The sequence below is a fragment of the Psychrobacillus sp. FSL H8-0483 genome, from assembly GCF_038637725.1.
Classification (GTDB): Bacteria; Bacillota; Bacilli; order Bacillales_A; family Planococcaceae; genus Psychrobacillus.
The window spans coordinates 3,585,687-3,643,357 of the sequence record NZ_CP152052.1 but is presented as its reverse complement, the minus strand read 5'-3'; the positions used below and the strand labels follow the sequence as shown (position 1 = coordinate 3,643,357).

General features: G+C 37.7%; 52 protein-coding genes, 4 pseudogenes and 2 riboswitches (1 of these 58 only partly in view). Of the genes and pseudogenes, 43 read left to right on the top strand and 13 right to left on the bottom strand.

What is annotated here, in order from left to right; genetic code table 11:
* Positions 1-264: 264 nt before the first annotated feature.
* Positions 265-1,071 (bottom strand): IclR family transcriptional regulator C-terminal domain-containing protein, encoded by an 807-nt coding sequence (locus MHB48_RS17690; protein ID WP_342599192.1) that lies wholly within the window; start codon positions 1,069-1,071, stop codon positions 265-267.
* A 493-nt stretch (positions 1,072-1,564) separates the two neighbouring features.
* Here MHB48_RS17690 and MHB48_RS17685 point away from each other — a divergent pair, with 493 nt between their 5' ends.
* The 5 genes from MHB48_RS17685 (at position 1,565) to MHB48_RS17665 (ending at position 4,499) form a co-directional block, all read left to right on the top strand.
* Complete coding sequence (locus tag MHB48_RS17685; RefSeq protein WP_342599191.1) at positions 1,565-1,720, top strand: hypothetical protein; 156 nt, start codon at positions 1,565-1,567, stop codon at positions 1,718-1,720.
* A gap of 12 nt (positions 1,721-1,732) precedes the next feature.
* On the top strand, positions 1,733-2,419 hold the full coding sequence (locus MHB48_RS17680; RefSeq protein ID WP_340923805.1) for a CoA transferase subunit A: 687 nt from the start codon (positions 1,733-1,735) through the stop codon (positions 2,417-2,419).
* Entirely contained in the window at positions 2,416-3,054 is a 639-nt protein-coding gene (locus MHB48_RS17675; protein WP_342599190.1) for a 3-oxoacid CoA-transferase subunit B, read from the top strand. Before MHB48_RS17680 ends, MHB48_RS17675 begins: the two co-directional genes overlap by 4 nt.
* 9 nt (positions 3,055-3,063) lie before the next feature.
* A complete protein-coding gene (locus tag MHB48_RS17670) occupies positions 3,064-3,216 on the top strand; it encodes a hypothetical protein (RefSeq protein ID WP_342599189.1) in 153 nt (50 codons plus the stop codon).
* Positions 3,217-3,305: 89 nt separating this feature from the next.
* Complete coding sequence (locus MHB48_RS17665) at positions 3,306-4,499, top strand: thiolase family protein (protein WP_342599188.1); 1,194 nt, start codon at positions 3,306-3,308, stop codon at positions 4,497-4,499.
* Between the two features lie 639 nt (positions 4,500-5,138).
* On the opposite strand, the gene MHB48_RS17660 is transcribed toward MHB48_RS17665, so the two are convergent.
* Positions 5,139-6,185, bottom strand: a complete 1,047-nt coding sequence (locus tag MHB48_RS17660) for an acyltransferase family protein (protein WP_342599187.1) — start codon at positions 6,183-6,185, stop codon at positions 5,139-5,141.
* Positions 6,186-6,296: 111 nt separating this feature from the next.
* On the opposite strand from MHB48_RS17660, the gene MHB48_RS17655 reads away from it, so the two are divergent.
* The 6 genes from MHB48_RS17655 (at position 6,297) to tsaD (ending at position 10,338) form a co-directional block, all read left to right on the top strand.
* Positions 6,297-6,917: a GDSL-type esterase/lipase family protein gene (locus MHB48_RS17655; protein WP_342599186.1), complete on the top strand. Its 621-nt coding sequence runs from the start codon at positions 6,297-6,299 to the stop codon at positions 6,915-6,917.
* Between the two features lie 87 nt (positions 6,918-7,004).
* Positions 7,005-7,415, top strand: a complete 411-nt coding sequence (locus tag MHB48_RS17650) for a YugN family protein (protein ID WP_342599185.1) — start codon at positions 7,005-7,007, stop codon at positions 7,413-7,415.
* A gap of 326 nt (positions 7,416-7,741) precedes the next feature.
* Positions 7,742-8,191, top strand: coding sequence for a tRNA (adenosine(37)-N6)-threonylcarbamoyltransferase complex ATPase subunit type 1 TsaE (gene tsaE / locus MHB48_RS17645; RefSeq protein WP_342599184.1), 450 nt, complete (start codon positions 7,742-7,744; stop codon positions 8,189-8,191).
* Positions 8,188-8,874 carry a tRNA (adenosine(37)-N6)-threonylcarbamoyltransferase complex dimerization subunit type 1 TsaB gene (gene tsaB / locus MHB48_RS17640; RefSeq protein ID WP_342599183.1) on the top strand — a complete coding sequence of 229 codons (687 nt, stop codon included), beginning with the start codon at positions 8,188-8,190 and terminating at the stop codon, positions 8,872-8,874. The genes tsaE and tsaB overlap by 4 nt, the downstream gene beginning before the upstream one ends.
* Entirely contained in the window at positions 8,864-9,322 is a 459-nt protein-coding gene (rimI, locus tag MHB48_RS17635) for a ribosomal protein S18-alanine N-acetyltransferase (RefSeq protein WP_342599182.1), read from the top strand. The genes tsaB and rimI overlap by 11 nt, the downstream gene beginning before the upstream one ends.
* The gene (gene tsaD, locus MHB48_RS17630) at positions 9,319-10,338 is read left to right on the top strand and encodes a tRNA (adenosine(37)-N6)-threonylcarbamoyltransferase complex transferase subunit TsaD (RefSeq protein WP_342599181.1); all 1,020 of its coding nucleotides are present in this window, start codon (positions 9,319-9,321) and stop codon (positions 10,336-10,338) included. Before rimI ends, tsaD begins: the two co-directional genes overlap by 4 nt.
* 518 nt (positions 10,339-10,856) lie before the next feature.
* On the opposite strand, the gene MHB48_RS17625 is transcribed toward tsaD, so the two are convergent.
* A complete protein-coding gene (locus MHB48_RS17625; protein ID WP_342599180.1) occupies positions 10,857-12,791 on the bottom strand; it encodes an ABC-F family ATP-binding cassette domain-containing protein in 1,935 nt (644 codons plus the stop codon).
* A gap of 132 nt (positions 12,792-12,923) precedes the next feature.
* Here MHB48_RS17625 and MHB48_RS17620 point away from each other — a divergent pair, with 132 nt between their 5' ends.
* Positions 12,924-13,565 (top strand): redox-sensing transcriptional repressor Rex, encoded by a 642-nt coding sequence (locus tag MHB48_RS17620; RefSeq protein WP_342599179.1) that lies wholly within the window; start codon positions 12,924-12,926, stop codon positions 13,563-13,565.
* 47 nt (positions 13,566-13,612) lie between these two features.
* Here MHB48_RS17620 and MHB48_RS17615 read toward each other — a convergent pair whose 3' ends face one another.
* Positions 13,613-14,326 carry a type II CAAX endopeptidase family protein gene (locus MHB48_RS17615; protein ID WP_342599178.1) on the bottom strand — a complete coding sequence of 238 codons (714 nt, stop codon included), beginning with the start codon at positions 14,324-14,326 and terminating at the stop codon, positions 13,613-13,615.
* A gap of 184 nt (positions 14,327-14,510) precedes the next feature.
* Between MHB48_RS17615 and groES the strand changes: the two genes are divergently transcribed.
* Positions 14,511-14,795, top strand: a complete 285-nt coding sequence (groES, locus tag MHB48_RS17610; protein WP_340923769.1) for a co-chaperone GroES — start codon at positions 14,511-14,513, stop codon at positions 14,793-14,795.
* A 45-nt stretch (positions 14,796-14,840) separates the two neighbouring features.
* The gene (gene groL / locus MHB48_RS17605; RefSeq protein WP_340923766.1) at positions 14,841-16,472 is read left to right on the top strand and encodes a chaperonin GroEL; all 1,632 of its coding nucleotides are present in this window, start codon (positions 14,841-14,843) and stop codon (positions 16,470-16,472) included.
* A 117-nt stretch (positions 16,473-16,589) separates the two neighbouring features.
* Here the strand turns inward: groL and MHB48_RS17600 are convergent.
* Positions 16,590-16,748, bottom strand: a pseudogene (locus MHB48_RS17600) (tyrosine-type recombinase/integrase); the annotation flags it as partial.
* A gap of 81 nt (positions 16,749-16,829) precedes the next feature.
* Here MHB48_RS17600 and MHB48_RS17595 point away from each other — a divergent pair.
* From MHB48_RS17595 to MHB48_RS17580, 4 genes are all read left to right on the top strand, one after another.
* Complete coding sequence (locus MHB48_RS17595; protein WP_342599177.1) at positions 16,830-17,762, top strand: vanadium-dependent haloperoxidase; 933 nt, start codon at positions 16,830-16,832, stop codon at positions 17,760-17,762.
* Between the two features lie 655 nt (positions 17,763-18,417).
* Positions 18,418-18,660 carry a hypothetical protein gene (locus MHB48_RS17590; RefSeq protein ID WP_342599176.1) on the top strand — a complete coding sequence of 81 codons (243 nt, stop codon included), beginning with the start codon at positions 18,418-18,420 and terminating at the stop codon, positions 18,658-18,660.
* Positions 18,661-19,061: 401 nt separating this feature from the next.
* A complete protein-coding gene (locus MHB48_RS17585) occupies positions 19,062-19,619 on the top strand; it encodes a hypothetical protein (RefSeq protein ID WP_342599175.1) in 558 nt (185 codons plus the stop codon).
* Positions 19,620-20,121: 502 nt separating this feature from the next.
* Entirely contained in the window at positions 20,122-20,691 is a 570-nt protein-coding gene (locus MHB48_RS17580) for a hypothetical protein (RefSeq protein WP_342599174.1), read from the top strand.
* Positions 20,692-20,864: 173 nt separating this feature from the next.
* On the opposite strand, the pseudogene MHB48_RS17575 reads toward MHB48_RS17580, so the two are convergent.
* From MHB48_RS17575 to MHB48_RS17560, 4 genes and pseudogenes are all read right to left on the bottom strand, one after another.
* Positions 20,865-21,079 (bottom strand): annotated as a pseudogene (locus tag MHB48_RS17575) (tyrosine-type recombinase/integrase); the annotation flags it as partial.
* 336 nt (positions 21,080-21,415) lie between these two features.
* Positions 21,416-22,255: a beta-propeller fold lactonase family protein gene (locus MHB48_RS17570; RefSeq protein ID WP_342599173.1), complete on the bottom strand. Its 840-nt coding sequence runs from the start codon at positions 22,253-22,255 to the stop codon at positions 21,416-21,418.
* Positions 22,256-22,699: 444 nt separating this feature from the next.
* Complete coding sequence (locus MHB48_RS17565) at positions 22,700-24,229, bottom strand: AMP-binding protein (protein WP_342599172.1); 1,530 nt, start codon at positions 24,227-24,229, stop codon at positions 22,700-22,702.
* Complete coding sequence (locus MHB48_RS17560) at positions 24,219-25,079, bottom strand: SDR family NAD(P)-dependent oxidoreductase (RefSeq protein ID WP_342599171.1); 861 nt, start codon at positions 25,077-25,079, stop codon at positions 24,219-24,221. The genes MHB48_RS17565 and MHB48_RS17560 overlap by 11 nt, the downstream gene beginning before the upstream one ends.
* A 447-nt stretch (positions 25,080-25,526) precedes the next feature.
* Here MHB48_RS17560 and MHB48_RS17555 point away from each other — a divergent pair, with 447 nt between their 5' ends.
* Entirely contained in the window at positions 25,527-27,341 is a 1,815-nt protein-coding gene (locus MHB48_RS17555) for a LysM peptidoglycan-binding domain-containing protein (RefSeq protein WP_342599170.1), read from the top strand.
* Positions 27,342-27,462: 121 nt separating this feature from the next.
* On the top strand, positions 27,463-28,194 hold the full coding sequence (locus MHB48_RS17550) for an EcsC family protein (protein ID WP_342599169.1): 732 nt from the start codon (positions 27,463-27,465) through the stop codon (positions 28,192-28,194).
* A 390-nt stretch (positions 28,195-28,584) separates the two neighbouring features.
* Here the strand turns inward: MHB48_RS17550 and MHB48_RS17545 are convergent.
* Positions 28,585-29,106 (bottom strand): annotated as a pseudogene (locus tag MHB48_RS17545) (beta-ketoacyl-[acyl-carrier-protein] synthase family protein); the annotation flags it as partial.
* Between MHB48_RS17545 and MHB48_RS17540 the strand changes: the two are divergent.
* The 6 genes and pseudogenes from MHB48_RS17540 to ptsP form a co-directional block, all read left to right on the top strand.
* Positions 29,106-29,669, top strand: a pseudogene (locus MHB48_RS17540) (transcriptional regulator); the annotation flags it as partial. The pseudogenes MHB48_RS17545 and MHB48_RS17540 sit on opposite strands and share 1 nt — an antisense overlap.
* Before the next feature lie 258 nt (positions 29,670-29,927).
* Positions 29,928-30,224 (top strand): hypothetical protein, encoded by a 297-nt coding sequence (locus tag MHB48_RS17535; protein ID WP_342599168.1) that lies wholly within the window; start codon positions 29,928-29,930, stop codon positions 30,222-30,224.
* Positions 30,225-30,505: 281 nt separating this feature from the next.
* Positions 30,506-30,988 carry a PTS glucose transporter subunit IIA gene (locus MHB48_RS17530; RefSeq protein WP_342599167.1) on the top strand — a complete coding sequence of 161 codons (483 nt, stop codon included), beginning with the start codon at positions 30,506-30,508 and terminating at the stop codon, positions 30,986-30,988.
* A 266-nt stretch (positions 30,989-31,254) separates the two neighbouring features.
* Positions 31,255-32,703 carry an N-acetylglucosamine-specific PTS transporter subunit IIBC gene (gene nagE / locus MHB48_RS17525; RefSeq protein ID WP_342599166.1) on the top strand — a complete coding sequence of 483 codons (1,449 nt, stop codon included), beginning with the start codon at positions 31,255-31,257 and terminating at the stop codon, positions 32,701-32,703.
* 95 nt (positions 32,704-32,798) lie between these two features.
* Positions 32,799-33,068 (top strand): HPr family phosphocarrier protein, encoded by a 270-nt coding sequence (locus tag MHB48_RS17520; RefSeq protein ID WP_342599165.1) that lies wholly within the window; start codon positions 32,799-32,801, stop codon positions 33,066-33,068.
* Positions 33,062-34,771, top strand: a complete 1,710-nt coding sequence (ptsP, locus tag MHB48_RS17515; protein ID WP_342599164.1) for a phosphoenolpyruvate--protein phosphotransferase — start codon at positions 33,062-33,064, stop codon at positions 34,769-34,771. Before MHB48_RS17520 ends, ptsP begins: the two co-directional genes overlap by 7 nt.
* Before the next feature lie 529 nt (positions 34,772-35,300).
* Here ptsP and MHB48_RS17510 read toward each other — a convergent pair.
* Positions 35,301-35,807, bottom strand: a complete 507-nt coding sequence (locus tag MHB48_RS17510; protein ID WP_342599163.1) for a hypothetical protein — start codon at positions 35,805-35,807, stop codon at positions 35,301-35,303.
* A gap of 81 nt (positions 35,808-35,888) precedes the next feature.
* The gene (phaQ, locus tag MHB48_RS17505) at positions 35,889-36,275 is read right to left on the bottom strand and encodes a poly-beta-hydroxybutyrate-responsive repressor (RefSeq protein ID WP_342601421.1); all 387 of its coding nucleotides are present in this window, start codon (positions 36,273-36,275) and stop codon (positions 35,889-35,891) included.
* 243 nt (positions 36,276-36,518) lie between these two features.
* On the opposite strand from phaQ, the gene MHB48_RS17500 reads away from it, so the two are divergent.
* From MHB48_RS17500 to MHB48_RS17470, 7 genes are all read left to right on the top strand, one after another.
* Positions 36,519-36,896: a polyhydroxyalkanoate biosynthesis repressor PhaR gene (locus tag MHB48_RS17500; RefSeq protein WP_342599162.1), complete on the top strand. Its 378-nt coding sequence runs from the start codon at positions 36,519-36,521 to the stop codon at positions 36,894-36,896.
* Between the two features lie 40 nt (positions 36,897-36,936).
* Complete coding sequence (gene fabG / locus MHB48_RS17495) at positions 36,937-37,719, top strand: 3-oxoacyl-[acyl-carrier-protein] reductase (protein WP_342599161.1); 783 nt, start codon at positions 36,937-36,939, stop codon at positions 37,717-37,719.
* Positions 37,720-37,800: 81 nt separating this feature from the next.
* A complete protein-coding gene (gene phaC, locus MHB48_RS17490) occupies positions 37,801-38,889 on the top strand; it encodes a class III poly(R)-hydroxyalkanoic acid synthase subunit PhaC (RefSeq protein WP_342599160.1) in 1,089 nt (362 codons plus the stop codon).
* Between the two features lie 468 nt (positions 38,890-39,357).
* Positions 39,358-41,262 (top strand): endonuclease MutS2, encoded by a 1,905-nt coding sequence (locus MHB48_RS17485; RefSeq protein ID WP_342599159.1) that lies wholly within the window; start codon positions 39,358-39,360, stop codon positions 41,260-41,262.
* A gap of 98 nt (positions 41,263-41,360) precedes the next feature.
* Positions 41,361-41,540, top strand: coding sequence for a small acid-soluble spore protein H (locus MHB48_RS17480; protein ID WP_340923704.1), 180 nt, complete (start codon positions 41,361-41,363; stop codon positions 41,538-41,540).
* A gap of 180 nt (positions 41,541-41,720) precedes the next feature.
* Positions 41,721-41,805: riboswitch (cyclic di-GMP riboswitch) on the top strand.
* Between the two features lie 83 nt (positions 41,806-41,888).
* Positions 41,889-43,271: a DUF5667 domain-containing protein gene (locus MHB48_RS17475; protein WP_342599158.1), complete on the top strand. Its 1,383-nt coding sequence runs from the start codon at positions 41,889-41,891 to the stop codon at positions 43,269-43,271.
* Between the two features lie 205 nt (positions 43,272-43,476).
* Complete coding sequence (locus MHB48_RS17470) at positions 43,477-43,740, top strand: DUF1292 domain-containing protein (RefSeq protein WP_340925323.1); 264 nt, start codon at positions 43,477-43,479, stop codon at positions 43,738-43,740.
* 351 nt (positions 43,741-44,091) lie between these two features.
* Here MHB48_RS17470 and MHB48_RS17465 read toward each other — a convergent pair whose 3' ends face one another.
* Entirely contained in the window at positions 44,092-44,892 is an 801-nt protein-coding gene (locus MHB48_RS17465) for a protein kinase (protein WP_342599157.1), read from the bottom strand.
* A 333-nt stretch (positions 44,893-45,225) separates the two neighbouring features.
* Between MHB48_RS17465 and MHB48_RS17460 the strand changes: the two genes are divergently transcribed.
* The 10 genes from MHB48_RS17460 to MHB48_RS17415 form a co-directional block, all read left to right on the top strand.
* Positions 45,226-47,460 carry an S-layer homology domain-containing protein gene (locus MHB48_RS17460; protein ID WP_342599156.1) on the top strand — a complete coding sequence of 745 codons (2,235 nt, stop codon included), beginning with the start codon at positions 45,226-45,228 and terminating at the stop codon, positions 47,458-47,460.
* A 159-nt stretch (positions 47,461-47,619) separates the two neighbouring features.
* Positions 47,620-47,955 carry a hypothetical protein gene (locus MHB48_RS17455; protein WP_342599155.1) on the top strand — a complete coding sequence of 112 codons (336 nt, stop codon included), beginning with the start codon at positions 47,620-47,622 and terminating at the stop codon, positions 47,953-47,955.
* A 130-nt stretch (positions 47,956-48,085) separates the two neighbouring features.
* The gene (locus MHB48_RS17450; RefSeq protein WP_342599154.1) at positions 48,086-48,802 is read left to right on the top strand and encodes a 3-ketoacyl-ACP reductase; all 717 of its coding nucleotides are present in this window, start codon (positions 48,086-48,088) and stop codon (positions 48,800-48,802) included.
* A 192-nt stretch (positions 48,803-48,994) separates the two neighbouring features.
* Positions 48,995-49,129 (top strand): hypothetical protein, encoded by a 135-nt coding sequence (locus tag MHB48_RS17445; RefSeq protein WP_342599153.1) that lies wholly within the window; start codon positions 48,995-48,997, stop codon positions 49,127-49,129.
* A 667-nt stretch (positions 49,130-49,796) separates the two neighbouring features.
* Positions 49,797-51,074, top strand: a complete 1,278-nt coding sequence (gene kynU, locus MHB48_RS17440; protein ID WP_342599152.1) for a kynureninase — start codon at positions 49,797-49,799, stop codon at positions 51,072-51,074.
* A gap of 18 nt (positions 51,075-51,092) precedes the next feature.
* Complete coding sequence (kynA, locus tag MHB48_RS17435; RefSeq protein ID WP_342599151.1) at positions 51,093-51,944, top strand: tryptophan 2,3-dioxygenase; 852 nt, start codon at positions 51,093-51,095, stop codon at positions 51,942-51,944.
* Positions 51,945-51,954: 10 nt separating this feature from the next.
* A complete protein-coding gene (kynB, locus tag MHB48_RS17430; protein ID WP_342599150.1) occupies positions 51,955-52,596 on the top strand; it encodes an arylformamidase in 642 nt (213 codons plus the stop codon).
* Between the two features lie 414 nt (positions 52,597-53,010).
* Positions 53,011-54,396 carry a protoporphyrinogen oxidase gene (locus MHB48_RS17425; RefSeq protein WP_342599149.1) on the top strand — a complete coding sequence of 462 codons (1,386 nt, stop codon included), beginning with the start codon at positions 53,011-53,013 and terminating at the stop codon, positions 54,394-54,396.
* Between the two features lie 142 nt (positions 54,397-54,538).
* Positions 54,539-55,495, top strand: coding sequence for a nuclease-related domain-containing protein (locus MHB48_RS17420; protein WP_342601420.1), 957 nt, complete (start codon positions 54,539-54,541; stop codon positions 55,493-55,495).
* Positions 55,496-55,712: 217 nt separating this feature from the next.
* Positions 55,713-55,817: riboswitch (SAM riboswitch) on the top strand.
* 77 nt (positions 55,818-55,894) lie between these two features.
* On the top strand, positions 55,895-57,671 hold the 5' portion of the coding sequence (locus tag MHB48_RS17415) for a bifunctional homocysteine S-methyltransferase/methylenetetrahydrofolate reductase (RefSeq protein ID WP_342599148.1). It continues 83 nt past the right edge of the window; 1,777 of the gene's 1,860 nt are visible here — the first part of the coding sequence; the start codon lies at positions 55,895-55,897; its stop codon lies beyond the right edge, outside the window.

The following is a 57,671-nucleotide window of genomic DNA, read 5'->3' as shown; positions in this document are numbered from 1 at the left end:
TCGAAGTACCATTAATTGTAAAAACGTCCACTTGTTCGAGTAGTACATGGTCTCACATGAGCCGATATTAATTGGATAATTCGATTTGGTCTTGGTTACGAGGGAGATGGTTGCGTTTAAGAGTCATTTGGTCTCGGATTAATAGAAACTGGTTGCTGTCCCTAACAAATTGGTCTCGTTCAGCCATTTATTTCAAATTAATAACCCAATACATCCAGGCTAAAAGCAGTGATAAATTGCTTCAAGCCTGGTTTTTTTATTCGATCACACGTATCTTGAATTATTTGTTATGGCCATAGCTTCGCTGATTTTTTCAGCTGTTTCTTGTAGAAGAGGTAATAATTCTTCCCGTAGTGCTTCTTTGGTGATTCTTCCTGCATGGGCGGAGCAGTTGATGGCTGCAAATACTTTTCCGCTTGCATTTCGAAGTGGAACGGCGATGGAGCGTAACCCTTCCTCTAGCTGTTGATCGACGCCACCCCATTGTTTTTGGCGAACAACCTCTAATATATTGATTAATTGGTTTTTATCAATAATTGTTTTGTCTGTAAATCTTTCCAACTGAGTAGTATGGAAGTAAGCTTCTAACTTGTCTTTTGACAGGTTTGCTAGTAGTACATGGCCCATAGATGTTGCGTAAGCTGGTAAACGTGATCCAACATCTAAATTGATGGACATAATTCGTTTGGTGGAAACGCGTGCTACATAAATAATATCCGTGCCGTCTAAAATCGAAATAGAGCAGGATTCACCGGTTTTATTGACAAAATCACGCATGAACGTTTGGGCGATGCTCCACGTATTATTGGAGGATAGATAGGCGTAGCCAAGAGAGAGCGTTCGAGCTGTTAAGGAAAATACGCCATTTGTTGATTCGGCAAAGCCTAAGTGCTCCAGTGTAAGTAAAATTCTACGGGCAGTTGGTCTGCTAAGCCCCGTGATTTGAGATACATGACTAACGGTTAGTAGCTGGTTGTTTTGAGAGAAAGCTTGAATCACCTGTAGTCCGCGATCCAAGGATTGAATATAGTCTCCTGATTCTTTGAAATTGTCTATTTTTTCTGTTGACAAAGAAATAACCCCCTATGGCAAGATGAAGTTGTACAAATAAAATAATAATGTACGTATATCGTACGTTTAAAAAGTTAGATTTGCAAGTTCATGATCATAAGTTTTAATTTTTTTATATACAAATGAATGCGTTTACATTTCTGATTTTATCAGAATGATGAATGCAATACAGGGATGAGAAAAGAACTGATTTGAACTTCGTAATGCGAACTGAATAAGTTTTCAATTCTATAGCTGTCGAGGAAATCTTGACGGCTTTTTTTATTAGACTTTTTCGATTATTTTGGTATGATAGAAATAAATGATGTACGTATAATGTAATTCTGTACGTAATGTGTACATATTTAAGGGGTGAAAGAATGGATTTTTATCAAGTAAATGTGAACGGAAATGATATTCAAGTAGCAGATTATCATGGAGAAAAAGGTCCGGTCATTGCGATTCATGGGTTGACTGGTACTCATAAAAACATGTTGGGAATAACATTATTCAATTGCGTGGAGCAGATGCGGTTTCTTGGATTGAAAAAGCAAGAGCAGTTGGTGCTACTGAGGCTGATTTAGCGGATGTTGGCTACATCTGTATATTAACTGCAGGAATTCCTTCTTGGTTTGAAATTAGCGATTCATTAAAACTAGCGAATAAATAAGGAGAGACATATATGTCTAAAATTACAAACAGTATTCAGGATGCTCTATCCTGTGTAGAAAGTGGAAATATGGTGTTAGTAGGGGGCTTCGGGCTAATAGGAGCACCGCTTTCATTGATTGAAGGATTAACGGAAAAAGATGTAAAGGATTTAACGATTGTCAGCAATAACCTTGGAGAATCAGGGAAGGGTCTAGGCATTTTGCTAAATCAAAACAAGATTAAAAAAGGAATCGGTTCTTACTTTACGAGTAATCGTGATGTGGGTGACAAGTATCAAAAAGGGGAAATCGAGTTAGAGTTGCTTCCTCAAGGTACATTGGCGGAATCGTTACGTGCTGGTGGAGCAGGTTTAGGTGGCTATTATACGACCACTGCTGTTGGAACTGATCTTGCAAAAGGGAAAGAAGAACGCGAAATCGATGGAGTGAAGTATATATTCGAAAAGGCGATTCGTGCAGATGTGGCATTGATTCGTGCACATAAAGCAGATACTTTAGGTAATCTCGTTTATTACAAAACAGCACGTAACTTCAATCCACTCATGGCAACTGCTGCGAAAAAAGTAATTGTGGAAGTGGATGAAATTGTTCAACCTGGTGAGTTAAATCCGGAAGAAATCGTAACACCGTTTTTATATGTGGATGTAATCATCGAGGCGCAACAAGTGTTGACGAAGGAAGGAGTTGTGAATAAATGACTACTTTAAATAAAGCAGATATGCAGCATGTTATTGCGAAGCGAGTTGCTCAGGAGCTAGAAGGACCTTGCATTGTAAACCTAGGAATAGGTATTCCAACTTTGGTTGCGGAGTACATGGATGCAGCGGATATTTACTTACATACGGAAAATGGATTGCTTGGTGTAACGGATGTGGAAGAAGCGGATATCGATCCGAACCTTGTGAACGCAGGTAAACTACCAGTTGGGGAAGCAATAGGGGCCTCTTATTTTAACAGTTCCGATTCATTTGCGATGATTCGGGGTGGACATGTAGACTTTGCTATTCTTGGTGCGCTTCAAGTAGAGCAGTCAGGTGTGATTGCGAACTGGGCTGTTCCTGGTAAGAATATTATGGGTGTCGGCGGTGCAATGGATTTATTAGTTGGTGCGAAAAAAGTGTTTGTAACGATGAGCCATACGTCAAAAGATGGCAGTAGTAAGATTTTGAAAGAGTGCACATATCCAATTACCTCAACTCGAAGTGTGGATATGATTTTCACGGAGTTAGCCGTATTTGAAGTGGTAAATAAACAATTGAAGCTGGTGGAATTAATGCCAGGTGCAACGATAGAGGAAGTACGCGCGAAAACGGAAGCTGATTTCACCGAATAAAGAGGGGTTGTGGCTGGTATCGGTTTGTACGGTGGAACGATGATCGAGTCTAGTTTAGGTACGGCGATTTGTGCGCAGTTATATGAAACGATTCCAGAAATGAAATTCGGTACGGAAATTTTCGGTTCTTTATTGTTCAAAGACGTTATTCATGAAGTATAAAAACTTTGGAGTAGTAATTCCGGATGGACCAGGCTTTGGGATGGAAATCGACCGTGAAAAAGTGAAGCATTACGCTAGGAGATGACGAGTTGAAAAATGTAGTAATCGTAGATGCAGTGCGTACAGCAATTGGGAAACTTGGGGGCAGTATTGGAAATGAAACAGTGGATTTCCTTGGAGCTCACGTGATTTCGGAATTGTTGCGTCGTACAGAGTTGGATAAAGGTTTAGTAGAAGAGGTTATTTTAGGTCAAGCAAAACAAAGTGCGGATGCATCGAACGTAGCAAGAGTTGCGATGCTTCGCGCAGGAATTCCAGTGGAAGTACCAGGTTATACGATTCATCGTCAATGTGGATCTGGTGTGCAAGCAGTGAATTCAGCTACGCAACAAATTCAGACTGGATTAAGTGACATTATTATTGCAGGTGGAGCGGAGTCGATGAGTACTGCACCTTACTATGTAAATAGTGTACGTTTCGGTACGAAATCTGGCGATGTTTCATTGAAAGACCCGAATACAGCTAGTCAACCAGGTTCGCAGCCACGTGAAATATATGGTGAGTTAAATATGGGAATCACTGCAGAAAATGTGGCAGTGAAGTATGGTATTTCGCGTGAAGCACAGGATGAATTTGCATTAAGTAGTCAGGAAAAAACGAAAATTGCTATTGAAAAAGGGTATTTCGAAAAGGAAATCGCTCCTTATCCAGTGAAAACGCGTAAAGGTATTGTGGAGTTTAAAGTCGATGAGCATCCGCGCGAAACGACTTTGGAGAAGCTAGCAGCGTTGAAACCTGTGTTTAAAGAAGGTGGTACCGTAACTGCTGGGAATGCGAGTGGTCGTAATGACGGAGCAGCTGCATTGTTAGTGATGTCCGAAGAAGAAGCATTAAAGCGTGGGTTTAAACCTAAAGCCCGCGTAATTGCACAAGCTTCTGTAGGCTGTTCACCAGAACTAATGGGAATGGGCCCTGTATATGCTATGTTAAAAGCATTGAAGCAGACGGATTTAACAATTGCAGATTTAGACGTAGTGGAACTAAACGAAGCATTCGCTTCACAAGCGGTTGCATGTGTGAACGAGCTAGGATTGGACTACAGTAAAGTGAATCCAAATGGAGGAGCCATTGCAATGGGTCATCCGATCGGTGCAACAGGCGCGATTTTATTAACGAAATTGGTGCATGAGTTAGAGCGTACTGGCAAGAAATACGGTGCAGTCACTTTGTGTATCGCCGGCGGTATGGGAATCGCTACAATTGTGGAAAATATGCAGGTTTGATTTTATGTAAAATTGGTCTTCCCTTTTCTATTGTTAACTCTAATCCAGGAATGAGTTGAATACAATTTCTAGTCTGTATATAATTAGATGAGAAACATACAATGAAAAAGACTGGATACGACAATATCCAGTCTTACAATTTGCAGACCGCAGAAAGAGCGGTTGGCCCGAAGTTGGAAATAACCGTCAGACCTTTTGCTCAGGGGACGGTTATTTCTTTTTTATAAAGAAAATGATCAATGTCACAACGATTGAAAAAGCTGCTAATAGGACAGCGCTGAGCTGAATTAACAAATTGATCGTCTCGTATATTGTCAATGGCATCACCGCCTTAAAGAAAGTAACCACCGCCCACCCTGCTGCCATTTTATTATAACACAAATGAGAACAAGTGTTCTTTTTCTTTTATTAATATGCTACTCATTAGAAAATTTCATACCTTTGAGAGAATATTGTCTTCTTCAAAGAAATTTTTGAATTGGTCTTGGTTTTGCAGAGAATGGTCTCGGATAGAGTTAATTTAGTCTCGGTTAGTCGACAATTGGTCTCAGAGAGCCAATAATTGTAAAAAACCGCCCCTTGGTGTAGTGGATATCTCACAAGGGGCGGTTTTTCTATAATTTTATTAGCCTGTCCATCTTAGATCCGTATTGGTTTTTTCGCGCGGACATCACCGAGGAAGAATTTGCCGTACGGTATTAGTTTTTGAATGATGATGGAAGCTATAATTGGGATACTTACGCCTAATGTTGTAAATCCAATTATGCCGTAATGGAAATAGTCGTTCAGTATAATATCCGTAAAAATATGCAAGTACATGATTGAAATCGAATGTTTTTCGATTTGCGCTAACCACTCGAGTGGCAGCAGTTTCGTTAGCCTTTGGAAAATACCAAGAATGGCAATGATAAAGGCAAGGGGAATAATTAAGTCGAGTACAAGGTGATCGTAACGTAAAAATTTCATACTTAGATGATAATCCAATATTCCTACTTTGTCCGCAGTAATCGCACTAAGGACAACGAAGATCGAGCCAAGTAGCCAAGTTGTCGTTATGTGCATCCAAATCGATTTCGCGTAATAGCCAAGGGCAAAGTAAACGATGGCCATTAATACAACATCTAAATTCCAAAGCATTGGAATTGTTTGCGCAGCTTTGTCTGGTGCGCCGCTTATGACGTGCATTGCGAAGATGCTTTCTAGATGAGCTACTAAATAGAAAATCACCAATAGTGCAATTTGTTTAAATCTACTTAAATACTTTGTCATCCACAAGAATAGTAGATAAGTAAAAAATAACGTTGTTACAAACCAGAAGACTCCATATGCGCCTCGCGCAAAGCGACCAGCGATTACGAGCTTCCAAAAGTCCTGTAGGTACCAAGAAAAGTCGAAGTTTCCTGTTGCGAGCTCCATACTATAACGTATGGTTGTGATGACAAAAAGGAAAAATACATATGGTACCATTAATTGCATAAATCTTTTTTTGATCGTGGGATTTGCACTTTCATTATCCTTCATTTCTTTAAAAAATATGCCGCTTAGTAAGAAAAAAGCTGGCATATGAAACCAGTAAATATATTTTATCAGTGGGAAATCCAACTCACCTGGATAATGACCGATGACAACTAAGATCATTAAAAATCCCTTAGTCACATCCACCCATGCTAATCTTTTTTGAGCCATAATATTCCCTCCAAATTGTGCATAATGCTATATGTTTGTTTATCCATTATTACGTGAATATAAACTATATGGTAGTATAAATTATTTCCATATAGGATAGGAGCAAATGAAATGATGAAAGTAGTATGCTTCGGTGACAGTATCACCGCGCGAAAAGAAGGCTATCCTTCTCCCATTTTGACAAGTAAGCTTTCCGCTGAAATGAAAGGCTATCAATTTATAAACGCTGGTATTTCAGGGAATACAACCGAACAGGCAAAGGAACGTTTTACAACAGACGTACTTAATAGAAACCCGGATATCGTGACTATATTATTTGGAGCGAACGATTCTGCTTCGCATAGATTGGTAGATCTTGAGACGTTTAAACAAAATCTCTATGAGTTTACGAAGCGAATTGGTCCAGCAAAAACAATTCTTATTACCCCTGCTCCTGTAGATGAGGCACTTCAACCGAACAGATCGAATGAACGGATAAAGAAATACGCACAAGCAGTAGAAGAAGTAGCGAGAGAAACGGGTAGTCACTTGATTGATTTTTTCTCTGAAATTTATTCCAAACCAGATTATACTACCTTTTTAAAAGGAGAAAAAGATGATGGACTACACTTTGGGGAAACAGGATATGCCATTTTAACGAGCTTAATTGTTTATAAAATAGAAGAAATGAATACTATTTCTAAAAATAAGGGATTCTTACAAAGATTACTACGCGTGTTTTTCACGGATTAATTTGCCCCTCTTGGGTGCTTCGTTTGTATTTTCTCGTCGAATTTTGGAAAGTATAAGATGGAGCAAGATCAAAAGGAGTGGGTATCTTTGTTACAATTGCAAACAGAATTAGAAGGTAAAATGGCTTATTTTGGTGATATGCAAGATCGTATTGCTAGTCTTGGTTATTCAATAGGTAGTAATTGGGAATATCATAAAGGGAGCTTTGATTCTATCTTATGGCGTGAAGAAGGAGAGACCATCTATTTACGAATTCCCTTCGTTGTGATGGAGGGTGAACTGGATCAGTCTGAGGCACATATTAAATTCCAAACTCCTTATGTCATCAAGCATGTTATAAATATTGGTTTGGATAATGATGAAAACTCATTAATGAGTTCTACTGGATTTAATCAATTTCAAAAACCAATTGATAAAGACGGACATATCGAAAATAAAAATAGATGGGAGCACGCTGGAGAGGAAGCGGTAAAAAAGGTTCTTCGTTTAGTGCAGTAATGAATAAGATCATTTCGCTAATTTGAGGCGAGGTGATCTTTTTTGCCTTTTAGCTGTGGATAGTTGGATAAAGGAAGAGTTTAGTTGAAAAACTACTATTTTAATAGCTCTGTAAATTAGGCTGTTTTTTTTTGCCGAAAATCAGCGGACTCCTGCGCAGAGCCATTTTAATTAATACAGCTTTCAATACTACTAGGGAAATGGGCCACATTTATTCTTTTTAAACGCATGAAAATTCTCCTTAAGTACTGCATACTTACATTCCGTCGTGTATTTCTTTATAATAGAAGCAAATAGAATTGTACTTGAAAGGATAGCGACCGACGATGTATGAACGAATCATTAATTCGGAGCAAGAAACAGAACTACTTGCTCGACAGTTAGCAGATCAATTACAGCCTTCAGATGTGCTCACTTTAGAGGGAGACTTAGGAGCGGGCAAAACAACTTTTACGAAAAGTGTGGCAAAGGGCCTTGGCATTACACGAAATGTGAATAGCCCTACCTTTACGATATTAAAGCAATATGAAGGAAGATTATCTCTCAATCATTTAGATGTATATCGTCTAGCAAATAGTGAGGAAGATTTAGGTTGGGACGAGTTGTTTTACGGGGACGCGGTTAGTATTATCGAGTGGGCCCATTTAATACAAGACGATTTGCCACCTGAGCGATTGGCGATTCAGATTCATCGCTTGGAAGACGATAAGCGCAAGTTTACGTTTGAGCCTTTTGGGGAACGATATGAACAATTATGCGAGGAGCTTTTTACATGATTTGGTTAGGAATAGATACATCAAATACACCGCTTGCAATAGCTATTGTGAGGGATGGACAAGTGCTTGCAGAGTACAAGTCATCCCTTAAAATTACGCATTCGATCGGGACAATGCCTGCGATTGAAGAGCTACTAAAAAAAGCGGATATTAAGCCGAATGAGCTGGATGCAATTGCAGTTGCAAACGGGCCTGGTTCTTACACAGGTGTGCGAATTGGCGTGACGATTGGGAAGACACTTGCGTGGACACTAAATATCCCAATTGTTTCTGTATCAAGTCTGCAAGTTTTAGCAGGTAACGCACCCTACTTCTCTGGTATTGTTTGTGCCATTATGGATGCACGCCGAGGAAATGTGTTTGCAGGAATTTACACGAACGGGGAAGTGGTGAAGGAAGCGCATATGTCGCTTGTGGAGCTACTGGAAACAGTGGATGGAATGGGGCAACCGGTTTTATTCGTCGGAACGGATGTTGAGATACATTGGGAGCAGATAAAAGAAGTACTTGGGGATAAAGTGCAGCGAACAGATGCAGGATTCTCTTTGCCAAGTGCTGCTGTGTTAATTGATCTAGCGAAAAAGACTGAACCAACAGACGTACATGCAATCGTGCCAGAGTATTTACGCGTGACGGAAGCAGAAGCGAACTGGTTGAAAGAGCAGAAGAAAAATGAAAACTAAAACAATTACGTATCGCAAAATGACGCTGGAAGATATCGATCAAGTCTTATTAATAGAAGAAGAAGCGTTCACGGTTCCTTGGACGAAAGAAGCATTTGAACATGAAATGACGACTAATCTGTACGCCTACTATATTGTGGCGGAAACAGAGGAAAAGGAAATCGTTGGCTACTGCGGTATGTGGCTTGTAATGGATGAAAGTCATATAACAAATGTAGCGGTTGCAGAGCGTATGCGAGGACACAAAATCGGTGAAGGCTTGATGCGTGAGGCAATTCGCATCGTGCTTGAGCACAAAGTGGTGCTCATGACGTTGGAAGTACGTGTGACGAATGACATAGCGAAAAACTTGTATTATAAATTAGGCTTCCAAGACGGCGGCATACGAAAAAACTATTATACAGATACGCAGGAGGATGCTCTTGTGATGTGGGTGGAATTTAAATGACAAAAGATCAATATATATTAGGAATAGAAACGAGCTGTGATGAAACGGCAGCTTCCATCGTGAAAAATGGCCGCGAAATCATTTCCAATGTGGTCGCTTCTCAAATCGAAAGTCATAAACGTTTCGGTGGAGTTGTACCAGAAATTGCTTCAAGACATCATGTGGAGCAAATTACGATAGTGATCGAAGAGGCGTTGAAGCAAGCGAATATGACGCCACAGGATCTGGATGCAGTAGCAGTAACAGAAGGACCAGGACTTGTAGGTGCACTTTTAATCGGAATAAATGCCGCAAAAGCATTTACGTTTGCACACGGGCTTCCACTTGTTGGTGTCCATCATATTGCCGGGCATATTTACGCCAATGCACTAGTGCAGTCGATGGAATTTCCACTTCTTGCGTTAGTAGTTTCAGGAGGACATACGGAACTAGTCTTAATGAAAGAGGACGGGCAATTTGAATTAATCGGAGAAACGCGAGATGACGCAGCAGGTGAAGCATACGATAAAGTAGCGCGAGTGTTGAATTTGCCGTATCCAGGTGGTCCACATATCGACCGGTTAGCAAACGAAAGTGATGGAGCTGTGCCATTTCCAAGAGCTTGGCTCGAAGAAGGTTCGTATGATTTCAGCTTTAGTGGCTTAAAATCAGCGGTTATTAATTATCAGCATAATGCGGAGCAGCGAGGGGAAGCAATCAATCCCAACCATTTAGCAGCAGGCTTCCAGGAAAGCGTGATTGAAGTATTAACAGCTAAAACATTAAGAGCTGCACGTGAGTTTAATGTGAAGCAAGTCATTGCCGCAGGTGGTGTTGCTGCGAATAAAGGACTTCGTCAATCACTAGAAGAAACATTTGCAAAAGAAAATATTCCATTTTATGTGCCACCAATAAAATTGTGCACAGACAATGCAGCGATGATTGCTGCGGCAGGTAGCTCCAAGTTTTCGACAGGTAAAACAGGCGATATGTCGATGAATGCTCGACCAGGTTTGGAATTAAATAGCTGGAAATAAACGAAATCCTCTTTTCTTCGACAAGAAAAGAGGATTTTTTAAAATGGTTTTTTTAAAGTTGTCAAGAGAGAACATTCGTACTTATGCACAATTTGTGCATAACCTGTTGGTAACTTGTGAAATTTCAATATATTGTGTCTGCTTTACAAACAATTATGTGGAAAACTAAGATTTGAATCTGTGGACAATGTGGATAAACCTGTTGATATGTTGGTATTACGGTATTTATACTGTGAATAAATATGTGGAAAAAATATTTATTGAAATTTGCTATTGACCAACATATATGAGCAAGAATCGACAAATAACTATTGCTCCTGTTTGACTAAATCTGTGGAATCGGATGGTTATCCGCAAAAATCGGATGATTCACTCAAATAATCGGATCATTCGGCATGGAAATCGGATGATTATGAGTAAAAATCGGATGATTTACACAGATAATCGGATGATCATTTGCAAAAATCGATTCTTTCAAAAAAAGCAACGTAAACCAATATCATGGTTTACGCTGCTTTTTAGTTTGCTTCTATTTTTTCTAGTTGTTCTTGTAGTTCAAGCCATTCATTCGACAAATCATCTTGTTTTTCTCTTAATTCGTCTAGTGTGTATTGGAATTGCTGCACGGCTTCATGATCTTGGAAGATTTCCGGATCACATAGCTTTTCTTCTATAGAAGCTATTTCTGCATCTACTGTTGGAATCTGACTTTCTAACTCCTCTAGCTGACGTCGAAGTTGGCGTTCTTTTTTCTTCGCTTCCTTATCGATCGTAGAAGTGTTCGCCTTCGTGACAACTGTTTTTTCAACAACTGCCTTTTCTAGTGCAAGTTCTTCCAACTCTTCTTTTTTTTCTAAGTAATAATCATAATCGCCTAAGAAAAGACTAGAGTTATCCGAAGCTAACTCAATTACTTTTGTAGCAATTCGATTAATAAAGTACCGGTCATGGGAAACAAATATAATCGTGCCAGGGAAATCGAGTAATGCATTTTCCAATACTTCTTTACTATCTAAGTCTAAATGATTCGTAGGCTCATCGAGAACAAGCGTATTTGCTTTTAACAACATAAGTTTTGCAAGTGCAAGCCTAGCTTTTTCTCCACCAGATAAAGTAGAAACTGTTTTTTGCACATCGTCCCCTGTAAATAGGAAACGACCTAATACCGTACGAACATCTTTTTCATTCATAAGTGGCCATTCGTCCCATAATTCTTTTAAGACAGTTTTATTGCCAGATAGAGCGGCTTGCTCTTGGTCGTAGTAGCCAAATTGGACGTTTGTTCCGTATTGGATCTTACCACCAGCATTGTCTAGCTGTTTCATAAGGGTTTTAAGTAAAGTAGATTTCCCAACGCCATTTGGTCCAACTAATGCAATGCGATCTTGTTTGTAAACGGAAAAGGAGATATTCGATGAAACGGTTTTGTTAGGATAGCCGACTGCAACTTCTTCTAGTCGCAATACATCATTTCCACTTGGACGATCGATTGTGAATCCAAAAGAAGCGGACTTTTCGTCTCCATCTGGTGAATCCATCCAATCTGTTTTTTCAATCACTTTTCTTCGAGATTGAGCCATTTTTGTCGTGGAGGCACGAGCTAGATTACGACTAACGAAGTCTTCCAATTTCGCTTTTTCTTCTTGCTGCTTTTCGTATTTCTTTTTGTCTAGTTCATAGTTTTTCGCCTTTTGATCTAAGTAGGAACTATAATTTCCGACATATCTTGTAACATTATGACGTGATACTTCGTACACAAAATTCACTACTTGGTCTAAAAAGTAGCGGTCATGTGAAACGATTAAGATAGCGCCACTATAGTTTTTTAAGTAGTTCTCTAAAAAGCTCAGAGTTTGAATGTCCAAATGATTAGTCGGCTCATCGAGAATGAGTAAATCTGGCTTGCTAAGTAGCATTTTCGCTAATGCAAATCTCGTTTTTTGGCCACCGGATAACGCTTGGACAGGCTTGTCATAATCTTCTGGGAAGAACTGCATTCCATGTAGAATCGAGCGGATGTCCGATTCAAATCGGTAGCCTCCAGCTTCATTAAAAGCGAGCTGTAATTCGTCATATGCAGCAGTTACACGTGCGTACGCATCTGCATTCTCATATATAGAAGGATCAGCCATTTGTGATTCTAATGAACGAAGCTCTTTTTCTGATTCAATTAAATGACTAAAAATGGACTTCATTTCCTCCCAGATGGAGAGCTTAGATTCGAGTCCTGCATGTTGTTCTAAATATCCTAAGCGAACATTTTTGGGCATAATAATATCGCCAGTATCATATGACATTTCGCCTGCAATTATTTTAAGTAAAGTAGACTTTCCAGCACCATTTCGACCAACGAGAGCAACTCGGTCACGGTCTTGAACCTCTAGCTTTACGTTTGTTAATATATCTTCCCCATTAAAGGATTTCGTTACTTGATTGACTTGTAAAACGATCACGATGATTCGCACCTCAATTCTATTCTTAAGTGTAATAGATAGGGCGGAACGTTGCAACGCTCTAGTCTTTACATAACACGAAATGTCTAGTAAGATAATAACAATTTGTTCGAATGAAATAGGAGGATTTTTATGAAACCTGAAGCACCGAGGATTCCTCAAGCAACAACGAAAAGACTTCCTCTATATTATAGATTTTTGCAAAGCTTTCATAATGCAGGACACAAAAGAGTTTCCTCACAAGAGTTAAGCGATGCAATGAAAATTGATTCCGCAACAATACGACGTGATTTTTCTCATTTTGGTGCACTTGGCAAAAAAGGATATGGATATGACGTGCCTAACCTGCTCGAATTTTTTAGAAAAACGTTAGACCAGGATGAAGCGGCAAATGTGGCACTTATAGGGGTTGGTAGTTTAGGAACTGCTTTTCTTAAATATAACTTTCAAAAAAACCACAATACTAAAATTGTCGTTGCTTTTGATACAAAAGCTCCTGTAGAGGGAACAATTATGAGTGATATTCCCGTTTTTCATTCTAGTGTAATGGTAGAAAAGCTGAAAGAGTACGGAATAGAATTAGTCATTTTTACGTTACCAAGTCGTTCAGCACAAGAAGTGGCAGATCGTTTAACCGGCACGACGGTTAAAGGGATACTAAACTTTACACCAGTGAGGTTAAGCACGTCTGATGCCATTCGTGTACATACTATTGATCTGTCAGTAGAATTACAGACGCTTATTTACTTGATTCGAAACGAAGATACAGAATAATGAAGAAAGCCTTCCACCGCATTGCAAAATCGGTAGAAGGCTTTTCTTTATGGCATTTGCGAATAAGTTTCAAGGAATTTTTGTATGGTATCTCCATAAAATTGGAAAACAGTCACAAATCCGTTTAATAACATATGAGACACAATCGAAGCGAGGATTCGCTTAGTTTTATAATAAATATAAGCGAATATAAATCCCGAGACGGCATATAGTAGGATGTGCGTAAATTCAAAGTGTATAGCCCCAAACGCAATAGCACTTATGGAAGCCGCTACAAAGAAATTTGTTTTTGGTAATAACATACCGAATATAATGCGACGGAAAATCAGCTCTTCTAATATTGGAGCAAAAATGACAATGGAAAAAACCACAAATGGCACACCGCGGGCGATTTCAATAAATTGTGCTGTATTTTGAGACCCAGGCTCCACCCCAAGTGCAAGCTCAATGTTTGCAGCAATGATTTGTCCTAAAAATACTAAGAAGAATCCGATTACTCCCCAGCCAATTGTTTTCGCTAAGCTAAACGGTGCTCCTTTAAGAGGTCGTAAAAATGCTTTATCTTTACGAATAATAAGTAGGGTTATGACTGTACCAATCCCCATACTTAGAAATATCCACCAACCAGCAGCAATGAGTATTGGATTTTCAACATCTAACGAGGTAAAAAATTTGCGAAGTAGCGGTATAAAGAGTGCTCCTGATAGTTGCATCATGCAGTAAACGATTAATATGTATATGGCTGTCTTTTGTTGTTTCATGTATTTTAATACCTCTCCATTTATCTAGTTTCTTTTATTGTAAAGGAAATACAAAATAAAAGAAAAAATATTCTTCTCACTTGCAAAATGTTCTGTAATTAATTATTATTATAAGTGTGTTAGCACTCGAAGAGTAAGAGTGCTAATAATATTAAATTCTACTATTTTAGGGAGGTAGTTTCACTTGTTAAGACCATTAGGTGATCGTATTGTAATCGAATTAATCGAAGCTGAGGAAAAAACAGCATCTGGCATCGTACTTCCAGACTCTGCTAAAGAGAAACCGCAAGAAGGTAAAGTTGTTGCTATAGGAACTGGACGAGTACTTGATAACGGTACACGCGTAGACTTAGATGTGAAAGAAGGAGACCGTATCATCTTCTCTAAATATGCAGGTACAGAAGTGAAATATGAAAACAACGAATTTTTAATTTTACGCGAAAGCGATATTCTAGCTGTAATTGGCTAATAGGCTCATATAAAACGAGATAAAAATTAGGAGGTAACAGTTAACATGGCAAAAGAGATTAAGTTCAGTGAAGACGCTCGTAGTGCAATGCTGCGTGGGGTTGATAAACTTGCAGATGCTGTTAAAGTAACGCTTGGACCAAAAGGACGTAACGTTGTTTTGGAGAAAAAATTCGGTTCACCACTTATTACAAATGACGGTGTTACGATTGCAAAAGATATCGAATTAGAAGATGCATTTGAAAACATGGGTGCAAAATTAGTTGCAGAAGTTGCATCTAAAACAAATGATATCGCTGGTGACGGTACAACAACTGCTACTGTTTTAGCTCAATCTATGATCCGTGAAGGATTGAAAAACGTAACAGCTGGCGCAAATCCTGTAGGAATCCGCAAAGGGATCGATCTTGCAGTTGCAGCAGCAGTAACAGAATTGAAAGCAATTTCTAAACAAATCGAAGGCAAAGAGTCAATTGCTCAAGTTGCTGCTATTTCTTCTGGTGATTCTGAAGTTGGTGAACTAATCGCGGAAGCAATGGAACGCGTTGGGAACGACGGAGTTATCACAATCGAAGAGTCTAAAGGCTTCACTACAGAGCTTGACGTAGTAGAAGGTATGCAATTCGATCGTGGATATGCATCTCCATATATGGTAACAGATTCAGATAAAATGGAAGCTATTTTAGACAATCCATATATCTTAATTACAGATAAAAAAATCTCAAGCATTCAAGAAATTCTTCCTGTACTTGAGCAAGTTGTACAACAAGGTAAACCACTTTTACTAATCTCTGAGGACGTAGAAGGGGAAGCGTTAGCTACTCTAGTTGTAAACAAACTTCGCGGAACATTCAATGCTGTAGCTGTTAAAGCTCCAGGATTCGGAGACCGTCGTAAAGCAATGCTGGAAGATATCGCAATCCTAACTGGCGCTGAAGTAATTACAGAAGACTTAGGATTAGAATTAAAATCTACAGACATTACACAACTTGGACGTGCTTCGAAAGTTGTTGTAACAAAAGACAACACAACAATCGTTGAAGGTAACGGAGATTCAGATCGTATCGCTAGCCGCGTAGGTCAAATCCGTGTGCAATTAGAAGAAACAACTTCTGAATTCGACAAAGAAAAACTACAAGAACGCCTTGCTAAACTTGCTGGTGGTGTAGCAGTAGTGAAAGTTGGAGCAGCAACGGAAACAGAATTGAAAGAACGCAAACTTCGTATTGAAGATGCACTAAACGCAACTCGCGCAGCTGTAGAAGAAGGTATCGTTTCTGGTGGTGGTACTGCACTAGTAAATGTATACAACAAAGTAGCTGAATTAGCTGAAACAAAAGAAGGCGATGTAGCAACTGGTCTAAAAATTGTACTTCGTGCATTAGAAGAGCCAGTTCGTCAAATCGCAAACAATGCGGGTCTTGAAGGCTCCATCGTAGTGGACCGTCTAAAACGCGAAGAAATCGGTATCGGTTTCAACGCAGCGAACGGTACATGGGTAAACATGATTGAAGCAGGAATCGTGGATCCAACGAAAGTAACTCGTTCAGCACTTCAAAACGCTGCATCTGTAGCTGCACTATTCTTAACTACAGAAGCAGTAGTAGCAGACATTCCAGAAAAAGGCGGCGCAGGAATGGGCATGCCTGATATGGGTGGAATGGGCGGCATGATGTAATAAAAATCATAAAGCCTTGATATATAGGGGTTTTTAGGTAGAAGAAAGATAAATGCTCATACATTTGCTCATAGTGAGTAAAAAGATGCTCATTTCATAAACTAAAAGTTCATTTTATTAGAGAAGGTCTTTCATCAGTTTACTGAACTGGTGAGAGGCCTTTTCTTCCATATTGGCTGTCATATGAGCGTAGATATTCATTGTTGTGTTTATGTCTGTATGGCCTAAGCGCTGCTGAATCTCCTTTACTCCCACACCCGCTTCTATCAATATATTATTAGTAAATTTGTCCAATCCAAATCTATTTCTTGTGAGTATAATAACATAAAGCAGTTAACGAAGGGAGGTGAAAACAATATGCGATTTAATTATCCACGTTGGTCGAAGGTGCCATATAATGGAGAGAATAAGCCCCCTCAAAATCCAGAGGAACCTTTAGCTGGTTCCTGGCCGCTCTTTTATCTAAAGCGAGATAACGGCTGGTTTACGGACCTAAAGGGAAACCCGCTGCCACAGGTAACAGACCCAAACACAATTGATTGGCTAGCTGAATTAGAATTAGTAAAACGTACTGCACAAACCCTTACACTAAAACAAAAAAAAATAGCAGTTTATTGGGGAACGGGCGCCGTAACAAAGCAATGGACTCCCATTATTGACCGATTAATTGATACCTATACAGTTTATAGGACAGGCATTCCACCCATCTCTATCTCATCTCCTCGTGCAGCACGTATATTGGCTGCTACGCAAGCTGCCATACAGGACGCTTTAGTTGTTTGTTGGGATGTCAAGTATCGTTATGACGTAGCCCGTCCAGTTCAAATGGGTCCTAACTTCGTACCGTTGCTCTGCACCCCACGCCACCCAACCTATTTATCTGGACATGCAATTGCTTCTGGTGCTGCTGCCACGGTATTAAGTTATTTCTTTCCTGCTGAATCAGACCGTCTACAGCAACTAGCCGAAGAAAATGCCATATCCCGCTTATATGCAGGCGTCCATTTTCCTTCCGATATCAGTGAGGGATTGAGACTAGGCAAGGCAGTAGGTATAGCTGTCATCAACACTCTTAGAAATCAGAGGGATGCATCAGGACAGCCAGTAGACGTTCCATTTACTGAAGATCGAGGCGCACAACTTCCTCCCCCCCCATACAGACAAATTATTCCGTTTGATTTTAAAGATAAATGTCAATCTGCATCAAGAGGAGTTGGCATTTGGATCAAGATAAAAGAATTTTTCTGGTCTTTAATTGGATATAAGCGGAAAAAACTCAATAATATCTAAACGCTTTAAAGACGAACTAGAAAACGAAATGCTTGCTACTGTATAGAATATTTTAAAGCACCTCTAACTAGGTGCTTTTTATTTTACCCCAATCACAATTACACATTCCTGTACATACGCCGCCATTTTTGTTTTTTTTAGCCCCAATATTAGCCCCAAACTAGCCTCATTAACCTGCTTTTAAATGCATTAATTTGCATACTAGTATTAGATAGGAGTACCATCAAATAGTTGATATCACACGTTATTTTGAGAATACCCCAATTTTTAAGATAAAACATGAAATCACATGATAAACTTTATCTGCATGTACCCTTAATTCAAGGTTTTCATGGACTGTATGACATTTAAAAACAGGCCGGTATATCATCCGCACAACAGTTCATCTATGGAATCCATATCGATAATGTAAGAAAGAATTTGACCACTTTTTTAACCACTTTTTTTTGTTATTGCGTATATAGATATGAACAGTATTTATATGAAAACCTTATTTAACTGGGGAATAGAAGATATATTTGTCCTCATTTTTAGACTTGAGTGATGGGCGGAATGAGGTAATTCTTTTTACATCGCTTTCTGTGAAGCTGTGTAATTCACAATTAATTAGTAAAGATATAACCACTTCTCAAAATTAGAGAGGTGGTTATTTTTTATGCTGTTGAAATTTGCTTATCAAGACTTTTTAGCTGACAGAAAGTTTAAGAACATAACCCAGACAAACATTAAGAACTATGAGATGACTTTAGGACAGTTTATCAACTATTGTCTAGAACAAGGTGTCATTAACATTGAAGAGGTTGGTCATCATCATGTACGTAATTATTTACTAGATTGTCAAGAGAGAGGGAATAAACCGAATATGTTTTTACAGATGAACAGATATATCAGATATTAGCTTACTATCGGAGTTTAAGTCGCAAGGAGAAGAGTTATTTTAGTTATCGTGGCTACTTGTTTTTGTAAGAATCATTTTGTATAAGGGAATGAATATGTATTCTTGAAGCGTGATAATACACAGATGACGGATAATTCAATAACACAACTGTTTAACAACTTAGAGACTCATGAATTTTAAAGATGTTCGTGTGTAAGCACATACTTTTAGACATTCTTTTTGCCATAGATTAGCCATGAGTGGTATGACAGCCTTTGCTATACAGAAGATGATGCGCCATAAAAACATCAATGGGACTATGCGATACGTAGCTTAATGGCGAAAAATACTCAATCTGCCCTTACATTTTGTCAATCTTTTCATACTGTATTAGTAGGGACAAATAATAAGGAGTGGATTTTTTGGGTATAAGGCTATCCAACGGTGCGATCATTCCCCTCGCATCAGGAACAACAATCGAAGTGTCTACAAACCAATTTGGTAACACTTTTTTTTCTTCGACGATCGGCTTTGGGGCAAATGGTACTGGTTTTATTAGTGAAGATACGTTTTTTATTAACCCTTCTGCGTTAAGCCCTAACGTAGCTTTTCCTGTCCCGCGCGACGGAACAATCACAGCTGTTTCTGCATTTTATAGCTATTCCGGACCAAGTAATGAAAATAATGAAATCGATTTTGATGTAACTGTAACGGTTCACGCACAAATTTTTGCTGCACCTCCAGGGACCGATACATTTCAGGCACTTCCAGACACATTGATCACATTTGATACAGGCATTACTCGTAACACTCCAGTTGAAACGACTATACCCGGCATTATCAAAGATCTAAGTATACCTATCGTAGAGGGAACCCGTTTATTGACGGTCTTTTTTGCAACATCAACTCGCACTATCCCAACAGCCAATCTTCGTACGGATATTATAGGGTTTGGCAGTGCCGGAATCAATATTGTTTAAAGAGAGTTGGGTATGATAGGCTCGTAACCTTAGTTTCTGCCTTTCAAGACAAATCGTACCCATTTAAGCCGCTGCAACCCTTGATATATAGGGTTTGTATGTAATGTGAAAGTGAAATGCTAACATAGTGGATTATAATTGAGGCTTCTCATTAGTTGTGCAAACTATTGGGAAGCTTCTTTTTTCATTTCTTTTGTCACGGAAGATAGACATTCTTGGTGATTTGATCATCTGAATGGCCGGGTTATCCATGATTTGTTCGAGTCCTACACAAAGGAGGTGACCCTGTTGGTCACCTCTTATTTGTGGTAGGGATGATTAATATTGATGTGATATACTCGATATATCTTTTTAAATAATATTGTTGTCTTAAACCGAATGTTCATATTACTTATAGTTATTGTTTCATCAGAAATTCAAATCACACTTAAACCTTGTATTTAGTATGAATCGATCGATTGCCTCAATAAATATTTATAATATAAAAATTAAGGAGAATTACATGGCCTGGAGTAAATTGAAGCAAAATCTGGAGAGTTTTCTCTGTCCTGCATTACATGGAAGGGTTGAATACCGTGCAACCGGCTACCGTTATTTACCTGATAAAGCAGGACTTTGTTATATTGCGGTAGATAAAAAGAATGTACTCAATATGAGTGATATAACTACCTTAATCAGATGGTATCAGACGGAGTTGGAAATTAAGAATGATTCAGATATCCAAATTCCTATCAGCAATGAGGAAATTGAAACGGTAAGAAAAGAAACCAAGGGGATAGTTCCGGAGGATCGTCTACAAGTAATTGCAAGGGGGAGAAAATTATCAGAATATGCAAAGGAGCTTTTGTCAGCGCAGTCATCGTTAAGTAAATCAAATTTTATCGTTGTAGCTAATAAGTTTTTATCCACTTCTATAGAGGAAAGCATAGAGAGCGATGATATCCTATTGAATATTCTAGCTTTGGTGGACAGACGGGTTGGAAAAAAACGAATTTTAAACATGACCGAGAAGATGAAGTTAAAGCATCCAATTGTGCAGTATTTTTATGAACTACGGCTTAGTACGTTATGATAATAAATAACTCATCACCTGAACATCACTTATTGCGAAAATTTATCGCCATATGATGTGATGTAATCAATGCTCAACAATCCTATAACGGCAGGGATTATAGACCTTAATATACTCTGGAAAAAAACCAGGGGTAACAAATGGGTAACATTTTCTGGGGTATGGGTCTAATATTAGAGGTTTTCCATGAGTTCTTTGAACTTTTGGGAAGCCTCTTTTTTCATATCTTTTGTTACATGTAAATACACATTTTTTGTTGTGTCTTCATCTTTATGTCCTAAACGTTCCATGATTTGTGGAAGACTTACTTCGGCCTGAGCAAAAGAGACGTATGAGTATGATGTAAAGAGTGGGGTGTCAATTCAGTATTTAAACTAGCTTTTTTTATACAGTTGTAAGGCTTCCTCAGAGAAGGGAAACGTTGATGTATCAACGATTTATAAAATCCTGCATAAACGATAAAAAATGAACAAACGCCAATCCCTTATCTACCAAAGGATTGGCATTTTTGGTTACTTCCTAAAATTGTCTTATGTTAACTAGTTTTGTATACTCCATACAATTCTTTACTAGATTTAGAAATCTTACTAATCGAATCATTCTTCGAATAGGAAAACCCTAAATAAATGAGTGGTTTTTCTGCAAGTTATCATTCATTACCTTATCTATAAAGGTTTTTTCATGCTATATCCTATTTTTACGTGTATCTTGGACACATCCCTCTCTAGACTAAAAGCGTAAAAATTGCCATTCCGACAGGATTATTTAAATTTCCTGCATTAAACTCGCCTACACGCATAGGAGCGGAAGGATTGGTAATATTATAAATTTCTACCGTGTCATCACCGTCATTTGATACATAAAGCGTGGTACCCGTAATAACCAATCCGTTAGGAACACTTAAATCTGTTGCACCAAACTGCCCTTGACGTATAGGTGCGATAGGCGTGGAAATATCATAAATTTCTACCGTATCATCACCTTGATTTACTACATAAAGAGTGGTGCCTGTAATCGCCAATCCGCGAGGATTATTTAAATCTCCTGCACCAAACCTCCCTTGACGTACAGGAGCGGTAGGCGTGGTAATATCATAAATTTCTACCGTATCATCACCAAAATTTGCTACATAAAGAGTGGTGCCTGTAATTGCCAACGCATCAGGACCACTTAAATCTGCTGCACCAAACTGCCCTTGACGTACAGGAGCGGTAGGCGTGGTAATATCATAAATTTCTACCGTGTTATCACTAACATTTGATACATAAAGCGTGGTACCTGTAATAACCAATCCGAAAGGTAAACTTAAATCTCCTGTACCAAACTGCCCTTGACGTACAGGAGTGCTAGGAATGGAAATATCATAAATTTCTACCGTGCTATCGCCAAAATTTGATACATAAAGCGTGGTACCTGTAATAACCAATCCTTGAGGATTATTTAAATCTCCTGCACCAAACTGCCCTAGACGTACAGGAGTGGTAGGCGTGGTAATATCATAAATTTCTACCGTGCTATCGCCATCATTTGCTACATAAAGAAATCTCACAGGACGAATACCCATCGATAATACCTCCTTTCTATAGATCTAGTACATAGTATGCCAAGGTAATGGATGCATAGACCATCGTAATAGTGTTGTTCTAATCATCATTGGATCATTTATTTATTCGATGTCGATGATTTTTAAGGTCATTCCACGTCGATCACACGACACATAAGATGAATTCTTTGATCGACATAAAATAAATACAGCATCCATTTTATGAATTATTTTAGTCAAGCATGATGAAGCGCCCTCGCAGAGACAATAAACTTTAATATATATATTGAATTGAATTTTTTAAATCCGGTGTTTGATCCATTTTTATAGATGAAAAACCACTTCTTAGATTAGAAGAGAGGTGGTTTTTCTGTGTTTGACTATGTTAAATTTTGTTGTTGATATATACAAATAAAGCAATAATTTCAAGGTTTTGAGTTAGTTTCACAGTACAATACAGTTCCATTATCCAAGTCGTTTCTTATCAATTTTCCCCAAAGCTGTATATGGTAATTGATGAACGAAGACGATATCCTTTGGTAATTGAAATTTTGCCACTCTTGGACGTAACCAGTCGATCAATGCTTCTTTGTGGAGACTCTCATTTGCACGAGGTTGAATAAATGCTTTCAATGTTTGCCCGTATTTTTCGTCACTAATTCCTATAACGGCCACATCTTCTATGAAAGGATGGTGAATCAATACTTGTTCGACGTCAATTGGGTAAATATTGACTCCTGCTGAAACGACCATATCATCCGTTCTTCCACATAAAAAGTAATATCCATTAGAGTCTCGGTAACCAAGATCGCCGGTTTTGATCCACGGACTTTGACCATTTTTCATGGACCATTTATTTTTAATATAAAATTGCCCAATCTTACCGTCCTCCACTTCTTTATTGTGATGGACTATTTTTATTTGAACACCTTTAATCTCTTTTCCAATTGTGTGGGTGGAGTACTTTAAATCCTGGGGTGTGGCGATTATATTTAAACCGGCTTCTGAAGTACCATACAGATTGTACAAGACATCTCCTAATTTGCGAGAAACCTCTTCGACAAGTTTCGGATTAAGCTTGGCACCGCCAGAAGCGATGCAAACAAGAGATTTTAAATCTTCAACACTCGTTTGTAACATTTTATGTATCATTAACGGTACTACAGTAATAACCTCCACATTGTGTTCACGAATGAGACGACATGCGTTTTCAGCATTAAATCGATCATTTATCACCACTTTTTTTCCTAATGCAATAAATGAAAATAATATCGCAATGCCATAGCCGTGATAGATAGGTGTAGCGATATAGGCAGTATTGTAAGTTAATAGATTTAATCTGTTCAGTAATGTTGAAAATGGATTTAAAAAATTTAATATAGAGGGTTTATGAGTAACCTCTTTAGATTTTCCTGTAGTACCGCTGGTTAGCAGGATAATTTTACTCGTGGAAGACCTTAGGATTTTTTGATTTTTAGCAACAGTTGTATGGAGTAAATTATTTATAGCTGGCAAGGTGTCATGATAACTTAGGATATTTGCTTTACTATATGGTGATTCTTCCATGTAAGCATTTAATTCATAATCATATACTAGTAAGTTAAAATGATGCTCTTCTACTAATTGATTAAATTGCGATTTGCTCATTTCCGAATTGAGTAAATAGATGTCAGCTCCTAGACGAGAAACAGCAAAAATAGATTGAACTAAGGATACGTGGTTTTTACATAAAAAAGCGACTCGATGTCCCTCTTGTATGTTATAACTCTCTTTCAAAACCATAGAGAGCTTTTGACATTGGGCGGATAATTGCTTATAGCTCAAGGTTTCATTCCCATCCACTAACGCGATTTTATCGCCATATGTTCTTTCTGCAATGTTTAACAAAAGCATAATGTTTATACCTTCTTTATATATAGAAGAAATGAATCGATACAGTCCAAACGGAGAGAGTAGGTTGATCTTATGTAATACTTGTAACAGTTTAACGATCATGCATTTTCTCCCTCTCTTTTCTTAACATCTTTGGAATGAAAATCTCCCATAAACCTCGACCAAATAAGGACCCCAACTGTCCGAAAATTAACCACCAGGGCTTGTATATTTTTCTTTTCGTGTACATGGATCTAGCAATAATTTTCGCCACATGGATTGAGCTCATTGCCGGTACATCTTGATAGGAGGCAGTGGGCTCAATCATCGGAGTCCTCACTAATGGCAGGTATATGGATGTGGTCAATATTCCCAGTACATTTAATTCAGGTGTGGAGGATCGAAACCACGTGTCAAAAGCAGATTTAGATGCTTGATATGCAGCCCAATATGGTATTGGGATTAACAATGCGTTTATTGTAGATACGTTGATCACATGACCTTTATTTTTCTCAAGTAAAGGGATAACGGACAATAGTAATTGAACGGGTGCAAAGTAATTGATCGCCATCGTACGAGTAAAATCATGATAACGGTCCAAAGATTTGCTGATGGGGCGATGTATGGATAATCCTGCGTTGCTAACTACGATGTCTATGCCTCCCGGTAGCTGATGAACGAACGCCAATAAACGTTCCATTTCTTCGCTGTTTCTTAGATCAGCACGAAAGACACTGACTTTGGCTTCTCCTTTTTCTAGTTCCTTTTTAATCGTTAAAAGCTGCTCCTCTCGTCTAGCCACTAAGATCATATGTACATTTATGTTTGCTAATAAATATGCTAGCTCTTTTCCTATTCCAGAGCTCGCACCAGTAATAAGGATGGTTTTTCCTTGTAGTTCGCGCCTAAGCTTTTTTTCATTGAAAGCGGTAGAAAGAAATAATATGCCTTCTAAGAAGTTATATTTGTGCATCTTTACAATTCCTTTTCCCTTCTTTATTGTTTGCAGTTCCTAATAAATAAAGAATTTTTAAAATATTACTATTTTCAGTGTAACATTTATATTTCGTATGGGAATGGTCGAAATTGATTTAGCTGTTAACGAAATGGATCATCGAATTCAAATTGTTTCTACCACTTTCTTTAACTACATGTTTGTTATTGGGGAGAATCCGCTTGCTTTCATCGGGATATCTGACGAGCCTCCTCGGCTGAACCTGCGGGGTCTCGTCTGACTCGCTTCACCGCAAATTTATATGCCAAATAACAACAGTAAAATCCTCGAAAAGAGGATATAAATTAATACAGACATGCACCATCCACTTCTTCCTGGGATAGGTTATAGTATTCGGTTAAATACGAACGGAGAAAAGGGAATCACTACTGTTCTAAAATTAAATTTTATTTTGGAGGGATAAAAATGCAAATTTTTTACACCGTCCGCCCCAAGGATACGATAGATCAGATTGCAAGCCGATGGAAGATTCCAGTTGAGTCCCTTATTGCTGCAAATAATTTGAAAGCACCTTACACGATTTATGTTGGTCAGCAACTTTCCGTTCCTCCTGGAGTTGATGTCATACGAGTAAGGCCAGGGGATACTGTTTTTGAAATTGCTCAATTTTTTGGTGTCCCACAATCCGTTATCATCGAAGCAAATCAACTTTTTCCTCCATTTATCATTCAAAGTGGTCAGCTTTTGAAAGTTCCACCAGGCAACCCTTATTACGTTGTTCAACCTGGGGATACACTATTTCAAATTGCTAGTCGTTATAACGTAATAACAAATGGGCAAAGTAAACCTGAGCTGATTAGAGAGGTGAACAACCTTCCGTCCAATACTATATTCCCTGGGATGAGGTTATTCATTCCTTATGCTCCACCTGGGGGGCGAGGTTTAATTGCCTATGTATCTAAGGTAGGAGGAATCTATGATTTATGGTTATATAACCCTACGAATGGGGATAATAGAAAAATTACAAATGGTTTAGGAGAATCCTTTTCGATTCCTTTTTGGTCACCCGACAGTAATAAAATAGCCATTGTAGGAAAAAGTGAGATTCTATATGTTCTACACTTAATGGATGGTACCGTTACACTTATTGATCAATTTAGTGAAGGTTTAGGCATATATATAAGTTGGTCACCGGATAGTCAAAAAATAGCTTATACAAAACAGAATGATATAATCTTGTACAATCTCAACACACATCAATTTCAGAAAATAAACCAACCGGCTGCCACCGATGTCCAATGGTTTCCGAGCGGAACAGAAATACTTTTCCAAGCACCCGATGCGTCAGGAATTAGTCAGCTTTACCGTATGCGAACTGATGGAACAAGCAAAAGGCTAATAACACATAACACTGGTGGACTGCTTAATAATGTACGCCTTTCACCCGATGGATCGTATGTCCTTTATACAACTCCTGGTGCTAGCATCTCTATTATTTATACATTAGAAATTTCCACTGGAAGCATATTTGAAGTAAGGGGCGGACCGCTTGCCAAAAACTATTTTCCAGAATGGTCTCCTAATTCATTGACCATTGCTTATAGTGCGACTGCTTTTGAAGATGTTGGATACTTTTCTCTAATCCGAACAACAGGAAGGCGAGGAGAGGACGACCTGACAAGAGCTGTTTCGAATTGCTTTGCCACTCCTGTTACATGGTCACCAAATGGCAGGGAAATTGCCTATCTTTCGGGATGTTACAACCAAGGAATGGCTAGTGAGATGTGGTTGATTGACCTATTACATCCTGTACCGATTCGATTAATAGAAGGAGCACTCATTACATCCTTGCAGTGGTCACCTATGCCAATTTCACTTATGAAAAAAACTTTTACCAGCCTTGTATACAACGTTCAACTTCAATATCCTTCACATTGGGATAGAGTAACAACCGACAGATATGAAGGACTAGATGGCTTTTTTCAAGTTTCAGCTATTTCTTCAGATGAAACAATTAATGAAGTTTGCCACAATGAAGCATTCCATCAACTATCACCATACGGTTCCGAACCTCGGATTAATAAAGCACAAATTCAACAACAAGAAGCATGTTTTATTTTCCCGTCAGATGACCAACCTTCAGAAATGAGAGGTCAAGCGGCTCTCATTGTGCGGTATCCAAATCCAATTTCAATAGAAGGAAGTACCTACAACTACTTTATTTTGTGGGCAGATCAAAACCACATAAATGAAATTAGTTCTTCCCTTGTTTTTCTATGAGACATATATTATTTCACTACTCCTCGAGGCTTAGAAGTAAACACCACTAAGGTCCACTGGAATGATGTTCCAATGGGTTATAATAGAAGGCATGAGGAAATGTGTAGAAGGAGAAAGGTATATGGAAGATGAAGATTATACAAAGGAAGTAGAACAAGAACTTTACTTTTGGAAGCACAAAATGACCAGACGATCTGGTCGCATTAGCCGTGCAGCCAAGACTGTACAAACAAAGATTAATGGTCTTATTCCAGAAAAATTTCATCAAGTGATGACAGAAAGTATCAGAAACATGGTGAAAGCAACGCTCGTAGGCTCAAATATTACGACGAAAAAACGGTTACCATTAGAACTTAGCCTCTATGAGCGTGACGAATTACTAAAAGAAAAACTTTCTACTTTCAGAAAAACGGCTGTTATGGAAGGCGCTGGAACAGGGGCAGGAGGTATACTGCTTGGGCTTGCTGATTTTCCATTGCTATTATCTATTAAAATGAAATTTCTTTTTGAAGCTGCTGCTGTTTATGGATTCGATACGGACGATTACGAAGAACGGCTCTTCCTCTTGCATATTTTCCTATTAGCCTTTTCGAGTGAGGACAAACGAAAAGATACATTATGTATCATTGAAAACTGGGAAGAACAAAAATATTTAATAGCCGATATGAACTGGCGGGACTTTCAACAGGAATACCGGGAATATATTGATTTAGTGAAAATGTTTCAATTATTACCTGGAATCGGAGCAGTGGTTGGGGCGTTTGCCAATTATAATCTACTAGATCAGCTCGGAGAAACAACAATGAATTCCTACCGGTTACGTTTATTACACTCGGATGAAAAAAGGAGTTAATAGTATATACAAGAAAAAACACCTATTATCAGGTGTCCAGACTGTAGACATATTCGTTTTACAATGAATAGAGATGTATAAGAGAATCAGCGGTGCCTGCCACTTCGCTTTCCGTGGGCTTGGCTTCTGTCTCCTCGTCACTGCAAAGACACTGGACAAATAAAGTTCGGCCAGTGTCTTTCCAGCGGGGTCTTCAGCTCAAGCTATTCCCACAGGAGTCTCCGTGGCGGGCCCTGCCTTTTTTCAAAAGTTGAAAGTGGAAATTTAGACATTAAAGATAATAAAGTTGTTTAAAAAACGCCATTCCTGCTATTCAACAATAGGGCCATTTTATTGAATAAATCTAACCGTTTCTAGAGGAAAAGGTTAGATTGACGAGAGAAATTTTATTCACTCGTATTTTTTTAAAACAATAGCCGCATTATGACCTCCGAAACCAAATGAGTTAGATAGCCCTGTATTTATTTTCACTTGGCGAGCTACCGACGGTACATAATCTAGATCACATAATGGATCAGGATTTTCTAAGTTAATTGTTGGAGGAACTATCTGTTCCTTTATGCTCATTGCTAAAGCAATTGCTTCAACTCCACCAGCTGCCCCTAGCATATGACCAAGCATAGATTTATTTGCTGTTATTGGAATCTGATAAGCTTGCTTTCCAAACAGCTGCTTAATAGCCATAGTTTCAGAGATGTCCCCCACTTTTGTACTTGTTGCATGGGCACTAATAACATTAATTTCTTCAGGAGAAATATTGGCATTTTTTAAAGCTGATCTCATTGCAAGATATGCCCCTTTACCTTCTGGGTGTGTAGCTACCATATGGTGTGCATCTGAACTTGCACCATATCCAATGACTTCTGCATAAATCTTTGCCTTTCTACGTAAAGCATGAGATAAGGATTCAATCGGAAATTACAAATCCAAAAAAGGATCAATTAGAGCTTAGCCCTTCTTTAAAACGGATACTAGCTGAATTAACATATTGTCCGACTATCATTACGGATCGACATTGCCATATTGTGGGCTGGAATCCTGCAGTTGCTCATATTTTATTAGATTTTGAACAAATACCGAATGATCAAAGAAATTTGATTCGTTTAGTGTTCACCAGAAAAGAATTAAGATCATTGGCCGCCAATTGGGAACATTTTGCCAAAGGTTTTCTTGCCATTTTCCGTACCTATTATGGACACTATTTAGGTGATGAATGGTACAACCAATTTATTAAAGAAATGAGTCATTCTCATCCAGAATTCCAAGATTTATGGCTAGAAAGTCAAGTGAGTAAGGCTCCAGAAATGATAATTGAATTCAGACATGCTAAGGTAGGCAAAATGTTGTTTAATTTAACTTCTCTCCAAGTTCAAGGTGATATTGATTTACGGTGCAGTATCTATACACCAGTAGAGGAAACAGATACAGAAAATAAATTAATGCGATTAATGAAGAGGGTTTCCGTTGAAAATTAATAAAGTAATTTCGTTATTTCATTCTAGGGTGTGATAATGGAATAACATATAGATTTAAACGTCTTTATTGTTATATTTTTAAGTTCAGTGAAGTAACTTCCACCAAAAATTAAACAACTATATTTTAACCCCGTCCTTACTTAGATCGGGGTTATGACTGTTTGAGGTATAAAAATTAAAAAACTTTATTGTCACTTTAAAAATACAAAGTTTAATGGAGATGACTCTGTTTCAAAAGGAGAAGCGATAAAAATCATTATGAATTCTCTCACTTATTTTTATGCGGGTTACTATGATGAAAGAGAAAATATGAACCAAACTTTTGATAATATAGGTCTTAAACACCCGTTATATCACCCGATAGAACACGCAGTTGATATGGGAATTATTAAGCCAACTAGTAAGAGCTTTGATGTTGACTCTCCGATTAAAAGAGAAGAAATAGCAGCTTGGTATGTACGTGTTGATCGAGAAGTGACTTATGCAGAGTTGGCAGTTTCAACTTTTCGCCTAGCTCATGAAATATCTGACAAAAGAAATAGCCAAAATTATTAAAGTAGAGACAACTAGGCACTTGTAATGAGGATGTAAAGCGGCCATTTAAAAGCCTCCACCGTATGAGAACTCAAACGTGGAGGCTTTTAATCTGTCCAATTGTTTACAACTGATTGTTTACATGTTATCGATACGGACTGGCATGGCGGTAGTAGTAGAGAGTTTTTCAACTCTTTCATTTACCCCATGCCTTTTTATGTTCTGTACTTTATGATTGCGCAATATATATGAGTTATACGATTTTTTATCTTTCCAAAGATGTATACAAAGGAGCAAAAAAAATGCTATCCAAATTATTTAATAAACGTAAATTACAAATTTACGCACCTGTCACTGGAGTAATACTTACACTGGATCAGGTTCCCGATCCAGTTTTTAGTCAAAAAATGATGGGAGAAGGAATTGCGATAATGCCTATGAACGGTAATATTCATGCTCCTATAGATGGTACTATCACGCTTATTTCAGAAACTAAGCATGCAATCGGCCTTCTCTCAAATGATGGTACAGAAGTTCTCATTCATATTGGTTTGGAAACGGTTTCACTAAAAGGACAAGGCTTTACAGTTACTGTTAATACAGGTGATCGAGTTTCTGTTGGGCAATTACTTATTGAAGTAGATTGGGAGTATATCCGTGAGCATGCGAAAAGCATTATCACACCTATTGTAATTACAAATAGTGCAGAAAAAAACGTTCACCATGAAAGAACAAAAGAATGCCTTATAGGAGAAACAGTGATAATGGTCACTTCACCCAAGTAAATACTGTTTAAAGGGCTTCTATTGAGTTGAAATGCCTGTAGGCGAAGCCGCCTACGTCGCACTTCATTTCTATACGAAGAAACTACAGGGAGGTGGTTAACAGCAAACGGATCGAAAAACAGCAATCATTCTAGATAGGATTCAATTGTTCAAAGAACTAATTTAGCTACATTGCACAACGTATCGAACGTTTAATAAAGGAATTGCTATCATTTTATATCTTTTTAATTGATTACTAGAAAACTATGAATAGGAGTTGAGTAACAATGATGAAATATTTACAAAAGCTCGGGCGTTCTTTAATGCTACCTGTAGCAGTATTACCAGCAGCGGCAATTTTGATGGGTATTGGGTATTGGATTGACCATGATGGTTGGGGGGCAGGGAATGTATTAGCTGCCTTCTTAATTAAAGCTGGAGCCTCGATTATAGACAATATCCCAATTTTATTTGCAGTTGGGGTTGCACTAGGAATGTCTAAAGCTAAAGACGGTTCTGCAGCAATAAGTGGGTTAGTTGCATTTTTAGTAGTCACGACTTTGTTATCATCAGGTTCGGTAGCTATGTATCAAGGGATTGATGTAGCGAATGTTGACCCCGCTTTCGGTAAAATAGGGAATGCGTTTATCGGAATACTTTCAGGGATTGTAGCATCCATTATGTACAATCGATTTAGTCATGTGAAACTACCCGATTTCTTAGCATTCTTTAGTGGAAAACGACTCGTTCCAATTATGTCCGCTGTTTCTATGCTTGTAGTTTCAGGTGTGTTATTCATCATATGGCCTATTTTCTTTGGTTGGTTAGTTTCTTTTGGAGAAACAATAAGTGGGTTAGGAACGGTTGGAGCAGGGTTGTATGGATTCTTTAACCGTTTGTTAATACCAACTGGTTTGCACCATGCTTTAAATAATATATTCTGGTTTGACACCATAGGGATTAATGATATCGGTAAGTTTTTGAATGGAACTGGTGTCAAAGGAGTCACTGGTATGTATCAGGCTGGTTTCTTTCCAATCATGATGTTTGGATTACCAGCAGCAGCTCTTGCAATGTATCATACTGCTAAAACAAATAGAAAAAAACAAATTGCAGCTTTAATGTTAGCAGCTGGATTTGCTTCGTTTTTTACAGGTGTGACAGAGCCTATTGAATTTGTATTTATGTTTTTAGCTCCAGCTCTTTATGTAGTGCATGCTGTATTAACTGGTCTATCTTTGTTCATCGCTGCATCGTTTCAATGGACCGCTGGATTTGGTTTTAGTGCAGGGTTTATAGACTTTTCCTTAAGCTTAGCAAATCCACTCGCTAACCAACCTTATATGTTACTTCTTCAAGGTTTAGTATTTGGAGTCATTTACTATTTCTTATTCCGATACTTAATCGTGAAATTCGACTTGAAAACACCAGGTAGAGGTGACGATGAAGATTATGAAGATCAGGGCGGAGAAACAAGTACTACCGCAGAAAATAAATTCTCTGCTATGGCATCTCAAATTTACGAAGGTTTAGGCGGAGACACTAACGTAGTTTCTGTTGACTTCTGTGCAACTCGTCTACGTGTGGAAGTAAAAAATATGGATTCAGTAGACCAAAAGAAGATCAAGGATACTGGTGTTCCTGGTATTAATGTTGTAGGACCACAAAGTATTCAAGTAATCGTTGGAACAAATGTACAATTTATAGCAGATGAAATTGAAAAAATGCGCAAATAACATTAATTAGTTTTATATACCAGATTGAAAAAGCTGTTTAACAAGGATTATTCCTTCATTAAACAGCTTTTTATATAACTATTGGAGGTTGAATAATGGAAAAAACATTTAAAATTACTACTTCAGAAGGTGTACATGCCAGACCTTCTGCATTATTAGTTTCTGCTGTAACACCATTTATATCAAATGTAGAGCTTATTTATAACGGTAAATCTGCAAACTTAAAATCTATTATGGCTGTAATGACTCAATCTATTCCTACAGGATCAGTTGTAACTATTTCAGCTGAAGGTGCAGATGCAGAAGCATTAATGAGTAAGGTGACTAATGTAATTATTTCTCAGGGGATTGGCGAAGAATGTTAGAAATTAATGGGATCGCTGTTTCTAATGGCATCGCACTTGCAAATGCTTATTGCTTAGTTGAGCCTGCTTTGTCTTTTGAAAAAGTTGAAATTAGTCAGATAAATGCTGAAATAGAAAGATTAAAAGATGCAGTTGCAAAAACAAAGCTAGAGCTAGAAGTAATACGTGAGTCAGCAAGACTCAAGTTTGGAGAAGAGAAAGCAGCAATCTTTTCTGCACATTTGCTAGTATTGGAAGATCCTGAAATGTTTTCAGCAATTGTAGGGAAGATAAAACAACGAGTTAATGCAGAATTTGCTTTAGATGAAGTGTCTACGATGTATATTGACTTGTTTGAGTCGATGGAAAGTGATTATATGAAGGAACGAGCTGCAGATATTCGAGATGTTGCCAAAAGATTACTAGCTCATTTATTACATATAGAGCTTCCAGATTACAGTCGATTATCAACAGAGGTTATTATTGTTGCGGAGGATTTAACGCCTTCTATGACAGCACAATTAGATAAGCAATATGTGAAAGGAATTGTCACAAATATTGGCGGAAGAACCTCTCACTCGGCTATTTTAGCACGTTCAATGGAAATTCCAGCCGTCGTAGGAACAAAAACAGCGACGAAGAATATCAAGCATGGTTCGTCGGTTATTGTTGATGGAAAGAGCGGAAAGATTATTATTGATGCAACAGAAGAAGTGAAGGAATTTTATCTTGCTGCACAAAAGGCTTTTGAACAGGAAGGGGAGTTACTCCATCCGTATATTTCGCTTCCAAGTGTTAGTGCAGATGGTCATCACGTTAAGATTGTTGGTAATATTGGTACGGCAGAAGATATTGATGCTGTTGTCGCAAACGGTGGGGATGGGGTAGGTTTATTTCGTACAGAGTTTTTATATATGGATCGACAAGAACTACCTACTGAGGAAGAGCAGTTTACTGCTTATAAAAAAGTTCTGGAGAAAATGGAAGGTAAACCTACTGTCATTCGTACATTAGATATAGGTGGAGATAAGGAGCTGCCTTATTTAAACCTATCAAATGAAATGAATCCGTTTCTAGGTTATCGAGCAATTCGATTATGCTTGGACCAACAAGATATTTTTCGTACTCAATTACGTGCATTATTAAGAGCAAGTGTATATGGTAATTTAAAGATTATGTTTCCTATGATTGCAACGCTGGATGAATTTAGGTCTGCAAAGGCATTACTGTTGGAAGAACAACAAAAGCTTATAGATATTGAAATTCCTGTTTCTGAAAAAGTGGAAATAGGAATGATGGTTGAAACTCCTTCGGCAGCAATCATTGCAGATTTATTTGCAAAGGAAGCCGATTTCTTATCTGTTGGTACGAACGATTTAATTCAATATACATTCGCGGCAGACCGTATGAATGAAAGAGTTTCCTATTTGTACCAGCCTCACCATCCTGCAATCTTAAGACTCGTTAAAATGGTGATAGATGCAGGGCATAGTAATGGCAAATGGGTAGGAATGTGTGGAGAAATGGCAGGAGATGAGGTAGCCATTCCCATACTGTTAGCACTGGGACTAGATGAATTTTCTATGAATGCATCATCCATTTTAAGTGCACGTTCTCAAATTGCACGATTATCTAAGGAAAAATTAAAACCTCATATGGAGCATATATTAAGTTTAATAACGGCAAGAGAAGTAGAGGAGTATGTAAAAAATAATCTTATTTAAGGACACTAAAGTTAGTTGAAAGAGGACCTTTCATTCTTGACAGGTCTTTTTCTATGTATAGATATATGTGTGAAAAATACGCTGAGTATTTTCCTATCTTGGCTTGCATAATCAAGGATCAAATGCAGATTAATATACTTTTTTATTTGATGATTTCAAAAGTTGAAAGTGGAAATCTGAAGATGTTGTGATCAATCAATGTTTCTCGGAATATCTGATAAAAATAACGGATTGACTATCCCATCTCATCAAGTGAAAAGGCTTTATTTGTCCACTTTTCTGTTTATTGAAGTCAAAAATAAGCGGAAGGCGGCGACTCCTGCGGGACAGCGAGACAGTCCGAGATCCCCGCATGCCGAGGAGGCTCGGCGCTCGCCCACGGAAAGCGCCAGCCTGCAACGGAATCACCTAGATGTTATATTAAAAAGCGAGTTGTTGAACGACTTGTCGTTCAACAACTCGCTAAGAGATGATTAATAATCTTTTTCAGATGCCTCATTATCAGGTTTTTTTTTATTGTAAAACACATTTATACAGTTGGTAAAAGTATACGATTGGTTTCTTTAATATGCTCAGTTAGCAGTTCGATTTTATTCAATACATCAGAACTGTTTTTTTGTTGTTGGTCCAGTGTTGCTTTCACATTCGTCTCTAATTGAACTTGAGTTTGCGTGAATAGATCTAACAAGACTTGGCTAGATGAAGCAGAGATTGCCTGTACGGAATGGTTAATTTCTTCGACTTGACTCATCCAACTGGACAATAATTGGCTAACTTGATCGTTATTAATTGTCTGGATCGTGTTTTGTAAATTTGCATTCAATTCTCCTGAGATACTATTTTTTTCTTCTTCGATCTTACTTAACGCCTCTCTAGTAGAAGTTAGTACGTCTTTCTGGGTAGTAGCGAAAGTTTGTAGAGATTTTTCTGCAAGTTCTGTTTGAAAAGTGTGAAGTGCTTTAAAGCTGTTCACCCATCCATCCAAGATTAAATCTACTGCGTTAGGCATTTGTTTTTTCGTTTCTTCATTACTCATAAAATCTTCCTCCTTTTAATTGTAAACGCAAATTTTTTAGCTATATATGATGCATGCAACTAAGTGCATTGGTACCGTTCTTTACTGCTCCACATCCAAGTCATTTGAGGGCTGTTTGTAAGGAAATAATGGTTGATACAAATTGAAAAACTGATTAATCATATTTTGGTAACTTGCAAGAGAATTTGCCCAAACCTCTAGATACTGTTCACCTGCGGTTGTAATCGAATAAATACGTTTGGCAGGTCCATCAGAGGCTGTATCCCACTCAGATGTAACTTTTCCATCCTTCTCCAGTTGCCGTAAAATCCTATAAAGATTTCCTTGATCCACCGCATTGAACCCAAATTGTGTAATCTTTTGCATCAACTCATAGCCGTGGGAATTCAAGTCCCGAAGATGGAGAAGCATGATTGGAATAAGGAAATTTTTCGGTGTACCTAAATTAGAAATTTTCCCATCATTCATTGTCTCCTTGTTTATATCCACCTGTTATCACCACCAATCAAAAAATGATCATACATGTAATGTACACATATGGACGGAAAAGTGTTCCTACATGTAATTTACACATAAGGTCAAAAGAATATGACTTTGAAATAAAAAATTATAGATTAATAAATTTCTGTGCATAAGTAATAGCACATATTCATACAGTAGTAGAGTCGTTTAATAGGAACGACAAAATAACCACTAAATATAAGTAGGGAGATGAGACTTTTGACAAAACCATTGCCATTTGATCCATTCACTATGTGGAAAACTTTTTATGAACAAACCGAAGCGAACTGGACAAGTGCAATCCATGAAACGTTGAAAAAAGAATCTTTCTCTGAAGGAATGGGAGAGACCTTAAACTATTACCTTCAAGCCCAAGAACTTAAAAATGATACAACTGAATCCTTCCTAAAAAGTGTCAATATGCCAACGCGGAGTGAGGTTGCAGATATTGCATCGCTCATCATTAACGTAGAAAGCAAACTGGATACACTAGACGATAGGTTTGATGAAGAAATGAATCAACTAATAAAAGCTGTTTCCAATCTAGATGAAAAATTAGATAAGATATTGGAGCTTTTAAGTAATTGAATAAAAAAATAAAATTAAACGATTATTGGAGTGTGTGTCTATGTCTTTGAGTCTAGCTCAATTAACAGCATTAAATGCAATAACAAAACCACTTGAAGGTAAAGTCGCAGTGGTAACAGGTGGATCACGTGGTATTGGAGCTACAATAGCTAAAGTCTTAGCAAAGAATGGCGCATACGTTGCAATCAATTATCAAACAAGTATCGACCGTGCAGAGGCTGTCGTAAAGGAAATTGAAGACCAGGGTGGTATTTCATTTGCATTCAAGTCTGATGTATCCAAACCGGACGACGTAAAAAGCCTGATGGAAGAAGTAAAAAATCGTTATGGTAAGATCGATATTCTTATTAATAATGCTGGAATTACAAGAGACCGTACATTCCGTAAACTGTCCAATGAGGAATGGAGCGAGGTTATCGATGTTAACTTAAGTAGTGTGTTCTATACAACTTCTGAAGTCATCAATTATATGTTGGAGCAGGGGTATGGTCGAATTATTAATATAAGTTCAATCATCGGACAAGTAGGAGGATTCGGGCAATCGAACTATGCAGCTTCAAAAGCTGGGATTATCGGTTTAACAAAGTCCTTAGCCTTAGAAACTGCTAAAAATGGAATTACAGTCAATGCTGTGTGTCCTGGGTTTATTGAGACCGAAATGGTAGGAGAAATGCCTGAAAATGTTTTAGAAAATATTATTTCAAAAATACCGATGAAGCGTTTAGGGCAAACAAATGAAATTGCAGAGGCGGTATTATTCCTTATTCAAGCCAACTATATTACAGGTCAGTCGATCAATGTGAATGGCGGCTTATATATGTAACCTGTAATTTTATATATATGACTAGGGGGTTCTCCAAAAGGAGACCCCTCTATAATGTGTTTACTTATGAGGAGGAAAACAATGGGGTATCCTAATAGTAAGGAAATGGATAGTTGGTTAAATACAATGCCGGAAGAGGTTAAAACTAGTTATCAACGCTATCAACGTGTCATGGATGTTCTTACGAAAGAACCTGATCCAATTGTTGGTCAAACCCCAAAAGAAGTTATTTGGACAAAGAATAAAGCGAAACTTTATCGCTATCAACCTCAGATGAAGAAAACGAACAGCATTCCTATTTTAATGATTTATGCATTGATTAATAAGCCGTATATACTGGACTTATCTCCTGGTAATAGTTTAATTGAACATTTGACCAATCAAGGTCACGACGTTTATTTACTTGATTGGGGAACTGCCGGTTATGAAGATAGACATATGAAGTTAGATCATTATATTTTAGATTACATTCCGCGAGCTGTTAAGAAAGTGTTGAAAACGTCTGATGCAGCTGAAATCAGTTTGTTTGGTTATTGTATGGGTGGGACGATGACTTCCATTTTTGCTGCCCTACATCCAGAGTTACCGATTCGTAATTTGGTATGCATGACAAGCCCTTTTGATTTTTCAGATGCAGGATTATATACAAACTGGTTAGATGAACGTTACTTTAATCTTGATAAGTTGGTTGATACACTTGGGATAATTCCACCTGATATGATCGATTTTGGAAACAAATTGTTAAATCCAATCGGTAATTTCTACGGACCATATATTAGTCTAGCTGATCGAGTGGATAATGAGAACTTCGTTAACAATTGGAAATTTATGCAAAAATGGCTATCCGATGGAATCCCTTTCCCTGGCGAAGCATATCGACAATGGATAGGTGAATTTTATCAACACAATAAATTAATCAATGACGAGCTTTATATAAGAGGTCGGAAGGTTGAGTTAAGCAAAATAACAGCAAACCTTTTAAATATTGCTGGTAAGAAGGATGTCATTGCTGCTCCCAAACAAGTAGAAGCGCTTAACACCAAAGTTTCCAGTAAGAATAAGACATATCATTTGGCGAACACGGGGCATGTTTCCATTGTAACAGGCCGTACAGCAGTTAATGAAATTCATCCTTTGATTGATAAATGGCTAACGGAAAATTCACATTAATTTTATTCCACAAAGGGTTTATCCCATTTGACTCTATTTCAAAATGATGCTATATTGGAAATATTCTAATTAAAGGTGTGGTGAAGTATGTCAGAAGTAGGTATGAACTAATACTATTTAGTTTAATAAGGCTTTGAATAACTGGTTTTATTCCAGTTTATTAAGATTGCCTTGTTTCGCAGTGTTTCATCACATTGCGAATACCTACCTTAAGACTGCTTCCTTTTCCATATATTCGTTTAACATTATGTGTTGACGAAGAGCGTGGCGGGATTTGTCCTGTCACGCTCTTTTTCATTCTCTATGACCACATACTTATGTTGACGATAAAAATGCCTTGTGACGAACAAGGCTTATGCCCACAGGAGCTTTCTACCCATTTTACGGTTTCCATTTTTTATCCGTCAAATGGAAAGGTAGGAGGAATCTTTGTGGGCATTTTTTTTCATTATTGAAGGAGGATTACACATGAATACAATGACATATGAAAAATTACAATATAACGAACTAAAAGAAATGGTGAAATCCCATTGTGTCAGTAGTTTAGGAAAAGACTTACTTGATAAACTACAACCAAGCACAAATAGTAAGGTTGTTAAAAATAGACTAAATGAGACATCCGAGGCAAGAAGTTTATTGGATGCAGAAAGTCATCTGCCACTTAAAGGTATTTCAAATATAAGCCATCAGATGGAGAAGCTAGAAAAAGGAATGATTCTCGGTCCATCCGAGTTAGTAGCTATATCTGATTTCTTAAGAGGCTGTAGAGTAATAAAGAAATTTATGATGGGGAAAGAATTTTTTGCTCCTGTCTTACATTCCTATGCTTATTCGATGATGGAATTTCAAAGTATTGAAGAAGAAATTAATCACTCCATTAGAGGTAATAGAGTGGATTCGGAAGCTAGTAAAGAGCTAAAGCGAATTCGAAATCATATTGCGAAGACAGAAGAAAAAATAGAAGAACGATTAAATAAATTTTTGAAGAGTAGTGCCAATAAGGAATATATTCAAGAATTCTTTATTAGTAAAAAAGATGACCGTTTTACGGTTCCTATAAAAGCCTCTTATAAAAATCAAGTTGCTGGAACGATTATTGAAGTCTCTTCTAAAGGGTCCACTGTATTTATTGAACCAGCTGCAATTTCAAAGTTCAATGCGGAATTAGCAACTTTGAAAGCAGAAGAATCGATGGAGGAGTATCAAATTCTAGCCACTCTTTCAGGTAGTATTCTCGAGGAAACGAGACAAATCAACATCAATATTGAAATAATTGGGCAGTATGACATGATCTTTGCAAAAGCAAAGTTTAGTAAAAGGATAGATGGTATTGAGCCAAAGCTAAATAATCATGGCTATATCCAATTGAAAAATTGTAAGCATCCTCTTTTGTCAGGAAATATTGTGCCATTAGACTTTGAGATCGGAAAAGACTATCGTAGTTTAATTATTACGGGACCTAATGCTGGTGGTAAAACGGTGGTACTGAAAACAATTGGAATACTAACACTAGCCGTCATGTCAGGTTTTCATATTGCAGCCGATCAAGGTACGGAAATAGCAGTTTTTGATAACCTATTTGTTGATATTGGAGACAATCAAAGCATTGAAAATTCACTCAGTACTTTTTCCTCTCATATGAAAAATATCTCAGAAATTATGAGTGCATCATCGAATAACACACTTCTTCTTTTCGATGAAATCGGAAGTGGTACTGAACCCAACGAAGGCGCTGCTCTAGCTATTGCCATCCTCGAAGAATTTTATCAAATGGGATGTATAACAGTTGCGACAACTCATTACGGGGAGATTAAACGTTACTCCGAAATTCATAGTGATTTTATGAATGCTGCTATGCAATTCAACAGTGAAGTATTAGAACCAATGTATAAATTATTAATCGGTAAGTCAGGAGACAGTAATGCACTTTGGATTTCTAAAAAAATGAATTTACGTGATAAGGTACTGCAAAAAGCACAACATTATATAGACAACAAGAATTATGACTTAGACCGTGTAAAAGAAAGTAAGATAAAAAGGCTAATACAGAATACTCATAAAGAAGAAGCAACTTATGAATTCGAAGTGGGAGACAGAGTAAAACTCTTAGAACAAAATGATTTTGGAATTGTATATGAGAAAAAAGATAACCTCCATAATGTTTTAGTATTCTATAAAGAAGAAATGGTAAAAGTGAATGCAAAAAGGTTGAAACTAGAAGGAAAAGCAACCGATTTATATCCAGAAGGATACGACTTGAATTCTTTATTTATAAGTTATAAAGAACGAAAATTTCAACATGACATGGATAGAGGATCAAAAAAAGCATTGAAACTAGTTTCGAGAGATATAAAGAAAAGGCTTAGTGAATAGTGTATTTGTTATAATTTAGCACTATTGCTGGGGTTGAGTATATCCAAGGAATTTTGGGGAAAGAATAAGTATTGAAAATGAAAAAGGAGGTAGCTTCAATGAATGCACAACGAGCAGAAGAAATTGTTTTTTCAACAGATATGATTAATGTAACCTATAATGGAGAAAATATTTATATTGAGCACGTGGATAAAGATAAGGGATTAGCGACTATCCATTCCCTTGATGAACCAACTAATAAACAAAGTGTTTCAGTAACAAGCTTATATGAACAGTAATTTAGTCATGAATTTTCCTCTTAAATAGAAACATTTAATATTGCGCCTCATTGTTAGAGACAAACTAACATTAGAGGTGCAATTTTTTATGATTTCTAAATCAGAAAATTATGGTAAAAAAAGATAGATATCTATTATCTAGTAATATATAATTATCTTGATAGGACAGGCATTTGTCCTATTCGAAAAAGGCAAATTCATTGAAAGATGAAGACGCAAAGTCTCAGACCTAACGCCGAATGGTTATGGTGGCTGGACTGCCGAAGAATATGAATGATAACTAAAAAAGGTTTAATTCACCATTCTTCCTTGTATTTCTATTTTAAATAGGAGAGAGGAGTTTTTTTTATGTCCATTTTTAAAGAGTTTCGAAACGGTGTATTGACACCATTGGTTGTGGCATTCTTGGTGCTTGTTGTAGGAGTCAATCCTTCATTTGCGGATACGAATGATGCTTCAACTTTAGTTGTGGAAGGTGCAGTAGTAGAATCCGAGGTTACTGAAGAAGAATCAATAGTAACGGAAGAAACAGAAGAAGTAGAAGAACCTGTATTATTACCAGGAGATTTTTTCTATTTTCTTAAAACACTACAGGAAAGTGTGCAGTTGGCTTTCACATTCGATGAAATGAAAGAAGCAGAGTTACTAGGAGCATTAGCTGAAGAACGAATTCTTGAAGCAACGGCATTATTTGAGCAAGGCGATGAAGAGAAAGCAATCGAAACACTTCAATTAGCGATTGATCAACAAAATGAAGCGTTATCTAAGTACGAAGAAACAGACTCTACTGAAGTAGTTTCGGATGAAGATAGTACTACGAATGAAGAAGGTACGGAAGAAGCAGTTCCAACCGAAGAAGATGGTACAACGGAGGAAGACGTTGCCATAGAAGACGAGCAGGAAGAAGATTCTATATATACTGAACTTGAAATAAAATTCTCATCAAATCTTCTTGCTTTACAAGCTGCTTTCGAAAAAGTAGAAAATCCTAAAGCAAAGGAAGCACTTGCGAAAAATGTTTTAAAAGCTCAGGAAAGATTGGTTAAAAAGATTGAGAAGAAGTTAGCGAAAATGGATAAAAAGTCAAATGAAGAAACAATAGAAAATGAAACTACCCAACCTGTAGAACCGATCAAAGAAGGAGAGTCTGATGCTACAGTTTCTGAAGAAGAAAAACCAACAGAAACAGCGACTGAAGTAGTTCAAGAACAGGGAAATGTGGTAAACGAAGACTCGACTAAAAAAGGTGAAACTGCTTCAACAGTAGTACTACCTAAAGTCAAAGAAATTAAGACACCTGTTACACCAAAAGTACATCCAGCAGTAAAAGTGGAAGATAAGAAAGAAGACGCGGAAGTAAAACAAAAAGAAGTAGCTAAAGCGGAAGAAAAGAAACAAAGAGCAGAAGCAAAACAAAAAGAAGCAGTAGCTAAAGCGGAAGAAAAGAAACAAAAAGCGGAAGCAAAACAAAAAGAAGCAGAAGCTAAAGCAGAAGAAAAGAAACAAAGAGCGGAAGAGAAACAAAAAGAAGCAGCAGCTGAAGCAGAAGAATCGACTAAAAAGACTGAAGAAAAGAAACAAGAAGCGGAAGCAAAACAAAAAGAAGCAGCGGTTAAAGCGGAAGAATCAGCCAAAAAGGCTGAAGTAAAACAGCAAGAAGCCGAGAACAAACAACAAGGAAATAAAGACAAAGAGAAATCTAATAATGGGAAAAAGGACAAGGAGGAATAAATTCCTCTAACAAACACGATTATAAGTGAATAACGGACTGTATGATGCAATCCATCAGCATAAAAAGAGTCAAACTTTGATATAATATGAAGGTTTGATTCTTTTATTTTTGCTAAAAAACCTGTAATGTAAGATAATTCGTATGTAGGTTTAAAAGGGAAGTTTGAAGATATTATTTTAGGAGGAGATTGGAATGGAAGAGAATTTGGAGAAAATTGAAGTTGGTGCAATCATTACAGTGCTAGATGAAAACGACCAGGAGCAAGAAATGGAAGTGCTAGGATTGTTAACTGTCGATGGAGATGAATATGCTGCTGTCGGTTTTGTAGAGGATATACAAGGAGAGTCAGAAGAAGATATTGATGTATTCTTTTTCCGAGTGGAAAACGATGGAGAATTATCTTTTATAGAGAGTGACGAGGAATTTGAGAAGGTTTCTGGAGCTTTTAATGAAGCAGGAGAAGCGTAATAAGCGATAGAAAAGAGAGGGGGAATTATTCTCCTCTCTTTTTCATATAGAATTAGGACGATAAGATGAAAAAAGTACGGAATAGTAAGTTTTATCGTCAAACTATGTTAGAATGAGCACAATAAAAAAGATGGGGAGAGGTAAAATGTTTAAAAAAATATTGAAACAAATCAAGCAACTTTCCCAAGGTAGCAGCGAGCGAAGACATGGTCATTATCGTCGAAGTAGCAGTAGTGACCGACGAGGAAGTTATTACAAACGTAGTAGCAGTAGCAGCAGAAAAAGTTATAAGCGATCACCACTGAGTGGAAGTAACTACTACAAACGCAAGGGGAGAAGTAGCAGTTAATCCTAATGTAGCCTTTCGTCTGCTTGAAGTGCAGCTTGAACATCAGCTGAAATTTCGCTAATAGTTGAATAAGATTCCTTCACTTGTAGGAGTCTTTTCAGCAAATGAACGGTTTCTTTTTTTATCGTAAGCTCTTCCGTCCAAGGGAGAGCTTTTTTATTTTTGGAAGGGTAAGTTGTATAGAGTAAATATAATAGGATTTCTCCTAAATCGTAGTGGTCCTGCTGTTTCATCTCGTAGGAACTTGCTGAATCCATGGAGATTCCCTGCTTCGACAAACCAAAGTCAATCAAAAAAGGTTGGCCGTCTTTTAGTAAAATATTTGGGATACGTAAGTCCCCATGGTAAATATCCTTGCTGTGCAGATAGTCGATTAATTTCAGGAGATCAGCAATAAGTTGTAAAGACTCTTTCTCATTAAAAGATACCCTCTTAAGAAATATTAAGTCTTCCAGATTGTCTCCTTCTATGAAATTCATGACATAAAACAAATACGCGTTATTGAAAAAAGTATCCATTAATACTGGCATATTTTTATGATTTGTCGAACGCAAAACAGCTATTTCATTTTCAAACAAAGCAACCTCTTTTTTGTTGTGATGCTTACTTGGACGAAGCTGTTTCAGCCCTCTGATTTCGTTCGTCTTTAAATCCTTACAGCGGTAAAAAATACCGTAGCTTCCGGTTCCGATCACCCTTAAAACCTCGTATCGATCGTTCAGAACTTTTCCTTCTTTAATAGGTACATCTACAAAAAACTGATAAATTTTTCGAATAGAACGCAAAATAGAAACTTTTCTCACCTCGTTTTTATTCTAATAGTAACAGAAGTAAGTAACTTAAAAACCATCTCCAATACTTCCGTCATCTGCTTTTTGTTTCTTTAAAAGTTTTTACCAATCGTTATGAGAAGAAAAAAGGCATGTTCCCTCTACATTAAACATAATATTTATAGAACTGTTTACAATTTCCAATAGAAAGGGTGGAGAGTAATATTCTAATACACATTGTAAAAGGAAGGTATCCCTAGGCGCCAAAGGGGATTTTCATAGAGTATTAAATATAGATGAAACTAGAGTTCGTAATTTAAAGCATTTACTGTACCACACAAGTACTATTAACTTAGGGGGATTATTTTGGTTATTTTAAAGAAATTTGGTATTGTTTTAACCTCTTCTGCTTTATCTTTTGGAATGTTTGCTTCTATTGCTAATGCAAATACTTCAACCACAGTGATGGAGCAACCTGAAAAAGTGCAAATTCAAATGGTTTCTAAAGAAACAGTTTTCACCAAAGCCGATTTAATTAAGAAGCTTAAATCTTTGTTTCCTAATAAGTTTGACCAATTATCGAATAGTGATTTTCAAATGGGCGGAGGTTACACTTACCCTAACGATGACACGGTACGTTATGATTTATATTTTTCTAAGACAATTAATGGAAAGCAATTAAACGGTAATGTTGTATTTGTCGGTAAAGATTTAGAAATCGAGCACTTTTCTTTTCAACCTCTAAATCAAAAAGAGGCTTTATTTCCTGCAAAGGTTTCAAAAGATGAAGCAATGGATATTGCAAAAGGTTTCATGAAAAAAATTGTTGACGGGGAAGAATATCAATTAGAATCAAATAATCCCCTCTATTATTATTCGAAACAAATATTAACAGAACCAGTCCGTTACTCATTTTCTTTTACTCGTACGAAAAATAAAGTATCCATTGCGGAGCAAAGAGTAGAGGTAACTGTCCTTGGCAATGGTGAAATTGTGGGTTTATATATGAATCCTGTGAAGAAAAACTCGTCCACTTTTGAGGATATTAAAAAAATAAAAGAGAGTAAAGTAATATTAGATAAAGTAAAGGAAAACCTTACTGTTGATTTACAATATCAAATAGAAACAGATTACCAAACGGGTGAGCAACGTATTCAGCTTGTCTATCTGCCAACAACAAAATTGATGGGAGTTCAAGCAATTTCAGGGAAGTGGTTAACAGCAAATGGGTATACAACCGTCTTTCCTGAAAAGAGAAAAATTGAAAAGATAACAGCTAAACCACTACCGTCCAAAAATAATGGAGTTACTGTAGAAGAAGCTAAGAAAATTGCAGAAAAATTTCTTAAACCAAAATCTGATAAATTTAAATTAAACATTCATTCTGTAGAAGAAGTAGAAAATTTTAGTGGCCAGGAAGTAATTCGTATCGGATATATGGTTAACTATGGGAACGGTGGATCTGGGGCGAGCTTGGAAATAAATAAACTTACGGGCGAGATTATTCAATACTATGATGTAATGAACCAGCTTCTAAATCCACTAGGGGAGAATCCAAAACAAGAGTCCTCTCTTACTCAAAAGGAGGCCCTCGCTCAAGCGCTTAAATATGTAAAACAATATGTTCCTTCTTATCTACACAATTATGCGATGCCTGTAGAAGACGCTTATTTTGATGAGTATTCAGGTAGTTATAATCTTACTTTTCCAAGAGTCGTGAACGGCATTATGGTATTAGGCGATCAAATAAATGTAGGTATTGCAGCTGATGGTTCTTTAAACAGTCTGTATGTCAATTATCAAGAGGTAGAAAAATGGCCATCAAGTGATAAGGTCATTTCTGAGGCTGACGCAAAAGCTATCTTGAAAAATTCACTAAGTTTAAAATTGCAATATATGAAACAGGACATAAAAGATCAACATTATGATTTAGTCTATTTACCTGTATTTAACGAGAATATTTTTGCCTCTTTAGATGCCAACACAGGCAAATGGAATAGCTTGTATCCAGAGACAAATCCAATTGTGATTAAACATCCTTGGGCAGAAGAAGAACTGAATTACCTCATTAGTGCTAAAATCTTAGAACCTAAAGATAACAAAGCCTTTAATGGAGATGCTAGTGTTTCAAAAGGAGAAGCAATAAAAGTTATTATGAGTTCCCTTACTTATTTTTATGAAGGTATGTATAATGATCAAAATGAAAACATGAACCAAACTTTTGAGAATATAGATCCTAAACACCCGTCGTATCAAGTAATTGAACGAGCGGTCGAAGCAGGCATTATTAAACCAGATAAGAAGACCTTCGATTTAGAATCTCCAGTAACAAAAGAGGAACTAGCAGCTTGGTATATACGCGTTCTAGGACTTGAGCAAGCGGCGAAACATAGTAGTATCTATAAACTAGACTTTGCGGACGCAAATAAAGTTCAAAAAGAGTACACTGGCTATGTTGCAATCGCAAACTCAATGGGAATATTAACAACTGAGCAAAATCAATTTAACCCAGCTCGAGAAGTATCCTATGCAGATTTGGCCGTTTCGATTATTCCACTAGCCCACGCGATTGCTGATAAAGGATATGGCTTGAGGTATTAACCTATAACAACTTGTTCCCATATAAAAACTCCTCCACTGTGTGTACGCACAAAGTGGAGGAGTTTTCTTTATCGTATGTAAAACTGAAATTTAAAATGTTATTAATAAGTATTTATGGGATAATTAAGTAATCAAAAAACGTGTTTATGTGGAGGTAGAATGAGAATATTTGTGGGTTCGTTATCAATCTTCTTTGGAATTTTCTTCACAGCTTTATCAGTAGATTCTTTTGGCACAGTAGGAAATTTGCTCATGCATGGCTATGGGTATGTTCTTATAATATTGGGTGCTCTCGTTCTTAGTAACAGGAAAAATAAAAAGGCAAGTGCATATGCAAGGCCGATGGGAATAGCAATTGCTATGATTTTATTTGGGATTGCATTGATACTAAAGACGCTGCTAGTACCTTCTAGTGATGGGGGAAGATCATTTGGAATATTTCATATAACTTTGGGTGTGATTATAGCATTAGTAGATTATCTTGAAGAACGATGATAGAAGCTAACACTTATAAATAGTGTTAGGGTCAGTTTTTTTTCTTGTGCAGGAAGCAAATTATTATACTTTATTATTTGGTGGGGTTAGCATATGTATGTAGGATTATATAGTAAGGAGAGAGATACATATGCAAAATATTTATGGTAAGACTGCACTAATAACTGGAGCAGGTCGAGGGATAGGACGAGCAACAGCGATAGCATTTGCAAAAGAAGGTATTCATGTTGGATTGTTGGGAAGAACGATGGAAAATTTAGAAGCAGTAGCTGCTGAGTTAAAAGAATTTGGTGTAAAGGTTTCATTAGCTACTGCAGATGTTTCCAATATGGAGTCCGTGAATGTTGCTGTTAATAAAATTCGCGGGGAGCTTGGTTCAATTGAGATTTTAGTGAACAACGCTGGTATATCTAAGTTCGGTCACTTTCTTGAGGTGGATCCAGAAGATTGGACGAAAATTATTCAAGTAAACGTCATGGGTGTTTATTATGTAACGAGAGCGGTATTACCTGAAATGATCGAACGAAAAGCGGGAGACATCATCAATATTTCATCTACTGCAGGTCAAAAAGGTGCTCCTGTAACGAGCGCGTATAGTGCGTCAAAAGCCGCTGTTATCGCATTGAGTGAGTCATTAATGCTCGAAGTAAGAAAGCAAAATATCCGTGTTAGCACGTTAACTCCAAGCACGGTTGCTACCGATATGGCGGTAGAATTAAAACTAACGGATGGCAATCCAGAAAAAGTAATGCAGCCGGAAGATATTGCAGACTTTATGGTTGCTCAGCTTAAAATGAATCCACGCATTCTGCTTAAATCAGCGGGATTATGGTCGACAAATCCTTAACGATAGACAAAAAACAAGGCTACCTCCTTTTTTATGAGAGTTAGCCTTGTTTTTTATTGGTGCTAATTGAAGTAATGAATGAATTTTTATAGAATGCTCCATAACATTAAATAGAGGGTGGATACGAATTTTTTATGTATAGACCAAAGCTTGAGTGTCAAACTAATTAGTAAAGAAAGGATGAATAATAAAATGGAAGAAAGTAAAATAGCACACCTCGATGTTGAGCAGCTGCAAGAACTGAAGGAACTGGAGGACAGACTTGGGGTTACGCTCATTGCTTATGACATATCTATTAATAGTAGTTCAAGTGAAGTTTCAAATTAATTAGATGGGCACTAATGGGGCTGTCCCTAAAGTCATACATTGACTGAGGGATGGTCCCTTTTCCAATGTATTGATTTCCGTTCCAGACGGACGCTTTCCGCGGGCATGGCTTCAGTCTCCTCGTCGCTTTCGCTCCTGCGGGGCCTTCAGCTCATGCTATTCCCGCTGGAGTCGCCGTCTTTCACTACAATCAATTGCCTACAAAAAATAGTAGTTTTAAAAAAAGTATACAAAAACCAGGTGTAGAAAAAGACTCGTTTTTCTACACCTGCTTCATTTTATGGGCTTATTGGACAGCCCCATTTTAATTTGGGCACTGTTAAACAATCATGTTGTTATGGATGGAAATCCGCTCGATTTCCACGGATGAACTGCCTATGCTCCTCGGCTGCAGCGGTGTCTTGGCACCCGTTATTCCATAGGAGTCTCGCGGATTTTCTTCACAAAATAGACTTTCCTAAATAGAAGGCACTGAAAAACTAGAAATTAGTATTTTTGTAGTAACTATTAGCAGTATTTAATTTAAGAGAATTTAGCGCGACGCATGAGATTCCGCGGAAAGCGAATCATTAAATAGACTAAGAGAATCTCTATACTAATGTGTACTTAATTGACATAAGAATATTAGTAAAGAAAATTCATTTTACTGGGTGAGGGATGATAGTTTATGGAGCGAAATAATACGCTGGACTATGCAAAGAGTTTAGATGAACAGGATATTTTAAAAAAGTATCGGAACGAATTTTATGTGCAGCCGGGTGTTATTTATATGGATGGTAATTCGTTAGGATTATTGTCAAAGAGAGCAGAAACTACTCTGTTGACAATGCTGGAGTCATGGAAGTCATATGGTATCGATGGTTGGACGAAAGGAGAGCATCCTTGGTTTTATTTTTCCGAAAAGTTGAGTGAAATGTGTGCACCACTTGTGGGTGCGACAAAAGAAGAAGTCATAATTACTGGCTCTACCACATCGAACCTACATCAGTTAATTGCTAGTTTCTATAAACCAAAAGGAACACGAACGAAAATATTGGCAGATGAATTGAATTTCCCCTCTGATTTGTATGCGATTAATAGTCAGTTAGTATTGCATGGGTATGATCCCGAAGAACATTTGAAACTTGTCAAAAGTAGAGACGGAGAAACGTTAGACGAGAAAGATATTATTGAAGCAATGACAGATGATATTGCACTTATTGTATTACCTGGTGTTCAATATCGCAGCGGACAAGTTTTAGATATGGAATTGCTAACAGAAGAGGCGCATAAACGAAATATTTTTATAGGTTTTGATCTGTGTCATTCTATTGGTTCCGTACCGCATAAGTTACAGGAGTGGGATGTAGATTTTGCTTTTTGGTGTAACTATAAACATTTAAATGGAGGTCCAGGAGCTGTTGCGGGTTTATATGTAAATAGCAAGCATTTTGGACAACGACCTGGCCTTTCAGGTTGGTTTGGTTCGGATAAGGAAAAGCAATTTGATTTGTCTATTCACATGACACCAGCATCTAATGCGGGGGCTTATCAGATTGGTACACCACATATTTTAAGCGCTGCGCCATTATACGGATCACTGCAAATATTTGCGGAAGCTGGGATAGATCAAATTCGTGATAAATCCTTAAGACTGACAGATTATATGATGTTCTTAATAGAAGAAGAGCTGAGTGACTATCTTTTTACAATTGGAAATCCAGGTGAAAAGGATCGTCGCGGGGGGCATATTTATATTGTGCATAAAGAGGCTGCTCGTATTTGTAAGGCGTTAAAAGAACTTCATGTCATTCCTGATTTTCGCTCGCCGAATGGTATTCGTTTAGCGCCGGTTGCCCTTTATAACACCTTTGAAGATGTATGGAATACTATTCAAATTCTAAAAGAGATTATGCAAGAGCAAGCATATCTGAAGTATGAAAACAAGCGAGACGTCATTGCATAAAATAGGAGGGGTTACTTGATGGAGTCTAGTTCGAAATCGGATGAAAAATTAAAAAGCGAAAAAGGAATCTATACAGATTTCCGAAATGATATGACATATGGTGAGTATCTGTGTCTAGACGATATTTTATCTAGTCAAAAACGTTTATCTGGACATCACGATGAAATGCTTTTCATTATTATTCACCAAGTAAGTGAGCTATGGTTGAAGCTTATACTTCACGAACTATCTAGTGCGATTCAAGCAATACAATCAAATAAAATGCAAGCGGCTTTTAAAATGCTTGCACGTGTTACGAAAATCCAAACACAGATTATTCAAGCATGGGATGTGTTATCCACATTGACACCTGCTGAATATTTAGAGTTTCGAGACAAGCTGGGAAAAGCATCTGGTTTTCAATCTTTTCAATACCGACAAATTGAATTTGCCCTCGGTTTTAAAACGAAACATATTCTTAAAATCTATGAGAAGGACGTAGTACTACATGAGCAATTAACAAAAGCATTCCTTGCACCAAGTATTTACGATGTAGCGATACAAGCATTAGCAAGAGCAGGGTTTGCTCTTAACACGGAAGTAGTGAAGCGTGATTATTCGATAACATATGGTGGAGATGAGAGCGTTGCGGAAGCATGGAAGGAAGTATATCGAAATGTCGATCAATATTGGGACTTATATCAATTAGCAGAAAAGTTAGTGGATGTAGAGGATTGGCTCCAGCAATGGCGATTCCGACATATGAAAACAGTTGAACGTATTATTGGCTTTAAAGTTGGGACAGGTGGCTCATCAGGAGTTAATTATTTGCGCAAAGTCCTCGATCATCGTTTTTTTCCAGAGCTATGGGATTTACGAACAACTTTATAGAGGTGAATAGATGGAAAAACAATGGATCGATATATCGCAACCTTTATCCAATAAAATCGGTACTTGGCCAGGCGATACAGCCTTTCAATTTGACATAGCATTTTCAAAAGAACAGACTGGTTCTGTTAATATCGGTCGGATCATGACAAGTGTGCATACCGGAACCCATGCGGATGCCCCGTTCCATTTTGATAATGACGGACCGACGATTGACATGCTCGACGTAAATATTTATATTGGCCGTGCTAGAGTATTTGATGTAATAGGAGTTAATGAAATCGGACGGAAAGAACTAGAAAGATTTGAGTTAGATGGCGTGGAGCGTTTATTATTAAAAACTGCTGCTAATGTTTGTGTGGAGCAGTTTCCTAGTCACATTCCCGTGCTGAAAGAAAATATAGGTGCTTTCTTGCAGGAAAAGGGTATTTTCTTAATCGGAGTGGATCGTCCTTCCGTTGATTCTCTCGATAATAAAGACTTACCTGCCCATTATGCACTCTATCATCACGGCGTCCATATTCTAGAAAATTTATTACTCCAAGATGTGGAACCTGGCGATTATGAATTGATTGCCCTGCCGTTAAAGATTCAAGGAGCAGATGGCAGTCCAGTGCGAGCTGTACTTAGAAAGATTACTGGGGCTGTCCAATAAGCCCATAAATTGAAGCAGGTGTAGAAAAAAGAGTCTTTTTCTACACCTGTTTTTTGTATACTTTTTATAAAATAACTATTTTTTTGGAAGCAATTGAATGTAGTGGAAGACGGCGACTCCAGCGGGAATAGCGTGAGCTGAAGACCCCGCAGGAGCTCGCGACGAGGAGACTGAAGCCATGCCCGCGGAAAGCGTCCGTCTGGAACGGAAATCAATACATTAGAAAAGGGGCCATCTCTCAGTCACTATATGACTTTAGGGACAGCACCCTTGAAATTTGACAATCCTGAAAACTATTAGAGATTTTTTGCAGAAATACATAGGAAGAGTGAGAGAAATCATACTATATATTTTTATTACTGCTTATACTAGGGATAGTGAGTTATTCTTGATTACATAGAAGGAGTGATAATTTTGAAGAAGGTAGTTGTAGTAGGTGGAGGAATTACAGGACTGTCCACTATGCATTATTTACATAGACTTAAAATAGAAAAATCACTAGATGTCGAATTGGTTTTAGTTGAATCCAATGATTACTTAGGCGGGAAAATTTACTCTGTTAAAGAAGCGGATTTCATCATGGAAGTGGGAGCAGATTCTATTGTTGCTCGCAATACAGGCGTTATGCCATTGGTAGAAGAACTGCAACTACAGGACGAGCTTGTTTATAATGCAACGGGAATTTCCTATATTTATACAAACAATGAGCTACACGCAATACCAGCGGATACCGTATTCGGAATTCCTACTAGTGTGGAATCTTTAAATAGCAGCACATTAGTATCTGAGGCTGGAAAACAGGAAGCATTAAAAGATTTTGATTTACCAAATGAAAGCTTTACGAAAGAGAGTTCCGTTGGTTCATTTTTAGAGCATTTTTTAGGAAAAGAATTAGTAGCGAAACAAATTGCTCCAGTATTGTCCGGCGTATATTCTGGGAATCTGGACAAGCTAACCATAGCTTCTACGTTACCTTACTTAATTGATTATAAAAACAAATACGGTAGTATCATAAAAGGCTTAGGTGAAAATAAATCACAGTTTCAGGCTGCTGCGAATAAAAAATTCATCTCTTTTAGAAATGGACTTTCGACGTTAATCGATCGTATGGAAGAAGAACTGAATGAATCTACTATTTTAAAAGGAGTCCACACAACGAAAATTGTGAAGAAGGGGACAACTTACGAAGTATCATTATCTAGCGATGCGTACATTGAAGCAGACTACATAGTGTTAACTACTCCACATAATGTTGCGCAAGCAATATTGCAAAATGAGGAATTAGATAACGATTTTAATAAGCTAAAAAACTCGTCACTTATTAGTATTTATTTGGGATTTGATATTCCAGATGAACAGCTCCCTGCGGAGGGAACAGGTTTTATTGTTTCTGAAAATAGCGATGTGAAATGTAATGCATGCACATGGACAAGTCGTAAATGGAAGCACACATCCAAAAACAGTCATTTACTTGTGCGTATGTTTTATAAGAGCACTAATCCCGCGTATGAAGGCATGAAGCATATGAGCGAGGACGAGCTAGTAGAAGTGGCTTTACAAGATATCGAAAAGAGTTTGAAGCTAAATGGTAAACCCCAAGTGGTAGAAGTAACGAAATGGAATGATCTAATGCCAAACTATCATTTAGAGCATGGCGAAGCAATTAAATCGTTGAACGAGAAAATGGATTCACTGTTTCCTCACGTAATGCTTGCAGGATGTTCCTATTATGGGGTAGGTATAGGAGCTTGTATTAAAAATGGGAAAGAAACGGCTGAGTTAATAGCTGAAAGAATGTAAGAATTTAATTGTGAATGCAAATTTGGGGCCAAAATATAATTTTGGTCCTTTTTTTATTATGGAAATGGAATTGTCGGTGTTTTAGTGGAATTTACATTTATTGTTCATGTGATACGATGCGAATGGGGGTGGTTTATTGATAGTGAAAACACGTTCGAATGAGTACAGTTATATTGGTTTAAAGTTGTTAGAAAGACGATTGCCAGAAATGCACGGCATGAAGGATTTGATTCATTCGAAAATGCATATGGCGAAGGCTGGAATTCACGGGGAAGTGCGAGTGGACGGGGTGTTTCAGAAGTATTCCTTTCCGTTTGAGTACGTGGTGTTGCATGATATAAGTTTAGAATCGTATGGAAAGTTTCAGATTGATACAGTATTTGTTACGCAGTATTATGCGGTTATTTTAGAGAGTAAAAATATAGGTGGAAGATTGCGTTTTAAGCAAAATCCTTTGCAGCTAGAACGAGAAAATGATGAGGGGAAAGTGGATGTGTTTGAAAGTCCAGAGGGACAAATGGAGCGCAATATATGTTTGCTCGATGACTGGTTGCAAGTACGCGGAGTGAGGATTCCTATTTATGGTGTGATTGTATTGACGAACGCAAAGGTATTGGTAGTTGAGTCATCTGTTAACTACCCTACAATACTTCATCAAACGATTCCTGTGTTTCTGAGGAATATTACTCGAGAGAAAATGTGTTTAGAGGTGGATGAAATGCATGAGTTAGCAGAGAAAATGGTGGCTAGCCATCAATCGTATTTTCCTTATCCTATGTGTGGTCGATGGGGCATCCACCCGAATGATTTGCTGACTGGGGTTTGTTGTGAGAAGTGTGAAAAGTTAGGAATGGTGAAAAGGAAAAATGGCTGGAACTGTTTGAGGTGTGGTTATGTGGAACGACTCGCTCACGAGAAAGCGATTTGGGAATGGTTTGTATTAGTTGGGGAGAGTATTAATAATCGGCAGTGTCGATATTTTTTGAAGTTGGAATCTTTCCAATCTGTTTCACGTATATTGAATTCAATGGAGCTTATGAGAGAGGGATCAGCAAAAAGAAATACACTTTATAAGTGGAATTGGGACTTAAATAGGTGAATCGGATAATAAAGTAAGATTATCGGATAATAAACAATCATAATCGGATGATTACCCATGAAAATCGGATAATAAATAAAAGAATCGGATAATAACCAATAACAATAGGATAATCTTCTCACCTCTAATCTGAATATCTAGAAGATTCGAAACACATCTTGACGCTTTAGTTGAAGAAAGGTAGTATAATCCTAATAATAAAAAACTGAATAGTGAATTCTTATCAAGAGAAGCTGAGGGACTGGCCCTTTGAAGCTTCAGCAACCAGCCGAATGGTCAGGTGCTAAATCCAGCAGACATATTATGGTCTGAAAGATGAGAAGGTACGAATTTTGCATACTCGTAAAGCCTTCTTTTTCATAGAAGGCTTTTTTTGTATTTTAGAGAGGATGAGAGCGAATGGGATTGTTAGAGAAATTGCAAACAAATATGTTAACTGCAGACGGAGCAATGGGGACGCTGCTTTATTCATACGGAATTGATTATTGTAATGAAGAATTAAACATACAGAAACCTGAGATTGTAGAGAAGATTCATCAAGATTATATCGCTGCAGGAGCAGATATTATCCAAACGAATACATATGGAGCGAATGCGATTAAGTTGGCGCGATACGGGTTAGAGCATCAAGTGAAAGAAATCAATGAAGCGGCGATGCAAATTGCGAAGAGAGCTGCTGCACCAGGAGGACAATTTGTGCTTGGGACGATCGGTGGCATCCGAGGAATACGTAAGAGTGATGCCTCCATCAGTGAAATTATTGCAACGCTTGACCAGCAAGCAACTCAACTTTTATCGGGAAATCCAGATGGTTTACTGTTAGAGACGTACTATGATTTGGAGGAGCTAACGACCACTGTGACGTATTTGCGCAAGATGACGGATACGCCAATCATTGCCCAAGTATCGATGCATGAGCCAGGTATCTTGCAAAATGGCTTATCGCTAAATGAAGCCTTGCATCAGCTAGCAGCAATTGGGGCCGACATTGTAGGAGTCAATTGCCGATTAGGACCTCATCATACAATCCAAGCGTTTGAAGCGGTCACGCTCCCTGAAAAAGCGTTTCTTTCTGCTTATCCAAATGCGAGTCTGCTCGATATAGAGGATGGACGTATTGTATACGAATCCGAAGCAGATTATTTTGGTAAAGCAGCATTATACCTAAGGGAAGCAGGTGTCCGTTTAATCGGTGGATGCTGCGGGACGACACCAAAACATATAGAAGCGGTGAAAAAAAGAATCGGTAATTTACCTCCGATTACAAATAAAATCGTAAAGTCGAAAACAGCCATTGTTATTCAAGAAGCAGAGCCAACAATCAATCAGCCACTCCACGAAAAAGCGAAGACGGAAAGAACGATTATTGTTGAACTGGATACGCCCCGACATTTGGATACATCTACTTTCATGGAAGGGGCCGACAAGCTTTATGCCGCTGGAATTGACGCAGTCACGATGGCGGATAATTCACTAGCTTCTCCGCGAATTAGCAATATGGCAATGGGATCCATGCTAAAGCTGCAAAATAATATTCGTCCACTTGCACATATTACTTGTCGTGACCGCAACTTGATTGGCTTGCAATCACATTTAATGGGGCTTGATGCACTTGGCATCCATGACATACTGGCTGTAACTGGCGATCCAACAAAAATTGGAGATTTCCCAGGTGCAACAAGTGTTTATGATGTCTCCAGCTTAGAGTTGCTTCAATTAATTAAACAGCTAAATGAAGGTATTTCATTCTCGGGAAAATCGCTTCGAAAAAAAGCAAACTTCTCCGTTGCAGCAGCTTTCAATCCAAATGTTCGCATACTCGATCGTGCTGTCAAGCGACTGGAGAAAAAAATAGAATGTGGAGCAGATTATTTCATCACGCAGCCTGTTTATACAAAAGAGAAATTGCATGAAATATATGAAGCAACCAACCATCTATCTACACCTATTTTCATTGGCATTATGCCGCTCACGAATAGCCGTAATTCGGAGTTCTTGCATAATGAAGTGCCTGGTATTAAATTATCAGACGAAGTGCTGGAACGTATGCGCTTATGTGGCGAAGATAGAGAGCGCGCGACTGCGGAGGGTATACAAATCGCGAAAGAACTAATCGATACTGCTGCAGAATTATTTAATGGTATTTACATCATTACGCCGTTTTTCCGATACGATA

Bases quoted from the DNA above. Each gene is read 5' to 3' on its own strand.
- MHB48_RS17475 (WP_342599158.1), top strand. From the start codon at position 41,889: ATGTCCATTTTTAAAGAGTTTCGAAACGGTGTATTGACACCATTGGTT.
- MHB48_RS17590 (WP_342599176.1), top strand. From the start codon at position 18,418: ATGCTGTTGAAATTTGCTTATCAAGACTTTTTAGCTGACAGAAAGTTT.
- MHB48_RS17595 (WP_342599177.1), top strand. From the start codon at position 16,830: ATGCGATTTAATTATCCACGTTGGTCGAAGGTGCCATATAATGGAGAG.
- MHB48_RS17580 (WP_342599174.1), top strand. From the start codon at position 20,122: ATGGCCTGGAGTAAATTGAAGCAAAATCTGGAGAGTTTTCTCTGTCCT.
- MHB48_RS17500 (WP_342599162.1), top strand. From the start codon at position 36,519: ATGAGACTTTTGACAAAACCATTGCCATTTGATCCATTCACTATGTGG.
- phaC (WP_342599160.1), top strand. From the start codon at position 37,801: ATGGGGTATCCTAATAGTAAGGAAATGGATAGTTGGTTAAATACAATG.
- MHB48_RS17680 (WP_340923805.1), top strand. From the start codon at position 1,733: ATGTCTAAAATTACAAACAGTATTCAGGATGCTCTATCCTGTGTAGAA.
- MHB48_RS17510 (WP_342599163.1), bottom strand. From the start codon at position 35,807: ATGAGTAATGAAGAAACGAAAAAACAAATGCCTAACGCAGTAGATTTA.
- MHB48_RS17555 (WP_342599170.1), top strand. From the start codon at position 25,527: ATGCAAATTTTTTACACCGTCCGCCCCAAGGATACGATAGATCAGATT.
- phaQ (WP_342601421.1), bottom strand. From the start codon at position 36,275: ATGAATGATGGGAAAATTTCTAATTTAGGTACACCGAAAAATTTCCTT.
- MHB48_RS17570 (WP_342599173.1), bottom strand. From the start codon at position 22,255: ATGGGTATTCGTCCTGTGAGATTTCTTTATGTAGCAAATGATGGCGAT.
- MHB48_RS17450 (WP_342599154.1), top strand. From the start codon at position 48,086: ATGCAAAATATTTATGGTAAGACTGCACTAATAACTGGAGCAGGTCGA.
- MHB48_RS17455 (WP_342599155.1), top strand. From the start codon at position 47,620: ATGAGAATATTTGTGGGTTCGTTATCAATCTTCTTTGGAATTTTCTTC.
- MHB48_RS17485 (WP_342599159.1), top strand. From the start codon at position 39,358: ATGAATACAATGACATATGAAAAATTACAATATAACGAACTAAAAGAA.
- MHB48_RS17530 (WP_342599167.1), top strand. From the start codon at position 30,506: ATGCTATCCAAATTATTTAATAAACGTAAATTACAAATTTACGCACCT.
- kynB (WP_342599150.1), top strand. From the start codon at position 51,955: ATGGAAAAACAATGGATCGATATATCGCAACCTTTATCCAATAAAATC.
- rimI (WP_342599182.1), top strand. From the start codon at position 8,864: ATGAAAACTAAAACAATTACGTATCGCAAAATGACGCTGGAAGATATC.
- MHB48_RS17620 (WP_342599179.1), top strand. From the start codon at position 12,924: ATGAAACCTGAAGCACCGAGGATTCCTCAAGCAACAACGAAAAGACTT.
- MHB48_RS17560 (WP_342599171.1), bottom strand. From the start codon at position 25,079: ATGCACAAATATAACTTCTTAGAAGGCATATTATTTCTTTCTACCGCT.
- MHB48_RS17445 (WP_342599153.1), top strand. From the start codon at position 48,995: ATGGAAGAAAGTAAAATAGCACACCTCGATGTTGAGCAGCTGCAAGAA.
- tsaE (WP_342599184.1), top strand. From the start codon at position 7,742: ATGTATGAACGAATCATTAATTCGGAGCAAGAAACAGAACTACTTGCT.
- kynU (WP_342599152.1), top strand. From the start codon at position 49,797: ATGGAGCGAAATAATACGCTGGACTATGCAAAGAGTTTAGATGAACAG.
- fabG (WP_342599161.1), top strand. From the start codon at position 36,937: ATGTCTTTGAGTCTAGCTCAATTAACAGCATTAAATGCAATAACAAAA.
- MHB48_RS17655 (WP_342599186.1), top strand. From the start codon at position 6,297: ATGATGAAAGTAGTATGCTTCGGTGACAGTATCACCGCGCGAAAAGAA.
- MHB48_RS17550 (WP_342599169.1), top strand. From the start codon at position 27,463: ATGGAAGATGAAGATTATACAAAGGAAGTAGAACAAGAACTTTACTTT.
- tsaB (WP_342599183.1), top strand. From the start codon at position 8,188: ATGATTTGGTTAGGAATAGATACATCAAATACACCGCTTGCAATAGCT.
- MHB48_RS17615 (WP_342599178.1), bottom strand. From the start codon at position 14,326: ATGAAACAACAAAAGACAGCCATATACATATTAATCGTTTACTGCATG.
- MHB48_RS17660 (WP_342599187.1), bottom strand. From the start codon at position 6,185: ATGGCTCAAAAAAGATTAGCATGGGTGGATGTGACTAAGGGATTTTTA.
- tsaD (WP_342599181.1), top strand. From the start codon at position 9,319: ATGACAAAAGATCAATATATATTAGGAATAGAAACGAGCTGTGATGAA.
- kynA (WP_342599151.1), top strand. From the start codon at position 51,093: ATGGAGTCTAGTTCGAAATCGGATGAAAAATTAAAAAGCGAAAAAGGA.
- nagE (WP_342599166.1), top strand. From the start codon at position 31,255: ATGATGAAATATTTACAAAAGCTCGGGCGTTCTTTAATGCTACCTGTA.
- groL (WP_340923766.1), top strand. From the start codon at position 14,841: ATGGCAAAAGAGATTAAGTTCAGTGAAGACGCTCGTAGTGCAATGCTG.
- MHB48_RS17480 (WP_340923704.1), top strand. From the start codon at position 41,361: ATGAATGCACAACGAGCAGAAGAAATTGTTTTTTCAACAGATATGATT.
- MHB48_RS17565 (WP_342599172.1), bottom strand. From the start codon at position 24,229: ATGATCGTTAAACTGTTACAAGTATTACATAAGATCAACCTACTCTCT.
- MHB48_RS17535 (WP_342599168.1), top strand. From the start codon at position 29,928: ATGAATTCTCTCACTTATTTTTATGCGGGTTACTATGATGAAAGAGAA.
- MHB48_RS17520 (WP_342599165.1), top strand. From the start codon at position 32,799: ATGGAAAAAACATTTAAAATTACTACTTCAGAAGGTGTACATGCCAGA.
- MHB48_RS17675 (WP_342599190.1), top strand. From the start codon at position 2,416: ATGACTACTTTAAATAAAGCAGATATGCAGCATGTTATTGCGAAGCGA.
- ptsP (WP_342599164.1), top strand. From the start codon at position 33,062: ATGTTAGAAATTAATGGGATCGCTGTTTCTAATGGCATCGCACTTGCA.